The organism is Massilia sp. 9096 (assembly GCF_000745265.1).
Lineage (GTDB): Bacteria > Pseudomonadota > Gammaproteobacteria > Burkholderiales > Burkholderiaceae_D > Telluria.
Genome location: NZ_JQNN01000002.1, coordinates 1 through 57,671 on the forward strand (window position 1 = coordinate 1; position 57,671 = coordinate 57,671).

A 57,671-nucleotide genomic window follows, 5' to 3' on the forward strand; every position below is an offset into this window, starting at 1 on the left:
GAGATTAGCAACTTATAACGCCGGGCGGACGACACCTCGCGCGTTCCGACACTCCGTATTTATAAGCAGCTTATACTTGCGGCGCTTGGCAAGGACCCGCGTCCGGCGCGATGGCGCGCCGCCGAGCAACGTGACTATATTGGGTGGTTCCCGCCGCCTGGGGCACGACGCCCACGCAGATCAGCAGCACGCGGCCGTCCAGCATGTGAAGTCGAATTGGTGAGCGTTCAGACCGACATGGCAGGCGATGGTGTGACGGATCAGATCCGGACTGTCGACCGACACTCCCTATCCGGCGACAATGGTTCCACAACCATTTATAAGCAGCTTATATAAGATAGAGGGCACATGAGATCGCTGGACCTTTTTGTAAGCAGCTTATATTACGCTTCACGTTGCATACAGGAAGTGGCGCGCGTGGTTGCGATATCAACAGCCTGGACGTTTGCACGGTCTCGACCAAACATAAGCGGTTGTGATCGTCAGCTCGCATGACTGTCGCTTCCTGAACATCAGCGCGTGCCAGAGTAAGAAGGACAGCGCGAAGTAAGAGCCGAGTGCGCATCGCCTCGGGTTGCAGTAGACAATCGAGCGGCCCCGCACAATTAAGAAAACCGCACATGTGCACATAAACGATGCGACTGTTTGAGCAGCCTTTCGCGTGTGAGGTCTCACCGATGCGAAAGACCAAGTGCATTAATGTGGCTACACGCGACAGCGCATCCATCACCCAAGTTGGCTCACCCGCGGGTGCCGGCACCGTGGACCGATCGTTCGGGCCTTTCTCTGCAGTCCGGTCACTACCGTTGTGGGCGCAGCTGCCCGACAACCGTCACCACGACCCGGTTATAAGCAGCATATATTGCAAAATTCGAGCAGCGGTCACTGCCCAACTGTCGAGCGCATACGCGCACATCGATCGTACTATCCGGGCAATTAGTCACGACTTCCCGGCTTCCGTCGCATGATGCAGCAAACTTGTCACCTTGCCACGCTAGCCGCCGCGCGCCGTAACCACCTAGCATATGAAGCTTGCATTACGTCCCTGATCGTACTCACCTTTTGACGACATGCCGAATCTCCGCAGGATACATCGGCGAAAGCTCAGGACGTCTCTCGTCCATACACGCGCCAAGGCGTCTGTGCTCGTTCCAATTGGCAACACCTTCATGCCTATCGAGAACCATGTACGCGATTGAACAGATTGCGGATGCGCTCAGGGGATAGGGCGCTGCGAATCAGGCTGGGTACCCCATCGTTCTGAGAACAACAGCCATGGCAGTAGCGTCCAATCTAGTAGGCGTCGCAACCACGTGTTCTATCGAGAGCGACATCGACTATTTGCTGTACAGGGGCTTATTTGGGAATGGCAGTGGGTACGTGCCCTGTGAGTCTCCGCAGTGTAGACGGTGCGTTCGCGCACGACACAGTCCCCGTAAAGGCTCACCCTAACGTCGTCTCCTACCTGGCGGGCTCACCTTTCGTCCGACACACGTTTAATGAGGACCGCCACCTAGGCCTATTAGGCAACGAATACCATGTAAACCACATCGCACTGACCTGCATGACGCGATCAGTCGCACAGACTGGTGCCTGCGGCATGCCACGCTGGTGGAACAACAGCCTCCGATGCCAAGGAAAGCACATCTCAGCAGCGGCAGTAGGACAGTCCCTGGCGAAGCTCACCTTATGGCCGATGCCATGTGGGCTGACTAAAGAGCGTCAGGTTTTCTCCGCATGCATCCAAGCAGAGCAGCAATAACCTGCGGGAAGACTGGAATGACCGTCATTGCATATGAACGACGCACCGCCAGCATTGCGATGCTCATGCGATCTACACATCCCGTACATCCCGCTTCACGTAGACGCTCACCTTTCGATTTCAGCACGAGGCGTAGGCGCCCGTTTTTGCGACCGGACATTGGTAAATGGCCGCTAACACGTCGTACGCCCCACTATGGGCAGCGCACGTGCCCTGGTATGTCAAATTGATAGGTCAGGCCAGATGGTGAGTCCCTGTAGGCTCTCACCTTTGTTCGGTAGAGCGGTGCCGCTCCGTATTGGTGAAGTGGTACGTCGGGTGCGGTATCGCGTGTCAGCGGTTCCCGATCGCGACGATGAAGAGGGGCAGTATGTCTACGTCTATCGCTTGGGTCGAAATGGACGTCTGGAGCCTACAGCCTAGGAGCCAGTCTCCTCACGCAAAACGATCAGATTTAGCTTTAACTGCTCGGCGCCGGGATGAACGCATCGCCGCTAGAACAACAAAGGGCGCTACCGGCACCCTTAAACTACTCATTGCCCCGGCGCGACACGTTTTCCATGTCACTCACGACGAGGCGACGCTCGATCAACCAGACGTCTTCGACAACTTGTCCCTCTTAGGGAGCTCGAGGGTACCAGCCAACTCCCGCAACGCCGCCATGGCGCGCTGCAGGGCAACATCGACGTCGACCCCATCTTCGACCTGAATAACGATATCGCGCGACTTCACTTGGACGCGAAAGGCGGATTCACCGTTCTTGTCGCTGATGGTGCGTGGTGTCGGTGCCTTGGTGCGAACCCGCTTCGCCTCAAACGGCTTGAGCAGCACGGCGCGCAGCTCAGCTTGGTCCATCTGGGGTTTGTCAATCAACACCTCGGCGGAGCGCACGATCGTGTTCTCGCCATCTGGATGTTTGGCTAATGCCTCTTTGATGACCCGCGCCTTGCGATAGGTGACAAGTTCCGGGTACTTCGCCATGAGTTCGAGCAGCGATACGGGCAAATCGAACAGGCTCAAACATTGAGACACGCGGGCTTGTGTGCAACCGAACACAGTTGCCACCTCAGCTTGCGTCGACGCGTAGCCTTCCTTCAATGCCGTCCGGTAGGCCAAGCCGCGTTCATAATCCGACAGCTTGACGTTGCTTTCGTTGTGGACCAGCGTCGCCAAACACGCGTCGCGGTCAGATAAGTGCATGACGCGGGCGTCAAGTTCGGACCAGCCAACTAGCCGTGCGGCGCGAACGCGGCGATGACCAGCGATCAGCTCGAATTTGCCGCTATCAAGCGCCCGAACCGTGATCGGTTCGTCTTGCCCACGGCCTTTTAAGGTTTCGCCGAGCAGTTGTAGTTCGGTCTCGTCATACTTTTTTCGCGGCTGATAGGGCGAGTCGACGATTAAGTGCAGCGGAATGCGGCGCGACGGCGACGTCACTTCTTCTACCGTCGGCGCAACCACGATCTTATCGGTCGGCTGACGTTCCTGTTGCTGGCTGTCACTCAACAGGTCGGTCAAGGATTTCGATGGACCGCTCGGTAAATCGTTCATATGCATCGGCGCGGTGGTGCGGCCAGGGCTACGCAGGCGTTCGGCCAAGGACGCATTGAAATCGGCCTCAGTTTGCTGGTGTTTCGTCACAAAATCTCCGTATCTATCCATGCCCAGCGCTGCTTACGCCACGCGCAGGCCTTCTTTCTGCGGGCTAAAGCTCAACATGCCCATTCGCTCAACCAACTCACGAGTTGCCGCCCGTAACTCATCAGCAGGCGCACTTGTAGGGCGGGACAAGGCCAGTGGCAAGCCATCGTCTTCGTCAAGCACCTTCTTGAATTCTTCGCTTGAGCTGATCTGGTTGTCCATCCACGCTTCGGGGTACTTGCTGGTCAGTGCAATCACCTGGGCCGCGACCCGGACCCGCTTCGCGTCGAAGAAGTTGCCGAGTACGGACAACTGGGGGAACTTGCTATACGTGTTTTTCATCTCGCCGATGACGTCCGCGAGATACGACACCGACTTCGTGCTATAGCGCTCCATTGACACCGGCGCCACCGCGAAATCACTCGCGAGCAAGGCGCCGCGAGTCGTCTGGTTCTTCGCTGGCGGTGCGTCGAACATCACGATGTCATACTGGGAGAGATCGAGGTTCGGGTTGCGGCCGGACAGTCCCTCGTCAAGCCAGCGCGCAATCGCCAGTTCTGGCTTCTTGCCCATAATGGCATCCACCGTAAACAGCGCTTCGAGTCGGTCAAGCGTCACTTCTGACGGAATCAGGTGCGGGCCGTTTTCGCCGTAGGGCCTCTTGATCACGTCGGCGAGCGGTCGTACCGCACCATTTTGCTGCCACTGCGGTAACAAATGACCAAGGTGATGCTCGACACAGGTCGATTGTGCGAGCCCCGCGGCTGTGGCTTCTTCTGGTGTGAGTTCAGGGTCGTAACCGAACGAAATCGTGAGGTTGGCTTGGAAGTCGAGATCCACCACCAGTACGCGCAATCCCATCAGCGCAAGGATGCACGCGATGTTCGAGCTGATCGTCGTTTTGCCAACGCCCCCCTTAGGCGCATAAACCGTCAAAATACGTTTGAGCTTGGGAGCGAGGTTGTATTTGCGTGCGCGGTAAGCCGCCAAATCGAAGACGTTTTCTACCGTAAAAATCCGTGTCTTTGGTCCACTTCCGCCTTGGCGCTCGATCTGCAGACTGGCCTCGTCCGCATCACGGCGTACCGAATCTACGCTAATCCCGAGCAGCTTTGCCACGCCTTGTACCTTGAATGTTTTACGTCCCAAGTCCGTCTCCCCGAAATTTGATGTCGTAATTTTCTCCTAACCAATCCTTCCGTGCAAGGAAAAGATCTACATTTCAGGATAAATCCTTGCAACAATCCCGGGTTACTAACTTTAAGCGCTTGCCTTGCAAGGAACGTTTACCCACTAACGCTTAGGTTAAGGTGAGACCGTACAGGGACTTGCCTAATGAGCTTGTCGTATTGGAACAGCTTGCAGAATGTGGTGCAGTTGATCCGGTGCTAGCTGAACTGGTACAGCAACGTTATGTCGTTTTCGCGTATTCGGGCAAAAGCCGAACGCGGTGTCTCAAAGGTGAACCCCTACAGGGACCTGTCTGTAGGGCGACCCGAGATCGCGTCGTGAGGCCGCCAACTGTAGAGCACGATCGGCGGCGTTCCTAAGGTGAGATTGGCCAGGGACTAGCTCACGCATGCGTGCGCGTAAAATCTCTTCTAGCCCCACTAGTCACCCGTCAGACGACAGCCAAGGTGAGCTTCCATAGGGACAGCGGATCGGAACTACCCCTTCCCAACTGCGCAGGTAAGGTGAGACCCTACAGGGAGTTAATCACGTGCTCGACGTTTGTTTGTGTATCCAGCGCAGCTAGCAGACCGACATGTCGGCAGAAAGTCATACGTCCAGTGAGGCAATATAAGGTCTGTGATGTTCTGTTGGGCGTCGTGTTGGCAAACCAATGTACATTGTGTACGTATTGAGAGGTTTTATTTGAAAAACAAAGTTAACCCCTGTTTACCTGTTTACGGTCGCTGAAACTCAGCAGCCATGCGGTTCTCCGCGGTTTGAGGTGAGACCGTACGGTCACTTCGGTGAGCTCATACAGGGACATTGGTGAGGTCTTCCGGGGAGGTCAAGGCTGTCGGGTGAGATGATGCAGGGAGACAAGGTGAGTGCATTCAGGTACCCATAACCTCAATGGTGAGTGTGAGCAGGGACGTGGAATGGCTTTGGTGAGCCGATACAGGGACTAGCGCATCGGCAGGTGAGCTTCGACGGGGACATAGCAGGCTGGTATCAGCGCACATTCAAGTGCCTAGTAACGGGTAACAGTCGGTCATAACAGGATGCGGACGTTCAGTCACGCCGATATACCCAAAACATAGCGAACAGGCCTCATCCATGCAGCCGAGCGTATTTGGAAACCGATACCGCATACTGCAGTTGTCCTCGATGATGCTGGCGATTGAGTCAGGGACCCAGCCTTCGCGCGTTACACCGTCATATTAGTCAGCTAGTAGCGGGTTAGGGGTTTTTGATCTAATGCCTAAAAACCCACATGTATTGAGTGGTTTTGGTTGAAAAACAAAGTTAACCCTGGTTTACCTGTTTACGGTCGCTGGAAGCCAGTATCCATGCGGGTTGCACCAGATTGAGGTGAGACTGTCCAGTCACTTCGGTGAGATTTCACAGGGACATGGGTGAGACTGTACAGGGACTGGGCGAGCGCCAGGTGAGAGAGGGCAGGAACCGAAGGTGAGCGGGTTCAGGTAGGTAGCGCACCAAAGGTGAGTGCGTCCGGGGACGAGCGGAAGAAATGGTGAGCATACACAGGGACCTTGATGCTGAAAGTGAGATCCTACGGGGACCTCTGGTTGCTGACCGAGGACAACATTTTAAGGCGAACGGACTATCAGCGGCGCTTAGTTTGATTGTCACCCGTATCGCTTGTTAAGGTGAGTGGTTTCAGGGGCTCAAACGCCAAACCGACCCGGAAGGTGAGATTGTACGGGGACCCCGTTGTAGCATCGGCTGCTGTTTGAACTGACGTTTTTGTGGTCTACGTGGACTTGGGCGTGTGTCTGCTACCGGCAACCCTGCGGCGAATGGTCCTGATCACGGTAGAAGGTGAGGGTCCACAGGGACCATATCGTCGCTCCGGGTCTCAAAGGTGAGCTTGTGCAGGGACATCCAAAATTAAGATGATCGGAAACGCTGGTCATCACCATCACCTGGTGGCGTTTCGCCCTCGATGTTGTGCTTGCGGGCTCATCGTTTATGCGCCAGCCTTGCGCGCGTTCTCCGGATGGATTAAAGGTGAGCTTTTACGGTGACTCGGTATGCTGTCAGCGCTTGAAGGTGAGGAATTACAGGGAGACGATGATTGGTGAAAGCCACATTTCACCCTTACTAAGGTGAATACGCTTGACTCACTCCTGATAACTCATGTAATAATGCACGTTGGCAACTGGTAAACGCGGCGTGGCGAGGACGGGGGAAGGGCAAGTGGCAGACAAGAGCAAAGACACCGCTGCCGCTAGTGGCGATCTCGTCGACATGGCGAACAAGCCCCCAGCGCCACGTTCAGAGTTGGAGATCCGTAAGTCCAACGAAGCGATTGGTTTACGGGTCGTGTCGGGCCGACTAACCCTATTAAATCGCAAGGTCTTCAACGTCCTTATGTACCACGCCCAGCGCATTCGTAAGCTGGGACAAGACGCGCCGATCGACACGCCAGCGGCGCAAAAATACTTTTGGGTGCCGCTCTCGGTCTTGGCCAGAAATGCCAGCTATGACAGCCGCGACATGCAGTTTCTGCGCGAGCAGATCGCAGAAATGCAAGACATCAAACTGCTGCTGGAGACTGATCGTCAGTGGACAAGTGAGCGTCTGATTGCGTCGGTCACGTTCGTCAATCCGAAGGGCCTACACAGCCGTAGCGGCCAAGTGTGGGTCGGGTTCGCCTTCCCGCCCGAAGTGCACGAAAGTGTGATGCAGCCGGAAACCTATACCCGGCTCAGCATTCACTACCAAGGCTTACTCAAATCAGGCACGGCGCTCGCACTGTACGAGTTGTGCCGACGTTATGCGACCAATCCATCGAAATTGACGTCGACGTACAGTGTCGAGCACTGGTACGGACTACTCACGGGTAACCCGATGCCGGAAAAACCAGAAGATCTCCCTGAGTACAAGTACTTCAAGCGGGACGTCCTCAAAAATGCCATCGCCGAAGTCAATCGCGTGACTGACATCGAGGTGGAACTCATCGAGCACAAGCTGGGCCGGCGCGTCCAGCAATTGCAGTTCCGCGTCGAGTTCAAGCCCGAGACCCAGAACGAACCACGCACCCCCTTTACGATCGACCTGAGCTTGCTCGAAAAGTTGATGGCCTTGGGCATGACTCAGCAAGAGGGCAGTAACGTCATCGGTGAGTATTCGGACGAGAAAATCAGCCAGGCCCTGGCAGTGGTCGAGGCGCGGATCAGCGCCGCCAGTGGCGGACCGATCCATTCGAAGGTCGCGTATCTGCGCTGGGCATTAAAGAGCGATGCAAAACTGCCAGAAAAAAAGGCCGAACCAAAGGTCAAAAATGGTGTAGTGCCAGATGGCCCGACCTTGCTCGAGCGCTTTTTGGCTGCACGTGCCAAGCTCGCTCTGGACGTGTTCAAGGAAATGGATGCTGACCAGCGCACGGCGACCTACGAACAGTTCAAAGGGCAGGCCACCGGCAAAGTACCGACGCTCGATAAAGCACTCGAGCACGGTGTGACGCGTACCGCCCTCAGCCTATGGTACGCGGACGCCCTTTGGGGTGAACCGACGGTGGAAAAATTGTCCCACTTTGCGGACAAGAGTCAGGTCTTGATTTAAGCGTCAACCGACTCGCACGACCGGTCAGCCTGCTGCAAACCCCGAAACACCAACAACCCGAGGCATGGCTGCTCGCGCAGAATGCGCGTCACGGACGCTAAGCGACAGTCGCCGGTTCTGGTGCAAATTCTGGATGGGGGAGAGTAGGCTGAGCCGGATGCCCTGTCAGTTCATGCAGCCAGGACAGCTGCCCAGACTTCGGACGGAGTTTGCCCCTGAGTTGCCAGGGCTCGCAGGTCAAACTGGCCTTTGCGAATGCGATGCATGAGCTCAACGCCACGAATTGTCGTGGCAGCGGAAGCGAAGCTCTTCAGTCCGAGCATGACACCCAGCCTGGTCTTTATGTTGCGATGGTCCTGCTCGATCAGATTGTTCAGGTATTTTGACGAGCGAAGCTCCCTCACGTCGATTACGGACTTAAGACAGGTGCGATCAGCCTAAAACAAGGCCAACCCTAAGACGCGCACGTTCAGCGCCGCACGCCTCGAGTGAGCATCGCCTCGGTCATGGAGGCAAGTCGATCGGTCATCGTCTGGATGTGGGACACGGCCAGGTGAGGCTCATTCGCGAGCAGCTGCTTATACAGCAGTGAAACGATCGGGATCGCGTCCACGGCGCTCACCGGTACCGAGACCGCCGTGCGATTGCGTTGGATGAGCCTGACGAAGTAGTGCGAGTCTTGGAACTCGATCCAAAGCGACTTGTCGTGCTCGCGACCATGACCGTCGAATTTCAACGACCTTAGCTTGTTTTCGAGCAGCGCCAGCAGCTGGTAGCACTCCTGCACCGTGAGCTGGACCGTGATCTTGTTCGGCCAGTCGAACGCGCGGCGGCCGCCGGCGCCGCCCAGGGCGATCGTGCCCTCGATCTGGACCGTGTGCTGGTTGCCCTTTCTCGTGCACGCTTCGCTGATGCACAGCGCAGCGGACGAGCCGAAGATGTGGAAGCTGTAGTACGGCGGCGCCGCCCGCTCCGCAGCTGGCGAAGAGGTGAGGGCGGGTACGACGCCCAGCTCGACCAGGTAGCGACGCGCACCGGCCGCGCGGGTGCTGCGCTGCGCGATCGCCTCGACGGCATCGAAGAACCGGCGCTGCTCCACGCGTGCGATCGCCACAAGCTCGTCGAGTGCTGCGCTGGCGCCCAAACCGCGCAACGTTGCGCGCACGCGCGGGTCGACCGCGCGCACCGTCGCCTCGAGCGCGTCACGCTGCGCAACGTCGCCCGCGGCGAACGCGCGCAGCGCCAGCCCAAAGCCTTTGCCCGCGTCGGACCTGGCCAGTTCGTGCAGCTGCTCGCGAGTCAACGCCGGCAGCTTGGCTTGGTCAAGAATAACAGCGATTTCGGAAACTTTCATTTATCGATCGACCGCATGCTAAGCCTGTCCCGTCCTGTTCACATCACTGCCTTTTTCGGACAGCCAGCAGCCAGTTCATAGATTTCTGTCGAGCGGTCAAGGGCGAGGCCGAGGTACTCTCTGACTTCCTCACGATCCACGCCCTCCTGTAATTTTCCCACTGCAAACGTGTTACGCAAGGTGCGAGCGCCCTGGCGCCCGACCTCGATGCCAGCGCGTTCGAACGTGGCCTTGACCTGGTCATAGACCGTTCCTGGTTCTAGCGGCTCACCCCTCACGTTCGAGGGAAACACCAGTGACCCGGGAATGTCGAGCTGCTTGCGCTCGATCAGCCAGGCTCGTAGCGCCACTGCACCGTAGTTGCGCAGGATCGTACTGTGCTCATAGCTCGTGTCGTGTTTGCCTTCGGGCGTGATCCTGAGTGCGATATCGCCCTCGCCCAATGGATCGTCCACTTCCGTGATCTGCAGGCCTACGGCTTCGGCCACGCGAAGCCCGCTGAACAGGATCGTGGCCTGCATCGCGTGTGTACGGCGCTGCTTCCAGCCGAGCGGTTTGCGGTCGCTGCGCGTCCTGGTCGCCGGCCGCATCGGGGGCAGGGCGCTGACGAACAGGTCGACCTGATTGGCATCGAGCACGGCCATGCGCTTGTCTTTGCCGAGGTAGTGGTTGTCGGTGGCCAGTTTGAGTGCGATCGTGGCTGGATTAGGGGCGACGGCCAGATGTTCGAAGCAGCGTTCGATCAGCCGCAGGTAGCGTTGCGTGATGCCGCTGTCCTGCTCGCCCTTGCCGCGCAGCTGGCTGACGAAGCCCACCAGATCCTGTTCGCCCAGATGCGAGAACGCGCGGCGCTCAGCGTGCATCCAATATGCGAATTTATTGAACATGGCCTTGTAGACGTGGGCCGACCTTTTGGAAACCGGCGACGGGGTGCCCTGGCCGAGGCGTCGGCTGGTCTTGACGAAGTCGGGACTGTCGATGAAGGCCTGGAAAGCGGCGACAGGATTGGCGTCCCACTGGTTGGACACGGTCATAAGTAGCTTGATCGGTTGGGGTGGCGAAGGCGTCGGCGTGGGTCGAATACGACAGCAGGGCGAAATTTCTCACCAATCATTATGTCATAAATTCGATTAACAAACAAGGGTGCCGACCAACCCGATGGGGTAAGCCCCTGCCTCGGACTGGCGGTGACGGGCCGGGGGCATTCTCTGCTCTCTTTTTGTTCTTTTCACTCCCTTCACTCTTTTAGTACCGTGGCGAGGGCGGTCAGGCGACGGGCGGTCTTTGAGTCGCCCAGAACGTGTCTGGAGGGTTGGTGTAAGGGTTTAGCTGTTTGTTAATCGGGAATATGACATTTCAGCATATGCCTGATACCCACGAGGACTGCCAGCTTGTCCATACATACCTAAATTCGCTGTTCCATGATTACCTCAAGTCACTCTGTGACATGCATGGCACAGACCGGGTCTATCAATCTCAGTGCCCTTAGGTGCTTGCTGTGCGATTTAGAAAGGACCGAGTAAGCGTCTGATGCAACCATTTTCAGTAGATGCCAGGATGCGACGCCAATCAATGTCGCGGCATATCGTCCTCGCCAATACAAGAAAGTCCAGCCAACCGAGGGTCACCGCATGGCCCGTGTGATGGTACAAGTACATTACACGCTCAACGTGCACTACCGGCGACATCGGTTCCCCAGCTTCTAAGGGCTTGCGTTGCAAGGCGGACCTTCGTATGGTGAAGGAGGCGCAGTACTTTCTGGCACTCGCGCGTACCTGGTCCGTGCCGATGATCTTCGTATTCTTTTCGTATGGTCGGCGCGCATACATCCCTCGCTTTGCTGTGGCAACGGGTCGGTGCCCTGTTGATGGCGCTGCGCGCTGGGTGCGTACTCGTCCAAGAACGAACAATAGCAAGCGACTAAAGCGGCGCGAGTCAACTAGGCTGCCGAGAATCGGAGTGCTCAGCGATGCGTGGCCGGCTTCAGATGGGTCGCTTATTTGCGAGGTTGGCGCTTCTCGATGTCAGTAATCAGCCAGGCCTTCAAGTCGCGATCAAGGAGCGGCAGAGCACGCAAAGCTGGCGTCCGACCGACGAATTGCTCGTCTATGAAAAACGGTAGCCGCAAGGGGCGAAGATCGGTCCAGCGAAGACAAAGCACCAGCGAACGCAACCATGACCAGATGCCAATATGGTCTTGTGACGTTAGTTACCGGCCCGGTAGTCGCCCTTGCCTCGCAATGCCGCGTGGGCCGAGCATCGATCATGCCCAGCCACCGTATGTGGCGGCAGGACGAAGCTTAGCTCAGTGGAAAGCACGAACTGCATCCTTACGGCCGCGTTCGGCGCCTGTAACCTTTGTGTTTTCGACTTGGGATGCTTGCATATACTCTCTTCACTTGTTGCAACTCCCCTATGCGCGCCGCTGGCATCACGTCATCGACGTGCTCGTTCATGTAACCCCGGTACCAAACGAACTCAGCGGCGCTAGTCGGACATGCTAGGTGGACGGCCGGCTACTTGTTGTGTTGAAATTTCTCAAGTTCGGCAATGAGTGCCGCCCTCAAATCGGGCGACAGGTAGGGCACTGCGCGGAGGAACTCTCGGCCAGTAGATGCGTCGTTCACCCATGATAGGCTGTACCCACAGGCCGCAAAGTTCGCCAACCCGAATGCTAGAGCTCCCCCTAACCCAGCAGCTAACATACGCAGGCGCGGCACGATCTCTTTGACGACAGGCTCCCGCTGGCCACGTAAAACCTTCTGCGTGTGCTTGTTCATTCCAGCGTCCAATATCTCGACGAAAGCTCCTTGCTGAATTGCAGCCTGACGAGAAACCGCCAAAGCGACCTGGGACGCTGACTCGGCTGCCTTCGCTGCCTTTTGTACATCGGCCTGCAGTTGGTCAACCGAGGCCTGTATCGCAGCAATGGCTTCGTCGAGCGTTTTCTTGATATCCTCGGTCATTTGGCTGCCGGCATCAGTAATTGCCTGCACAGCTACATCGCCAGCTCGTCGTACCGTATTTGCGTAAAAAAGTGCGGCGACAACAAGCGCATCGTCCTCCGGCAGCCTCTGCCCGGTTACAGCAAACACAGCTTCAGCGATACGTTTTTTTTCCGATTCGATATTCATTTATAGTCCAATCGCAGCAAGCTGGTTAAAAATTGCGCGTTCAAACATCTTGAGCCGTTGCTTGCGCATGAGCCGAAAACCTGAGAAAGCCTGTGCTTCATCGAAGGTAAGCTTGTTTGCCATCGTTTCACGCAGGTCAGCACCACCAGTACCTGGATCCAGTTCGTAGATCTGCACAACCCCTGCTATTTGGCTAGCGTATTTCTTGGCAACAGCGGTTTCGGACAGACGCACGCCGTTGATTTCTACAGGCCCAAAGAACGCGTTTTCATAGATGATAACTTTGCACTTGAGCGTGGCTTTGTTGCGCAAATCAGCCCCGACCAGCGTACGGCCGTGAGGTCTGGTAGCCTGAACAGATGAAACCAGCTCCGCAGAAGTACCGCACGACCAACTGGAAGACGTACAACGAAGCGCTCAAGGCACGCGGCTCGCTGCTCATCTGGCTTGATCCGACGATGAACTGGCATGGTCAGCCGAGCGGCAAGCGTGGGCGCAGCCAGACGTTCAGCGACGAGGCAATCCAGTTCTGTCTGAGCATCAAGTGCCTATTCAATTTGCCGCTGCGCCAGGCCATGGGCATGACGCAAAGCATGCTGCGCCTGGCCGGGCTGGACTGGCCGGCACCGGACTTCAGTACGATCAGCCGGCGGCAGAAAACGCTGCAAGTGGCGATCGGGGCAGTACCGACCACGACGGGCTTGCATCTGCTGGTGGACAGCACAGGCATCAAGATGCTGGGCGAAGGCGAATGGAAGAGGAAAAAGCATGGCGCAGACTACCGGCGCCAATGGCGCAAGGTGCACCTCGGAATCGACGCGTCCACGCTCGAAATCCGTGCCATGGAGGTGACCGATAACAGCATCGGCGATGCACCTGTCCTGCCGGGGCTGCTCGACCAGATTGCTGCCGATGAGCGCATTGCCAGCGTCAGCGGCGACGGCGCGTACGACACGAAGGACTGCCATGAGGCCATTGCTTTGCGCGAAGCGCATGCCATCATCCCGACCCGAAAGAACGCCAAACCCTGGAAGACCAATCGCCGCGGCGCGGACGCCCGCAACGAGATTCTGCACACGACACGCAGACTGGGCCGGGCGATCTGGAAAAAATGGAGCGGCTACCACCGGCGCAGCCTTGTCGAAACCAAAATGCGCTGCTTCAAGCTGCTGGGCGAACGCGTCATGGCGCGTGATTTTGACCGTCAGGTCGCTGAGCTACAGGTACGAGCTGCCGTGCTGAACCGCTTTACTCGGCTGGGTACCCCGATGACGGTCCCAGTGTTATAAAACGAACTACAAATAGCGTCAGCTCGGCCTTTGCTTGATTTGCTCAACAAAGCCGTTTGCTATTGGTCGATATTAGCCGTCCAAATAGCAGAGCGGGTTGCCAGAGTGGAACCCACGGCCCGTTATGACCGGCCGGAACAGAGCCAAGCACGATGATTGGGTATGTGCATAAGAATGTACCTTTCTCGACGTGTTCTTTAAACGTCTCACTGAGGGCTAGACGTCTTAGTGTAAGACTAGCGAGTAACGTGACGACATATTTCTACACCGTCCCGTCGAGCGACCTACGTACGAGGTTTAGAATCATGCCTGCCGCTTGTGCAAGCCTGAAATGATTGACAGCAGGCGCTCAACCTCTAGTGGCTTGCCGAGGTGGGCCGAAAAGCCTGCTTCACGCGCTGCGGCAATGTCTTGCTCGCGTCCTAGTCCCGTCACCGCGACTGCTGGCAGGCCAGCATAACGCGGCATTTTGCGGATCTCGCGCAGCAGCCCATAGCCATCCATGTCGGGCATTGAGATATCGGACACAAGTAGCTCGATATCCTCGCGCAAGAGAATGTCGAGGGCTTGCCGGGCGCTGGTAGCGACCTGCACCTTGGCGCCGTACATTTCCAGCAGCGATTGCATAATCATTACTGCATCCTCGACGTCGTCGACCAGCAGCACACGTAGTCCGGCAATGTCGAGCTGCTCGTCGTCTGGTACGCCGCCAACCGCATCGCCATCTTGCTCGACGAGCGGCAGCCAGACCGTGAAACAGGCGCCCTTGCCGATGCCTTCCGAATGAACTTGGATGCGTCCGCCATGCAGGCTGACGAGTTCCCGAACAAGCGCGAGGCCAATGCCCAGTCCACCTTTGGCGCGAGTGGTGACCGAATTCGGCTGGCCGAACATCTCGAACACCTTGTCCAGGCTGGCCGACGCAATGCCTTGGCCGCTGTCCACCACGTCGAGCCGCATCATGCCGTGATCGGCAGCAAGGTTCACTGCGATCTGGCCACCTTGTGGTGTGAACTTAATCGCGTTGCTGAGCAGATTCATGACAATTTGCTCGAAACGCACGGCGTCGGCCATCACGGCCAAGGTGTCGTCGATGCTGGTTGCAAATTGCAGCCCCTGGGCGGACGGGTCGGCCCGCGCCACGTCGATAATGGCTTCGACCACCTTACTGGCCTGGATTGGCGCCACCGAAAGGGCCATCTTGCCGGTACGGATGCGCGACAGGTCGAGCAGGTCTTCGATGATCTTAGCTTGGCTAACGACGGAAGTGCGAATCGTTTCGGCGCAACGCACAGCGAGGCTGGAGGCGCGCACTTCGGGAATGCGTGCCAGCACGTCGGCATTAATGCTGATCATGTTGAGCGGTTGGCGGAGTTCATGCGACATGATCGCAAGGAATTGGTCCTTGACGGCTGAGGCATGCTCGGCGCCGGTACGCTCGTGGCTCATCGCTTCGTCGCGTTCGCTCATCTGGCGAAGGCGCTGAGTTTCGTCGCGCGCGATCTTGGCATAGCCGTATGCCGCGCCCGGCCCGAGAGGATTGGTGACGCCACTGGCATAGAAGCGGCTGCCGTCCTTGCGCAGATGCCAGCGTCCATCCTCAGAACGGCCCTCGTCGCGGGCGCGATACATTTCGTCCTCGCGCGCACCACGCTCGCGGTCCTCAGGCGTGTACAGGACTTCAAGCGAATTGCCGAGCATCTCGGTTTCGGTGTAGCCGAACAGGCGCTCGGCGCCCTTGTTCCAGCTGGTGGCCCGGCCTTCGGCGTCGATTGAGATGATGGCGTAGTCGTGCGTGCTTTCTGCCACCATTTGCATGCGCGCTTCGTTGACGCGCGCCTGCTCCTCCGCATGGCGACGTTCACTAATGTCGAAGAAGGTCATGATCGCGCCCTCGATCCTGTCTTCGGTGGTGCGGTAGGGCAGCAGGCGTACGATGTACCAGCGGCCGTTATTGCTACGGACCTCGCGCTCGACCGGGCGCAATGTCTCAAACGTGGCAGTGACGTCGTCGGCGAGCTGGTCATAGTCCAGGCGATGGTTCAGGTCCAGCAACGAGCGGCCAAGGTCCGAGGCGATCACACTGAAGATATCGGTAGTGCGCGGCGTAAAGCGCTTGATGCGCAGTCCGCGGTCGACGAACACTGTGGCGATGTCCGTCAAGGCGATCAGGTTGTTAAGGTCGTCATTGGCCTTGCTGGTTTCCTCGACCTTTACCTTGAGCTCGTAGTTTACAGTAATGAGCTCCTCGTTTACCGACTGCAATTCTTCCTTGCTGGTCTCGAGTTCCTCGGTGGCCGAGCGCAGCTCTTCGTTGATCGCCTGGAGTTCTTCATTGGATGCGCGCAGTTCTTCGGTTGAGATCTCGGAATGCTCGATGGTCTCCTGCAACTGCTCTTTGGTACGTTGCAACTCGGCCTCGAGCTGGGCTAAGACTTGGTCGTCGCGCAGGACGCCGGCCGAGACGGGCATCACCTCGGGCGGCACATCGTTGAATACGACCAGCGTGAAGCTTTCCGAGCTGTCTTCGTCGCGAAACGAAGATACCTTCATGCCGATGATAGTGCTGCGCCCCAGCACATCGACCAGGATGTGGCGGCAGTCGATGGCCGTATTTCCCTGCTGGATCTGGTACAGCGCGCTGCGCAGTTCAAGACGCAATTCAGGCGTGATCAGTCCTAGTACGTTGCGCGATGGCTCGCCGTCGCCCAGACGCAGAAACTGGCCTGCGCGTTGCGATGTGTAGACGATGTTCGATTCGCGATCCAGCATCAGCGAGGGCGATGATGCCAGCGCAATTGCACGCTGGTGCACCTCTCCATACGAAAACTGACGCCGCGGTGGCGGACGCTGGATCGATTCGGGCAGTCGGCTGACGCGGCTCGGCAGCTCGATGCCGGGGCTCATGGTGCGCGAGACAGTGCGAGTGCGGGCGCGGTAGATACGATTTTTCTTGTCTACTGGGACGAAGAAATCCGTAACCGACTCGGCCGACTCGGAGCTGCCCAAGAACAGGTAACCGCCAGGTTTGAGGGCGAAGTGGAACATCTCGAGTACCTGCGCCTGGACTTCGCGATTCAGGTAAATCAACAGGTTGCGGCAGGAGACCATGTCGAGCCGCGAGAACGGTGGATCGTGCAAAACGTTGTGTGAAGCGAACAGGATATGGTCGCGGACGCCTTTGCGGATTTTGTAGCTATCATCGTCCTTATTAAAATGACGCCGCAGGCGCGAGGGCGCGATGTCAGTCAGGATTGAAGCCGGATAAGTGCCACTCCGTGCTTGGGCAAGGGCGTCGTTGTCGATGTCGGACGCGAAGACCTGGTAGCGTGGAGGGTGCGCCATCTCACCGGCATGGTCGGCCAGCAGCATCGCCAACGAGTATGCTTCTTCGCCGGTAGAGCAGGCGGCCGTCCAGACCCTGACCTCATCGGTCGCGCTCTTGTCCTTGAACAGTTCTGGAATGATTTCGCGCTCGACGGCGTCAAAAGCTTCGCGGTCGCGGAAAAAATTGGTCACGCCGATCAACATGTCGGACAGCAGATTATTGCATTCGCGCGGATCGTCTTCCAGTAGCTTGCAGTACTCCGGAAGGGTGTGCATGGTCCGTACCTGCATGCGCCGCTCGATACGGCGCAGCACGGTGGCGCGCTTATATTGCTTGAAGTCGTGGCCGGTACGGTTTAGCAGGAGTAGTACGACACGCTGCAGCGCTTCCTCAGCAAGCTGAGCCTTGTCTTCACCTGGCAGGTGCGCAATAGAACCCTCGCCATCGCCAGTCGGCGGCAGCTCAATGATGCGCGCGTTTTGCCACAGATCGATCAGCTTCTGCGGCATCTCGGTCACGGGCAGCACGAAGTCCACGGTGCCAGTGCGGATCGCCGCTTCTGGCATGCTGTTATGCTCGGCGTCGGCGGGCAGCTGCGCCATCGTAATGCCACCCTGTTCTTTGATACGCGTGATACCGACAGCGCCGTCTGAGCCGGTGCCCGACAGCACGATCGCCACCGAGCGTTCGCGATGCACTTCAGCCAGCATGCGGAAAAAAAGGTCAATGGCAATGTGGGTGCCGCGGGGGCGCTCCTGCGGCCTCAGACCAAGGAAGCCGTCGATCATCGTCAGATGATGGTTGGGCGGAATAACGTAGATGTGGTCGGCCTCGATCTGCGTGGCTTTGACGACCTGAACAACTGGCATGCGCGTGGTCCGCTGGAGCACTTGGTCGGCGGTGCTGGTGTGCTTGGGTGACAGGTGCAAGATGACAACGAATGCCATGCCGGTTTTTTGCGGCAAGTTCTCGAAGAAGCGCTGCAGGGCGGGTAACCCGCCGGCAGACGCACCAATACCGACGACGGGGAACTGGATTGTGCTCGGCACGACATCAGGTTCGGTCGGCGGCGTGCTGGGTAAAGCGGCGGTATCGTTCATCGGAGGCTTTAGGCGAATTAAGCACTCCAGTGTAGTGTAATCATTAAACTGTTCGACAGAAACGATAAAAAATTCTTATCAGCATGAACGATGCGCCGAGTATGGAAGAGCACCCTTTTCAGTCATTGGCAAAGAACTCCGTATCGAGTACAAGGGCGCGCAGCGATGCACATTTTTCCTCGGCTACATTTGCTTTCTGACGTAAGCTCAATGCCTCGGCTACCTTGCCGGCCGCCTCGGCGAGATCGGCGAATTGCTTCAAGATAAGGATACGTTCTTCTATTGCTCTCACCGTCGACCACAAGCTCGCATCTACCGCTTCATTAACCTCGACAAGCAACGACTTGAACGAGTAGGCATGGCCTGTATGGCAGCGAAAGCGCACGAGCATACCGTCTTCGATCTGCACAAGCACACCGTGGCACTCTGGGCAGGTGTAATTCGACACCTTACCGAGCTTCATCACGTCGGCATACATTCCATTTCCCTCCAGTGCAACCTCGTTTTCGACTTCCTGGCTGATCCGTGGCGCGTGCAAAATTGGTAATGAAGCGTGACAGATAGTCTCCCGTGTTAACGCGGCGCTTAGCTGCTCGATTGTGCCGACGAAATCCACGTCAACGTGTTCGATTGCGCTATCGGGCATCGATCTGTACTGCGCTTCTTCGGGAGCCTGGACGAACGCCAGCCCCTTTCGATCTTTAATCTGCCAAAGCCCGGCTGTCCCATCATCGAGAGCACCGCTCAGGATAACGCCTATGACGCGCGGCCCACATGTCAATGCGGCGGAGCGGAACAGTACATCGATCGCCGGTCTGACGCGACACTCCTTTGGGCCACGCGTGACACGGAGCCGATCGCCTTCGATCATCAGGTGACGGTCGGGCGTTGCAACATACACCGTGTTGGGCATGATGGCCTGATGATCCTCGGCAGAGGTGACATGCATTGATGTCACTCTTTGCAGGATACGGGCGAGCTGACTCGGAGAATGGGGTGAAATATGCAACACGACGAAGAAGCTCGCTGCCGTATCCGATGGCAAACTGGCGAACATCGTCTGCAGGGCTTCGACGCCGCCTGCAGAAGCACCGAGGACAACGATGTTTCTTCTATTGCCACATTGAGGCACATTCATTGGGTGATCTGTCAGTCATCAAAACCCATTGTAACGTTTACCCCGATAAGGCAAGCTCATTCAGCACGAATTCAAGTAGTGAAACCGTAGTTTGACAAGTCCGCTTTTGGCCGATCTCGGCCGTTCAGGCCAGCACAGCAGGGCGGCAGGCTGAAAATCTATAGGTCGGCACTACAAGCAGGAAGAAACCGAAAGCAGTTGCTGACGCTAGGTGACTGCTGTGGCAAGCGAATCATAGACAAGTTAAACGGATCGGCATGGCGACCAACCATGCCGACTGCACTTAGAAACACCATTCACGGCCGAGCGCAACAGGCGGCAAGAGCTACGCCAACATTTGACAATCAGCCAGCTGTGCTCTTGACGAAAGGGCGGCAGTCGATTGGAATATCGATGAGGAACGTGGTGCCGGTCTGTTCGGAGCTGTCGACCGCGATGCTTCCCCCGTGGCTTTCAGTGGCGCGCTTCACGAAGGCAAGGCCCAGCCCCCAGCCCGACGCCGCCGGGCTTGCGCCGCGCGAGCCGTATTCGAAAATTTCGTTTTGCTTTTCCTTGGGAATCGGCTGCCCATCGTTGTGAACCGAAAGCATCATGCGCCCGCGCACATGGCTTGTCGCCAACCCGATCTTGCGGCCGGCCCCATGCGTCAACGCGTTGTTGATCAGATTTTTCACCGCGCGTTGGAGCGTGTTTCGACACCACCATCCACGCGTCGACTCCGCCGTCACTGAGAATTCCAACGCATGGTTTCCGGCGTAGCCTTTGGCTACCTCCGCGAGAAGCTCGGCGATGTCGAATTCGGAAAGCTGCAAAGGAAGCTGATCGCTTGCTTTGGAGGTCAAGGCGTCCAGAAGGTCGGACATCATGTCTTCAAGCCTGCGCGCGTTGGCTTTGATCTTTCCCGCAAACTGTCTGTTGGTCGAGAGATCGTTGGACAATTCAATCAGCTGGGCGCCGGTTGAGATGACGGCCAAGGGCGTGCGCATGTCGTGCGAAAGCGCTCCCGCGAGCTTGCGGCGCAGATCGTCCTGAATGGAAGCGAATTCGCGGATCGCCTCGCGCACCGCCGCGTTGATCGAGCGGTCGATGACTGCCCATTCCTTGGGACTCAAATCCAACCGCGTCGTCGCTTCGGCAGCAATCGCCTAGCGCAAAATTTGGTATTCGTGGACGACTTGGTCCGGACCATAGGACGTCATCCTGGCCCGCTCGCCGCCGTGCACTGCCGCCGAATTGTTTGAGCTCGTGGCGTTTCTTCGAGGATGTTCAGCGCTGAGCGCTTCGCCGATGTTGTCGAAGAACGCAGGAAGCGTGTTGGTCAGCACAGGTCGAAGCAACGTGGCGGCGCCTTCGACGCGCGCGCGCACTTCGCGCTCCCATCGCTCCATCACGGACTCTCGCAGAGCGAGGAATTGCCGAGCTCGTGGAGTGATCCCATGCTCGTCTGGATTTTGATCGGTCGCCAGCATCATGTCGTTTGATCCCTCATTTCACCCAGTCGGTCTGCGGATCGGCATCGACTGCAAGCTTGAAACGAATCATTGTCAAAATTTCATTCAGTCGGCAGCCGCGTATCCCATGTGGCGGTTGGCGCAACGAACCTGCCATGATAAACCAGTCGAAGCTTAAATTTATTAATTTTCAGCAATGCCGTGTGGTCGACCCGAGAGGCTTGCGCTTGTCTTTGAAGTCGGTTAGGACATTTTCCCGTCGATTTGTTGAAAAATCCCTGGTTCGGAGCGCACGGTCATCGGGAGCAAAACGAGATTTCCTCAAATTTTTGTCATTTTCAACAAGGCTAACGCGCAACACCGTAAAGATATTTTCCGTGCAGCAATGAAGGAAATCGCGCTTGGGAGTATGCTGTGAACATATCTCATCCGCGCCTGGCAAGCGCCATCTCAGGAGACTCACGATGGGACAAATGGACAAAGGTTGCCGGGTGCTGGTTGTCGACGACAACGCCGACGCGGCGGATTTGGTCGCCGAATTTATGGCTTTTAAAGGCTATGAAGTCGCCGTCGCCCATGGTGGCGAGGAGGCCGTCAAATTGGCGAAGAGCTTCGGACCGAATCTTATTCTTCTCGATTTGGGCATGCCCGGGATGGACGGATACCAAGTGGCGTCGGCGCTGCGCGGCGCTGAATGGTTCCCCCCGACGCGAATCGTCGCGCTCACGGCTTGGGGAGATCAAGGTTCGCGCGAACGAACGGCGGCTTGCGGCTTCGACGCGCACTTGGTCAAGCCCGCGCGCTTGGAGAATTTGATCGCCCAAGCGCAGTTGAGCTGGAACTAGCCTCGGAATGGGATGCCTGTTGAAATCTCGAGCGTTGTCGCGCGCCACCGAGTCCGTCCAACGACGGTCGACCAAACCCTGCCACGCAACCGGAAGGCCAAGGTTGCTCTTGGGGTTCGGCAGCTCAGTCTGGATTGATGCTTTGTCTAAGTCAGCCTGCCTCCGGCTGGGCTTCGCGAGTCGGATCGAACCATCCATGGGTCCGTCTAAAGCCAAGAGGGGGCGCAATCGGCCACTTCGTCAATTTCGTCGAATCAATTTCCTCAAAGTTTTGACGTATCGCCGTTCTTCGCGAACCGCTGAGAGCAATTGAACCTATAATCTCGGCTTGATTCGCCTGCTATGGTGCGTTGCCTGACGGGGGATGCCCGTTTTTAAACTGGACGGTCTCAATGCCACAATTGTCGTTTCCTTCGCGCAAGCCTACGCGTTGCATCCCCACTGGAGTGCCCGGATTGGACGACATACTCGGCGGTGGGCTGACGGCTGAACGAATCTATCTGGTCGAGGGCACTCCCGGGACTGGAAAGACGACGATCGGTTTGCAATTCCTTCTCGACGGCCTGACCCGTGGCGAAAAGGGGCTTTACATCACTTTGTCGGAAACCGCCGACGAGCTCTGGGCCGTGGCCGAGAGCCATGGCTGGTCGTTGGAGAACACTGCGATTTTCGAGCTTGCCAGCAGCGAAGCGCTCGATCCCGACGCGCAGCAGTCAGTGCTTCATCCTTCCGAAATAGAGCTGGGCGAGACGGCGCGCGGCGTCATGGCGCAGGTAGAAGAGCAGCGGCCGAGCCGGGTCGTTTTCGACAGCCTGTCGGAGATGCGATTGCTGGCTCAGAACCCGCTGCGCTACCGCCGTCAGATCCTTGGGCTCAAACAGTTCTTCTCGTCGCGCGAATGCACAGTCCTTATGTTGGACGACAAAACCAGCGCGTCGGACCAGCACTTGCACAGCATCGCGCACGGCGTGGTGAGCCTTGAACAGATGGCTCAGGAGTTTGGCAAGGAGCGCCGGCGTGTCAACATAATGAAGATGCGAGGGATCAAGTTTCGGGGCGGCTATCACGACTACGTTCTCGACACGGGAGGCGTTCGCATGTTTCCCCGGATTGTCGCTTCCGAGCATTCCGCCGCTTTTGAGCCAATCACTCGCTCGACCGGTTGCGAAGGGCTCGACGCGCTTCTTGGCGGCGGCCTGGTCGCGGGCACCAACACGCTCTTCATTGGACCCTCGGGCGTGGGAAAAACCACGACCGTGGTCCGTTGCATGTTGACGGCGTTGGAGCGCGGCGAACGCGCTTTTTACTACTTGTTCGACGAGGGACTGGGAACGTTCTTCGCGCGCTCGGCGTCGCTGGGCATGGACTTGCGTTCGCACCAAGACGCGGGCCGGCTGACCGTAAGGCATGTGGACCCGGCGGAACTCTCGCCGGGCGAATTCGCGCAAATGCTGCGCGATGCCGTCGAGCTCGACCGGGCCAACTTTATCGCCATCGACAGCCTGAATGCTTATTTGCAGGCAATGCCCGGCGAGCAGTTTTTGCTGCTGCAAATGCACGAGCTCCTCTCGTATTTGAATCAGAAGGGCGTGACGACGACCCTGATTCTTGGCGAGCATGGGATCGTTGGCGAGATGTCGCGCGACGTCGACCTTAGCTACTTGGCGGACTCCACCGTGCTGCTGCGCTATTTTGAGGCTGATGGCAAGCTTCGTCGCGCGATCACGGTCTCCAAAAGCCGGACGACCAACCACGCGCTCACGATCCATGAGCTCCTGCTGGGGGCTGGCGGCATTGAGATCGGCGAGGCTTTGCAGGGGTTCGAAGGCGTCCTTACGGGCCTTCCGACCTACAAAGGCTCGACAGCCATGATGGACAATCCCCGTGCCGACGATTGAGCTTCGCGAGCAGCGGGTCTTGATTCTGGCGCCGCGCGGGCGCGACGCCGAGGTGATCGCCGGCGTCGTTGCGCGCCATGGGCTTTACGCTCAAATAGTTCGAGACGTGGACGAGCTCATGGAAGCGATGGGGCTTGGGGCGGCCGCAGCGATGTTGGCCGAGGAAGCGCTGACGCCCGATGCGCGTCAGCGCATCGTCGAATGGATCGGCAAGCAAGAGCCTTGGTCGGACTTTCCATTCGTGCTGCTGCTGGCGAAGCGCGCGGGATCGGCCCCGGTCCAGCTCCAAGAAACGTTGGCTCGGTTGGGCAACGTGATTTTGCTCGAACGGCCTTTGAGCTCCGACACTTTGGCCGCCGCCGCCGCGTCCTCGTTGCGCGCGCGCCGCCGCCAATACGAAGCGCGGACAATCATGGCCCAAAGGGAAACGGTAAGCCGAGAGCTGGCTTTCCTGAACGAGCATTTGGAGGCGCGCGTTCACGAGCGATCGCTCGAGCTTGCTCGCGCCAACGATCGCTTGGCGGCCGAAATGATGGAGCGCGAGCGCGCTCAGCAAGCGATGATCCAAGCCCAGAAGCTCGAATTCCTCGGGCGGTTCACCGGCGGGGTTGCCCACGACTTCAATAATCTGCTCAACGTCATCCAAGGCAACATGGATCTCATCGGCTTGTTTTCCAAGGAAGACATTACCAAAGCCCGAGCCAAAACGGCGCAGGCGGCCTGCAAGCGCGGCGCAAAACTGACCGGCCAGCTGCTGACCTTCGCGCGCAACCAATCGCTTGATTTGCAGCCGTTGTCCGTCAAGACGATGTTTGAGGTGGTGTCGGAATTGGCGCCACCCATACTGGGCGCAGGCGTGGAGCTCGATTTTGTAATCGAGGCTGGCGTGGACAGTGTTTTAGCCGACGCAAGTCAGATGGAAATGGCTTTGCTCAACCTCGCGGTAAATGCTCGTGACGCGATGGATGGAAAAGGTCGACTTTCCTTTCATGCCTCGCTTGCCACGCCTCCGGCCGGCTTGGCTTCCGACCAAGCCTTTGTCCGCGTTGCAGTCAGCGACAACGGTTCCGGCATGTCGCCGGAGGTCGTGGCCAAAGTGTTCGAGCCGTTTTTCACGACCAAGGACGTTGGGAAGGGCACGGGCCTGGGCTTGAGCCAAGTTTATGGCATGGCCCAACAGTCCGGCGGCGCGGTGTCGGCGCGCAGCGTGCAAGGCGCGGGGGCGACCATTGAGATATGGATGCGCTCAGTTGCCGGCTCGGACGCAGATCAGGCGTCGCCTGACGCGGCCGCGGTTCCGTTGGGTGGATTCAAAATCTTGGTGGTGGAGGATGACGACGCCGTGCGTGCGGGCATCGTCGACGCGCTAATGGCTCTGGGCTGCGACGTGTCGCAAGCGAGCAGCGGTCGTGCCGGGCTTGACGCGCTGGTTATGGCCAGGCCGCAATTGCTTTTTACCGATTACTTGATGCCGGGTATGAACGGCGTGCAGCTTGTCGTCAAGGCGCGCGAGATGTTTCCTGACTTGGCCGTGTTGGTGGCGACTGGGTACGCCGACATGAGCGCGATTGAAGACGCCGTTGGAGCCAATCGTGTGCTGCGCAAGCCGTTCCAATTGGCCGAGCTTAGCGCGGCCGTGTCCCGGGCTGCGAACAGACGCGCAAGTCCTAGATAAACCTTTCCACAGCCATGCGCGCGTGGGCCGCGGCTCGCGCGATGTATGAAGAGTTTGCCGAATTCTCCTGCGCCCAGCAGAAGCGCGGCTCAGGAGCGCGCCCATGGATGGCGACTACCGAGGTTACTATCAATTTCGCCGCAAGCTTGCGGCGGATACGTGGCGCTTGCCGTTCTTCTGTTTGCTTTGCTTAGATGGAAGATCATCGTAGCCGAGCAAGCGAAGCGCGCGGCAGACCTGGCGATGATCGGGGTGGTCGCCAAATCGATGGCCGCTCATGTGGAGGAGCTGTCGAGCATTATCTGGGTAGCATGGTAATCTTGGGCGTACCAGACAAGCGATCACTCGCTAAACGTCGCAGATTCACCGCACTGACGAAATTATGCTCGGCGGCGAAGCGTCAGGCTCATCCATATCCGAACACATGCTGAGATCATCCTACGCTCAATTCAAAAAGCGCTTCATTCTCAGCTCATCGCTGCTCATCGCTTTGTTGGCGGCTCTCATTTCTTGGAAAATCGCAGCCGGCGTGCAAGCTGATCGCGACGCTGCCTTGGACCGGACGCGAAGCTTTTCGCGCGCCATGAGTGCGCACGTCGAGAGCGAAATGCGCGTCATCGACTTGTCTTTGTTGAGGTCGGCTGAGGCGCTAGAAGCGCTTGGGGCGCAAGCGTTGAAAAACAAGCAGCGCGCGCAGCAGATCCTGACGACGTCGGCGAGCGATTCAGATACGAGTTTTTGGATTCACTTCATCGACGCTCACGGCGTGGGAGTGGCTGCATCCAACGGGCTGCCCATCGCCGGCGTATCTTTTGCGGATCGTGAATATTTCAGAACACATCTGAAAGACGACGGTGCTGGTTTGTATGTGGGAGAGCCACAATGGGGCCGTGTTTCGGGACGCCGTCTTTTCTTCCTGAGCCGGGGTGTGTTCTCTCCAGAGCGCGAATTTTTGGGGGTCGTTGTCGCCTCGGTCGACGCCGCGGCCATCGCCAGTGTTTTCGGCAGCGCCTTGTTTCAGCCGACGCTTTCGATCACGCTGCTTCATGCGAGCGGCAAAATCGTGGCGCGAGTCCCGCTTTTTGAGCAATCCTTCGCGACGAGCCTTTTCAATGCGGACTTTTATCGTCATTGGAAAGCGGCCTCGAACGGAAATTATGAGGCGCGCAGTCCGATCGATGGGCAACAGCGCGTGTTCTCGTATCAGAAAGTAGGGGACACTGGTCTTGTCGTCATTGTCGGGATCGCGGTGGATTCATGGCGGAGGGCCATCCCCCGAGATGGTGCCATCGCAGCCGGAGCATTGGGCATCGTTGTCTTGGCTCTCGTGCTGAGCGGTCGCTTCGCTTTGCGAAACATCCTGCGTCTCGAACTAAGCCATGCAGAGCAACAACGGCTCAACGCCGAGCTGCGGACGGCGCGCGATGAGCGGGCTCGCGGGGAAAAACGTGCACGGATGATCGCCGACACGCTCCCGGCCCTGGTTTCTTATGTCGACGCGAGCGAGCGCTATGTCTTTCACAACTCTCTATATCGAACGCTTCTGGGCCCGGCGGCCGATCAAATGGACGGGTGCTCAATGCGCGATGTCTTAGGTCCGGAGATCCACGCGTCGATTGTTCCCGAAGTGCGCGCGGCCTTGGGTGGCGCGCGAGTCAGTTTCGAGCGCGCGGTCAACGTTGGGCCGTCACAGCGCTGTTTCAAATTTGAATACACCCCAGATGTGGACGAATCGGGCAAGACGTTGGGTTTTACACGATGGGGATCGACATCACCGAAATGAAAGACGTTCAGCATCGCCTGAGCGCGTTCGCCCGAGTCGACTCCTTGACGGGACTACCCAATCGAGCGCAACTTTACGAGCGGTTGGGCGAGGCTCTGGCGCGTTCAAGGCGGGGAGCGTCCGCAACCGCATGTTTGTTCTTGGACATCGATCATTTCAAGTCGATCAATGACTCACTAGGCCATGCTAGCGGAGACGAAGCACTGCGGGAGTTCGGCCGGCGGCTTCAATCGTCCGTACGTGAAACGGATTTGGTCGGTCGGCTCGCTGGAGACGAATTTGTGATCGTCCTTGAGGGAGGCGAGCAACCGGCGTGTGCGCAGGCTGTCGCGCAAAAAATCATCGAGGCCATGCGCGCTCCATTTTTTATTGCGGGCGCGCCGCTTCACGCGTCGACAAGCATTGGAATCGCTGTGTCGTCGGGCGAAGATGACGACGCCGACGGGATTTTGAGACGAGCCGATGAAGCCTTGTATGCTGCCAAACGTGCGGGTCGGGGAGGCTTTGCCACAGGCTGCCCACATTGAAGGTCTGCCAACGTTGGCGCATTTCCTTCGAGCTTCATAAAGAAAAATGTTTGATCTCTTGGGCTGACATCACTCGATACATATAAATGTCCACATATAGACACAAACAACGTCTTTGACCAATTGCTGAGAGTAAAATTAAGGCTCGCTGGCGCAATTTTGCGCGAGCATTGCGTCACACCGTGGAGGCCCGCCATGCGCGTAGTCAAGACTGAGGTTTCCACTCAAAACGAGTGCGGCAAGTGTGGGGAGGGCGTAGCTGGCATCGAGTTCGCATTCGCCTTCCAGCCGATCGTCTCGTTTGAAAAGCAAACCGTGTTTGCCCATGAGGCGTTGGCCAGGGGGCCAGAAGGTCAACCGGCTAACTCCGTGCTCAGCCAAGTCACTTGGGAAAACCGCCACCGGTTTGACCAAGAATGCAGAACTCGGGCGATTGAGCAAGCCGCCGCCCTTCAAATGGGCGAGTCGTTGTCCATCAATTTCATTCCTAACGCGGTCGCCAATCCCAGAGCGTGCATCCAACGGACACTACGCGCCGCCGCAAACTGCGGGTTTGAATTGTCGCGACTGATTTTTGAGGTGACGGAAAGCGAAAAATTAGTCGACGCTGAAACGCTGGTGCGGATCTTTCGAGAATATCGCAAGCTTGGCATCAAAACCGCCATTGACGACTTCGGAGCCGGATACGCAGGGTTGAATTTGCTCGCCCGCTTTCAGCCGGACATCGTGAAAATCGACATCGATCTCATTCGCGATATCGATGCCAACAAAACCAAACAAATCATCGTTGAGAACATTGTCAACCTGTGCGAAAAGTTGGGCATCGTTGCGCTTGCGGAAGGGGTAGAGACTTTCGATGAACGCGACTGTCTTTCGAGCTTGGGCATTGATCTCATGCAGGGGTTTCTTTTTGCGCGTCCCGCTTTTAGAGCGATCGCCGCTGTCGATCCGATGGCTTGGTCTCGGCCCTAGCTTCCTAGGGAGGCGCCGCGACAGCCGATCCATCGCGAGAGCACCGGCTTGACATCGACCATAAGGGCTTTGGCTTGCCGAACCGACGATGTTTGGCCGCGGCTCCACCCGAGCGCGTATAGCCATTATAGAATGCGAGGAGACGCGTCCTGCACGTCCAAAGGCGAGTCGAACCGTCTCTACGCTCTCGCGCAAGTCAGACACGGCGGCGGCGATTGTTTCCGACGCGTTGTACTTTTGCAAAAATTGCTCTTACGCGAAGCAATTCGCTTCCGACTAGCCTTGGCCGTTCAGCCCAGTATCTTCGTCCTCCACGCACCGTACGCCATTCATTGGGAATCCTGCTTTACCTAGGTCGGTCGATTGCGATCTGCGAATGGTGACAGAAGGTTGCGGAGCCGGCCCACGGCGTAGCCCTGCGCATAGTCGACGCCGAGCTGGCGTATGACGTCCAACGTCAAATCATCCTCGACGTACTCGGCCACGGTGCGAATCCCCATTTCGTGGCCGACTTCATTGATAGCCTTCACCATTGCACGATGTATCCGGTTATTCGCGATATCGCGGACAAATACTCCGTCGATCTTTAGGAAGTCGACCGGTAGCGAACGCAGATACGCGAACGAGGATAATCCGCTTCCAAAATCGTCGAGAGAAAACAGGCAGCCTAGTTGTCGGCAGCGCGCCATAAAATCTTGTGCCTTGGGTAGGTTTGCGATGATGGCAGTCTCGGTAATTTCAAAACAGATCTGCCGCGGTTCGACCCCATGCTCGCTAAACTGGTGGACAATGTGGTCGAACATGCCGTCGTCGTTGAGTGACATCCCCGAGAGGTTGATCGAATACATGGCGGGTATACGGTCGAAGCCGGACGCGTTACCGTCCCGCGCGCCCGAGTTCTCTTTCTCGATATGCCGGCAGACATGGGTAATGACCCAGCGGTCGAGCGACGCCATCAGGTCGTAACGTTCGGCAGCCGGAATGAAGGCTCCTGGCAGAATCAGTGTTTCATCCTGGCTGGCGATGCGGATGAGCACCTCCTCATGGTGTCCGGATCCGCTCCCCAACGGTATGATCGGCTGGCCGAACAACCGAAACCGATCATGGGTGAATGCATCGTTCAGCCGGGTTACCCATTGCACCTCGCTGCGCCGCTGTGCCAGCAGCGCGTCAGTTTCGTGGTACACGCGAATGCGGTTGCGCCCGGCTTCCTTGGCCAGGTAGCAGGCCTGGTCAGCCGCCATCAGCAATTCGCTGGTACTGCTGCTGTCAGGCGAGATTTCGACCAGCCCTACCGACACACCCAAACTGAACGTGTGTCCACCCCAGGAAAAACGGAAATCTTGGATGGTCTGGCGAATGCCCTCGGCCAGTAGGAGGGCGCGCGGCAACGGACAATGCTTAAGCAGCACACCCAGTTCGTCGCCGCCGAGGCGCGCGAGGATATCGCTGTCGCGCATCCGGTCTTGCAACATATGTGACAGTGTCTGCAGCAGCACATCGCCGGCAGCATGGCCGCAGGTATCGTTGACGACCTTAAAGCGGTCGAGGTCCAGGTAGAGCAGCGCGTGGTGTTGCCTTTCGCTCTTGGCGCTGGACAATGCATGTGCGACCTCCTTTTCGAACTCGCGTCGATTGATCAGCCCCGTCAATGCATCGTGGGCAGCTTGCCAGCGGACCTGGCGCGCCAGTTCTCGTTCGTGGCTGACGTCGCGAAATACGGCCACAGCGCCGAGCAGCTCGCCATTACTAGACCAGATGGGCGCGGCCGAATCTTCGATCGAGACTGTGCGGCAATCGCGCGTAACCAATCGGGTCCGCGACGAAACACCCACGGTCGTTCGCGTACGCAGGCAGCGTGTCACCGGATTCTCGACCACCCCGCCGTTGACCTCGTCGATCAGGTGCATTAGCTCGTTGATGGGTTTGCCTTCAGCGTCTAGCTTGCTCCAGCCCGTCAAATGCTCGGCCACGCGATTGAGCGAGCGTACATGGCCTTTCCGATCAGTGGTGATGACGGCATCTGCAATCGACGCCAGTGTGACTTCGGCCAATTCCTTTTGCTCGTGGATGGCCAGCTCCTGCATCTTGCGTTCAGTGTCATCCCAGATCAGTCCCAGCGTACCGACGGGGACGGCGGATTCGCACACGGGCCGGGCCTTTGCACGCAGCCATCGCTCCTCGCCATCGGCTCGCCGGATGCGATAGCTCGTCTCGTAGCCGAGGCAGCGATCGACATGCGTCTGCATCGTGTCGACGACAGCGGTGCGGTCGTCGGGATGGATAAACGACAGGTAGTCAGAAAATGGCATGCGGCAAAGTTTTTGGGGCAACCCCAGCAGTGCCATGCCGTCCGGCGACCAATTGATCACACTCGACAACACACGGCCGTCGATGAGCGTGGAATCCCACACCGACATCCTTGCAGCCTCCAGCGCAAAGTAAAGCCTTTGACTGATCTCATCCATGAAAACCCCCGTCGGCATCGCATGTCGGGGCAGGCGGTGCAAGTTTCGATGCATATCCGGGCAAGACCGGTAAGCGCGTCATGCTCGGCAAGAAGACTGGAAACACTGCATCGAGTATGGCGCACACAGCGTTCTAAGGCCGTTCTGCACGAAGATGCTTGTTGCGCGCGCCGAGGAACGGCCCTGTTAGGGCAGCTGCCTGACCACTCATACTGTTAGGCAGTCGCTGAAAAAGCGCAGTATCTCTTCGCTCGTCTTGGGGCCACGCATGTCGACATGGGCGCTGCACGCTCCACCGCCTAATCAGGCATATCCAGTGCCGTGCACGGTCCAGTGCTCGGCCAGTACGCCGCCCGTTCTTTCATCGCGGAGCCGCAGGTGAAAGTGCGCCCGTCGGTGCGGCCGAGCTCCTCGTCCGCAAAAATGCCGGCGTCCGTGTCTGGCTCGGCGGCGGTCGAGCTGTCGACCGATTGGTGCAGAGAACTGCTGCCGTTGGGCTAATGGACGGTCGTATCGGCACCGCTATGGGTGACAATAATCGGTACCTTACACTGATGTCTTGGCAAAGTACCTCTTCCCGCCATCGCCGCGCGGCCGCGCAGGTGCCGCCCCATTCCGTGCCCGTCGATGTCCGGTAGGCCGATGTTGAGCGGGCAGACATCAGATCGCCACGCCGGAAGCGCACCGACCGCTGTGCACGCGCTGTGCAGCATCAGCACTTCGTGGCCATGCTCTCGAGCTACATCGCCAGCATGATCGCCGCAGATTCGTTGTCGTCGACGATGGCGATCCGCTTATACCTTGGCCAGTCGTCTAGGCGCGAAGGTAATCGGCGCGTAGTCGAACCAAGAAGCTACGGGCGATGCGCAACAGAAAATGCGCGTTTTGTAACGATAACTCGGCATCGCAGTCGGTCAGAAAGTAGAATATGCATTTTGCCCGCTATGCATATGTTATGTCGTACAACCCTTTGAATTTCCTTGATGGCGGCGGCAAGACTGCAGCCCTAATTCGCGCATTTCCGTGGATTGATACTGGACTGGGGCCAATCGAGCAGTGGCCGATTGGACTGAAGACGATCGTTGCATTCATCCTGCGTTCGCCAGTGCCCATCGTGACGCTATGGGGACCGGACGGCTACATGATCTACAACGACCGGTATTCAGAATTTGCCGGTGGGCGCCATCCGCAGCTGCTCGGCTCGAAAGTGCGCGAAGGATGGCCGGAAGTTGCGTCGTTCAACGACAACGTCATGAACGTCGTGATGGCGGGCGGAATATTGAGCTATACGGACCAGGAGCTCACCCTACACCGCAGCGGCAAGCCGGAACAGGTCTGGATGAACCTGGACTATTCGCCGGCGCGCTTCGAGGATGGCGAGATCGCCGGCGTGATCGCAGTCGTGATCGAGACGACGGCCAAGGTGCGGGCCGAGCGCCATGTCCAGGGCGAGCAGGCACGGCTCGGTGCGATGTTCGAACAGGCGCCCGGCTTCATGGCGCTGCTAACCGGCGCTGAGCACCGCTTCGACCTGGTCAACGCCGCTTTCAAGGAGCTGATCGGCGAGCGTGAGTGGAATGGCCGCAGCGCGCGCGAGGTTCTGCCCGAGTTAGCCACTCAGGGCTATTTCGAGACGCTCGACCGCGTGTACGCAAGCGGCCAGGCGGTGACGGGGCAGGCAACGCCATTTCAGCTCGAAACCGGGAAAGTAACGCCATCGACGCCGCGCTATCTCGACTTTGTCTATCAGCCTCTAAAGGATGAGCAGGGCCGTGTATTCGGTATCTTCGTCCAGGGTTCGGACGTGACCGAACGCATCCTCGCCGAATCGGCACTGCGCGAGAGTGAAGCCAAGTTCCGCACCTTTGCCCAGGCGATGCCGCACCATGTGTGGACTGCGCCGGCAAGCGGCGAGCTGGACTGGTTCAACGACCGCGTGTACGAGTACTCAGGCGCACGCGCAGGCGAGCTCGATGGCGATGGCTGGGGTGCCATTATTCACCCGGACGATGTCGAGATCGTTACGCAGCGCTGGAGCGAATCGATTGCAACTGGCACCAACTATGAGGTCGAGTTCCGTATCCGTCGCCATGATGGGACTTTCCGCTGGCATTTGGTACGCGCCTTGCCAATGCGCAACGCCGCGGGCCAGGTCGTGCGCTGGATCGGCAGTAACACCGATATCGAGGATCAGAAGTCGACAGCGCAAGCGTTAGTAACGCTAAACGCTACGCTGGAAGAGCAAATTTCGGCGCGCACTGCCGAGCGCGACCGTATCTGGCGTCTGTCGAAGGACATCATGCTGGTCGCCGACTTCAATTCCGCGCTGACGACAGTGAATCCGGCCTTCACGTCGACGCTCGGCTGGCGCGAGCAGGACGTTGCCGGCAAATCCTTCCTCGACTTGGTGCATCCCGATGACGTACAGACCACCATTGATCAGGTCAGCGCATTGAGCACCGGAGGACACACCTATCGTTTCGAGAACCGCTATCGGCGCAAAGACGGCAGCTATTGCACGCTTTCCTGGACCGCGGTGCCGGACGCGAATTTCATTCACGCGATCGGGCGCGATATCACGGCCGACCTGCAGCATGCAGAAGCGATGCGACGCACCGAAGCGGCGCTGCAGCAGTCGCAAAAGATGGAAACCATCGGCAAACTCACCGGGGGCGTGGCTCACGACTTCAACAACCTGTTGCAGGTCATTTCGGGCAACCTGCAGCTGCTTGCACCGGACGTGCGCGAGATGCCTGCCAGCCGCAAGCGGGTCGAGAACGCCCTGGCCAGCGTCCAGCGCGGCGCCAAGTTGGCGAGCTCGCTGCTTGCCTTCGCGCGCAAGCAGCCGCTCGAACCCAAGGTAGTCAAGGTCGGTCGCCTGATTACAGGTATGGAAGACATGCTGCGCCGTAGCCTGGGCGAAGAAATCGAGATCGAGACCGTGATCTCGGGCGGGTTGTGGAGCACGGCTGTCGACGTGGTGCAACTCGAGAATGCCGTCCTCAACCTGGCTATCAACGCGCGCGATGCGATGGCGGGCAGCGGTCGGCTAACGGTAGAAGTGAACAACGCCATGCTGGACGCAGCTTATTGCGCTACCCATCCGGACGTGGCACCAGGTCAGTACGTGGCGATCGCGATCAGCGACACCGGCAGTGGCATGTCACCGGAGGTGATCCACCAAGCGTTCGAACCGTTTTTCTCGACCAAGGCCGAAGGGAAGGGGACAGGTCTCGGCCTGTCGATGGTGTACGGCCTGGTCAAACAGTCCGGCGGCCATATCAAGATCTACAGCGAAGTCGGAGAGGGCACGACCATCAAGCTTTACCTGCCACGCACGCTTGAGGCGGAAGACAATTATGTCTCGCTCGACACGCAACCGGTAGTCGGAGGCAGCGAAACGGTGCTTGTCGTCGAGGACGATGAAGCGGTGCGCGTAACCGTGGTCGATATGCTAACCGAGCTAGGTTATCGCGTGCTCAAGGCGCCGGACGCCAGCGCTGCGCTGACCGTGGTCGACAGTGGCGTACCAATCGACCTGCTGTTTACCGACGTCGTCATGCCTGGTCCGCTGCGCAGCCCAGAGCTGGCGCGTAAGGCGAAGGAACGGCTGCCGGAACTGGCTGTGCTATTTACTTCCGGTTATACCGAGAACGCGATCGTACACGGGGGACGCCTCGATCGGGGCGTCGAATTGATCGGCAAGCCTTACACGAAGGAAAGCTTGGCGCGCAAGATCCGCCATGTGTTGGGTAATGAAAAGCAGAAGCGGATCGGCAAGCCGCCTAAACCTTCGTCTCACGACGTAGTTGCGCAAGCGGCTGTGCTCGTGCCAGCTTCTGTGGCCACGGCCCTGCGCGTGCTTTTGGTCGAAGACGAAGAAGCCATCCGTGAAAATACGCGCGACATGATCGAATTCCTGGGCTACCAAGTTGTCGCGGTGGCAAGCGCTGAAGAAGCGATGCGGCATTTGTCACGCGAGGTCCATATCCTGATGACCGACAAGCAACTGCCGGGCATTCAGGGGGAGGATTTGGCGCAGTTCGCGAAGGCTCGGTTTCCACAGATTCGGGTAGTGGTTGCGAGTGGCTTTGGCAGCGCCATCAACGTCGCAGGCGCAAGCGCGTTGGCCAAACCCTATACGCTAGACACGTTGCGCGCGACGCTGGCATCTTTGGGTTCCGAAACGGCTTAACACAGCGTGGAAGTCAGGCCAACGACGTTGGCATCGCAACCGAGCCGCTGCCGAACATCTTCGGTCTGTTCACGCAAGCTGAAGGCACGCTCGACCGCGCCAATGGAGGTCTCGGCATTAGTCTTGCCTTGGTTGAAACTATCGTCGGTCTATATGGCAGTGAGATCTCGACGTACCGCGCAGGAATGATTGTGGACGCTAAATTAACACTAACACTTCCGCTATGAGACAGCGTGACTAGCGATCAAAACGACGAAAACAGCCTACACGGACGCTGAGCATTACTGATGTATGCTAGCTTAGAATTATGTCGGTAAAGCAACGCTAGGTGAATCTTTTAACGGACGACAATCGACGGGGATGTCGATACAGAAAGTAGTTCCCCGCTCAACACTACTATCCACGGCAATACTTCCTCCATGACTTTCAGCAACTGCACGAACGTATGGCAGACCAATACCCCAGCCTTCCTCGTTTCGCTTCGTAGCATCTGCTCTACGGTACATTTGAAAGATGTCTTCTTGCTCATCTGGAGGGATGGGTTGACCTACGTTGTGCACCGTGAGTAAGAGCCGCTGGTGTGCCTCGTTGATCTTGATCGTTATCGAAGTACCCGAAGTTCGATACTTGATGGCATTGCCAATTATGTTCTCGATAGCACGCTTGAGCGCGGCTCGGTCCCACCACCCTGTGACAGGTGTTGTACCGCTCTGAATATGCAGTCCCTCCTTAACTATTTTTTCGCCTTGGACTTCCTTCACAACATCTAAAACTTCAAAATTTGATAATTGTAGCGAAAGTGAAGAACCACTATGAAAGCTCATCGTGTCGAGCAGTTCATGAATCATGCCATCGATGCGCATAAGGTTCTTCTGTGCCTTGCGCACCATGTTTTTTACCTCGACCGGATCATCTGTGACAGCAATGAAGTCAAGCACCATCATAGCGGCCGTCAGCGGGTTTCTCAGGTCATGTGCCAACGCAGCAGCAAAGCGCTCACGTAATGCACTCCCCACCAATGAGAATGCCTGCACTGCATCCTTGATCGCTCCATCCAGCGATTCATTGATTATGAGCACCTCTAACGGTTCTAATTGAACACCTTCCCGATATAGAACGTCGAAAATCACCCATCGGAAGATTTGATACTCGCTTATCAAGGCCTGTTGGTCATACTCAGTAATACGTGCTCGTTCGCCACCATGCTCTGCAGCAATCGATGTCCCTGCAGCAGCGGTCAACCGAGGATAAGTCGGAGTGATAGCCTCAGCAATGTTGTCATAATAAGCTGGCAAAGTATTGATGAGGATGGGGTGCATGAGAGCTTGTGCCTGCGGAAGTGCAGCGCGAACCCGTTTCTCCCACTCCGCGAAAACTGCTTCGCGAAGCTCTAGCATACGCGTAGAGGTAGCTGACAGTCCGTGTATGCTAATTTTTGATCGCTTGCATATGTCATGATGCAGCCCGTTAATCGATTGCTACCTCAGGTCTTTGTGCGGTTATTCACACTGCCTACGATGATTCTTGTCAGATACAGTGCTAATCGGTCTGTTATCTAGCAAACGAGCGCTTTCGGTTGTTGCACCCTGTGGCGAACAGCGCTCCCAACTGTTGACAACGGTCATGAGAGCGACGCCAAGCAGCGAAAGTTTAGACTTCTATTGAAACCTAACCGAACTTTATTTCTTTATTGTTGAGTTTCAGGGATGCACACTTACAGACGATAAGGAAAGTCTCCTACGGCAAAAACACGGCGCGTGTTCGATAATTGGGTTTATATAAATCATATTGCGTTTCGCCACGCTTGTTTGGCTTCATGACGAAAAATCTTCACAACAATCGAGTGCCTTCGAGCAGTATCTCGCCTTCGTGGCCTGAAGACCACGGTTGGGCTGTTGACCAAATGCCTCTGCCTGCCTTCCTTTGTGACCGGCACGGCGCCGTATTGAAGTGGAACGCTTTAATGGTTGATTTGTGGCGCTCCACGCCTAATCCTGACGAGCCGGGACGTTGGCACGGTTGGGAACAGTTACTGGACGCGGACGGTAATCTTTTGAGCGAGAATCCCGTTGCACGCGCTGTAAAACGCGCCGCGCCTGTGTCAATGGACGTTATAGCCCAGGCTCGTGGAGAGGGCGCGATTCGAGCCACTGTTTTTAGCCGCCCTGTACGGGACGGGAGCGGAGAAGTGGTGGGCGCACTCTGTGCAGTGTCAGTTTCCGGCCCAGCCGACTCAAGCCATGCCAAGGAACGAGCCGCTTTTTTATCGATTCTCTCGCATGAACTGCGCAATCCGCTCTCGCCAATCATAAGCGCCGCCGCCGTGTTGCGCAAAACGACTTCCGATCCGGCGGTTGCCAAAATGGTTGACATCGTTGACCGGCAGGCCAAGCAGCTCGCTCGCTTCGTTACCGATTTGTTGGACGCCTCACGCCTTCACCGTGCGGAGGAGGTACCTTGTGAATTGTGCGAAACTCAATTGAGCGCGGTGCTCGACGCTGCGCTGGATCCGTTAGGGCCGATATTGAAATCTCGAGGCCAGACACTCTCGGAGAATGTTGTTGACCGCTTCGCTAAACTTCGCTGTGACCCCTCGCGGGTGGCGCAAGCGCTTAGCAACATCCTGCGCAACGCAAGTTTTCATTCTCCAGACGGCGCCGAGATCACGCTAAAGGTCTATTCAGACGGTGACAAACTCATGCTTGTCGTCGACGACCACGGCGCGGGCATCAACGCTGAATTGGCCAAGCGCGCCGCGGAACCATTCGTCCAAGGTGCTCCGCCGGTAGGAAGAGCGCCTTCGGGAGCAGGACTGGGATTAGCAATCGCTCGCAGCGTTTGCTTGGCACATGGGGGCGTAATGACCCTGAATGATGGCACAAATGGCTGCGGCGCCCATGTCGAACTCGTGCTTCCGATAATGGCGAGCTCGACCTGACAATTAGATAGCGCCCGTATGGAAACGCCTGCGCTCAGGATCAATTTCTTAAATAATTGCAATGTAAGGTGCCACTGTGTCGGGCAACGTGCAACTCAGCCTGTCAATAATTGCGACGATTTTGGGTTCGGTAGCTGTTACTTGCTTACATGAACATCGAAATAGTAGCGAATCATTTTTAGACTTCCCTCCCTGCGTTATTCTGCTTTATTGCCTGGTCAATCACGCGGCTTAGCTCAGGCAATCCTGCAGGCTTAGTAAGATGAGAATCGAAACCTGCCTCCTTAGCGCGGCTACGGTCGAGTTCGCCGCCCCAGCCAGTCAGGGCCACCAGCACAATGTCGTCAAGTCCAGGCGTCATCCTAACTTTCCTTGCCACCTCGTAACCGTTGAGCCCAGGCATTCCGATGTCAAGGATGGCGATGTCCGGCTTGGAAGCGACGATTTGATTCACGGCCTCCAGACCATCATTCACAGTCTTGGTCTCGTGTCCCGACATTTTCAGCAGGTCGCTCAGTAACTCCGCCGCATCGACGTTATCGTCTGCCACCAGCACGCGTAAGCCGATATGCGTGGGCAGGCGGGGCGAGCCGTACGAGGCATTGCCCGACACTTCGCTGCTGGCCCCCGACGAAGCAGGTAAACTGACAATGAATGTCGCCCCCTTGTCGATCCCGGGGCTGCTAACAGCGATAGTCCCGCCGTGCATTTCGACCAAGCTGCGCACTAACGACAAACCAATACCCAATCCGCCCTGGGCACGTCCCATGTTCCTAGAAACCTGACTGAACATGTCAAACACATGGGTTTGTTCGTCCAAGGCAATACCCATACCTGTGTCGACGACAGTAACGACCGCCGTGTCTCCTTCTCGTTCAGCCGATAGTGTGATGCGGCCACCGCTTGGCGTATATTTGACTGCGTTGCTCAATAGATTGCTAAATACCTGTGCCAACCGCGTACTATCGGCGTCGATGACAATCGTTTCGTTAGGTAGATGCACTTGTAGTTCATGACGCGCCGCTTCAATTGAAGGCGACGCCGTTTCAACGGCATTGGCAAGCAGACAGTTAAGGTCGACTCGTTCGTTTTTCAGGACGATCTTGCCGCTGTTAATCCGGGAAAGATCCATCAAGTCATCGATCAGGTGAACGATCTGCCTCATTTGCCGGTCCATCATGTCGAGCACTTTAGCCCCGTTCATCATGGGTTTCCCGCTCATGCGCATCAAGTCGAGGCCGGTACGCATCGGTGCCAAGGGATTGCGCAGCTCGTGCGCTAGAGTAGCCAAGAATTCTGTCTTGTGCCGGTTGGTTTCGGACAGGTCAGCGGCTAGTTCACGAAGGTGGTCCTGCGCCGCGGTCTTGGCCGTAATGTCCGTAAACAGGATAGCGATACGGCGCTCTCCTGATTCGCCCATCGGGGTCGCATACACATCCCACCAATATCCCATGGCCGCCGAATGTTCAGTGAATCTGGCAGGCTCCCTTGTCAAGGCAACTCTGCCATAGACGTCGATCCAGCGCGATTCGATGTCAGGAACCATTTCGCGAATTGTCTTGCCGGCGGCGTTAGCCAACCCGGACTGCTGTTCGAAAGCGGGATTGACCTCCTCGAACCGGTAATCGATCGGCACACCTTGCGCATCGACTAGGACCTGCACGATGGCGAAGGCTTCGTCCATCGATGTGATGAGGGTACGGTAACGCTCTTGGGCGATACGCAGTTCCGCCTCGGCAACTTTTTGGGGCGTGATATCGAGCAGTACACCTGCAACAGCTATCGGACGATCCGCGTCGTCGGTTTCGACGCGACCGCGTGCACTGACCCAGCGAGTTCCGTCCTCCCGCGCGAGCCGGAAATTCGTTCGGTAAGGCTCGCCTGTGTCGACGGCATGCTGCAGCTGCCTCGCAACGTCTACCGCATCGTCTGGATGAATGGCATCAGTGTATAAAGTCATAGGCGCGTCGACGATCGTTTCGTAGGGAACGCCAAAGAGCTGCGCGAGATTGCGGTCGCCGATGAGGCGGTCCGTTTTTAGATTCCAGATCCATGTCGCCACTTCACCCGCGGCCAAGGTTGCTGCCAAACGGAGGCGGGCGTCTTCGATGGTGTTTTCAAGATCCTTACGCAAGGTGATATCAGCGGCAGTACCGATGAGGACAACCTTGCCTTCTACATTCTCGGGCTGTACCACGCCAGCCAGCTCCACCCAACGGTCGGTCGGCTCGCCAAAACGGCGATAGCGACCGATGAAATGAAAACGCTTGCCTTGGTGAACGCTGTCGTCCATCGCTTGCGTAAATTTTTCGATGTCATCCGGGTGGAGACTGTCCGCCATGAGCGCAGCGCCGTTCAAGGCCGGGCTATTCGGTGGGATACCGAAGATGTCGTACATCCTCGCATTTTCCCAAGAGCCGATATCGTTTGTGATGTCCCATGTCCAGATGCCCAGCTGCGCAGCTTCTGTCGCAACCTGCAACTGCAGCTGCGCCTGTCGCATACGCGCTTCGGAGGCTTGGGCCGACATCCGCTTACCGTATTCGAGCACCGTATTAGCACGCGCGGCTTCAACATCGAGAAGCGGTGTGACATCGTGCATCGAAATGACCGCACCCAAGATCGCACCGCCGCTATCTTTCAAAGGCCGGCCGCTGACCTCAAAATGATGACGCATACCGTCTGGACGTTTGACAACGATCTTGGCATCGTCAACACGTTCTCCCATCAGCGCCCGGTAAAGGGGAATTTCGTCGATCGGCAGGCGCGAAATGCCATCCGGACGGTAAAGATTGTATTGCTCGGCCCATTGCTCGAAGTGCAGGGGCGCTTCGTCGAGTCCATGGATGCTACGCGCGGTCTCATTGAAGAACGTCAACTTGCCCTCACGATCGCAAGCAATGATCCCACTGTCCACACTCTCAAGGACGGCGGCCAGGAAAGAGCGCTGCTCGTTCGTTGAACTGCTCCCCTCGCTCGGCAATTGCTCGTCAAGGGCATAGGCCTGCCGCATGATTTTGCCGAAACCAAGCAAAGCCTGACTATTTTCATCGACGATTTTGTGAACCGTCCCATCGCAAAAAATGGAAGAGCCATCTTTGCGCTTATGCCACCTGACGTCGGTAGAGTCGCCCAGTGCAAGTGCGGTATTCAACTCGTCCTTTGGTGCACCGGTCTCCCGATCTTCATCCGTGAAAATCATCGCCAGCGGCTGCCCAAGGGCTTCATCTGCCGACCAGCCGAGCAATTTCTCTGCGCCTGGGGACCACTCGACGATGGAGCCGTCACGATCGAGCATGATCATAGCCTGTTCGATTGCATTGTTGAAAAGCAGTCGAAGGCGTTTGTCAGAAGAAATTTGTTGCATGTCAAACAGATACAAGTAAAGACCGACAGCGCACACCGGCCGGATAACGGAATATTTTATATTCTTACAACATTTAGAGGATGATCACCGCGTGCATGCTGACGACGCTAGCGACATGCATTGATGCTGGCCGACGGCGACCTATCATTACGCCAACAGCGTGATAGCTCATGACGGATCACCAGTAGCGCTAAGGCAAGAGGGAAAATCGTCGATTTAGACAATTATACAGTTAAATGCCGTTCCTTAACGCAAGGATTTGACGATTTTGTTGCTAAACAAACATAATGACAACAACATCAAGTAATGTCCAATAAGCACTAAAAGCGACGTTTCATTACTCAACAATCATTTCTGTAGAGCTCGCGTAAGACATGCGCCTAAGTCTTTTTTTTCGAACATGACTGCGCATCACTATATTGGCCAGAAATAACAAGCTAGTCTACAGCTCAGGTAGTGCTTTTTCTAGCTGCGAAAGCCAATCCCGTCCGCGAGGGGTTATATGCCAAGCTGGGCTTGACTGCTCGACCACGACAACAAAATGGTGTTTCGTAAGCCATTGAACGACATCAGCTGAATCTAGGGGTTGCCGCCCTTCCTGCAGAGCTAGTAAAAATTGTTCGCATTCCCACTGAAATAAGAATTGTCTTCCTTTTTCGGTCAGCCAGATTTCTTCTTGCCTAAGGCTGATCAAGGCTCTGTCGAGCAAGATTTTGTTGCAACCTTGCAAGTTCACATCGGGCGCACTACCTTCGGTAGCTCTGACAAGAATTTTGACTAGTTCACTCTTATGAATCATAGAACAAAGTGTTGAAAGTGGCCGAGCCAGACTCGTGTATGACGTTGCTGAGTTGACATCGACCAACTCATGAGACGAGAGTTTGGCGCAGAGTAGATTTTACAACACATGGGTACTGATCCGGCGTTAATCTCGGCAGTGCAGACCATGGCTGAAAATTTACTTCAAGGCAGTGGAAGCTATTCAGTATCTTGCAGTGTCCGATACAAGCCACTCATCTCGGTATTTCAAAATTGCTAAACCTTCATTACACTGCTTTTTTTGATGCTCTGACTAATTAGTTCAGCACTTTGATCGATAGAAAAGGAAGTGTGAATGTCAGCTATTGACTGCTTATACCAGGATCGCGCTAATCGTCCAACACTCACATAAATAAGAAACTTTGTTGCTGCAATATCATCATAATGGTGAAGTGCATGATTAATTTCAAATGCGTCGCCCATAGCTTACGATATTCCTGTACCCTCATCTTCGATGACTAGACCTCTTGGCGGCAAGTACGAGCTTCGACACTTAGTTGATTGATGCAGTACAGATGAAAAGAGGTCAACATGGTGGATTTACCGAATGGTTCGTCACAAAAAGAATTGGAAAATGCTTTTTTGCAAGTAATTTTGAGCGATACGCAGGAGTTTGGCGTTCTCTTTTACAACGAAGATCTGTCTATTACTGGCTGGAACAACGGCGCACAATTTATAACAGGATGGGCTGCAGATGAGGTTATCGGACAGCCGACCGGGATGCTTTTCCTTCCAGAGGATAGGCAGAATAAACTGGATGTGCACGAGGCTCAACTAGCCCGTGTCGTCGGGGCTGCACAAGACGAACGCTGGCATATACGCAAGGACAGTGCGCGCTACTGGTCAAGTGGCGTAAGCCTGCCACTCAGCGGAACCGATGGACAGCCGAATGGTTTTGTAAAGGTTTTCCGCGATGCTACGCACTTGCGGACGCGCACACAATATCTCGAAAATCTTGTGCAAGAGGCCGATGTTCAGATGAGCGAAAAGAATGTGTTCATCGGTACAATCGCGCACGAGATGCGCAATCCGCTGTCGCCCCTGAAAAGTGCGGTCGAGCTTATAAAGCGCTCGGCGGGCGACAATGCAGGACATCTGCACTTGATTGGAATCATCGACAGACAGATCAATTTCCTCGATCGCCTCGTTGAGGACTTGATCGGCCTAACCCGTGTCCAGACTGGAAAGCTAAGTATTGCCTACGAAAATGTCGTGCTCCAGGAGGTTCTTTTTGAGGTACTCAACAGTAGTCGCGAATCTGCAACGGCCAAAGGAATTGTTATCTGGGAAGTCATGCCACCTGTGCCAATTTACGTCGATGTCGACTTCAGAAGGTTCCAGCAGGTAATATTGAATCTACTTAACAATGCAATAAAGTACACAGCTGCCGGCGGTAACGTGTGGCTAACGGCTACCGTCGATCAAACTCATTTCCTATGCTATGTGAAGGACGACGGTCAGGGCATCGGCGACAGCCTATTGCCTAAAATCTTTGAGGTCTTTACACAAGCCGATACACGCAAAGCCAGCCGTGGTGAGGGACTTGGTATCGGTCTAGCGGTAGTTAAAGAAATCGTATCGTTACACCAAGGAAATGTAGAAGTTAAAAGCGATGGGGAAGGCAAGGGCAGCGAATTTATTGTACGCCTCCCGCTTCACCGGCCTTTCGCCTTCGGGTCAGAACCGTTGGTCAACGGTCCTTCATAAAACTGGACAGGTAAGACAGATTTAAAAACTTTTTGCCTGCTACAGTCTCGTCAAAATTTTTCATTCCTCTTACAATGCGGTGCCAGCGGCCAGGCAACTTCGAAGGCGGATTGGCATGCGCGTTCCCTCGGTTCCACAACGCAATGGCCGCCCGCAACCGCAGCTCCGAGGCCGCAGTTTGTACACATTTTGATAAGGCAAATGCGCAACACCGTGAGAACATTTTCCATAAGGAAATGAAAATTTCTGTACTTAGGCGTATCCTGTAACCATAACTCATCTGCGCCTAACAAGCATTATTCTAGAACACTTATGGTAGAACACTCATGTGCCGCTCGTCGCGTGCTGGTCGTCGACGACAACATCGACGCAGCGGATTTGGTCGCCGAGTTTATGGCATTTCAAGGATATGAGATCGCCGTTGCCTACGGCGGGGAAGAGGCGATCAAGATAGCCGAGACTTTCGGACCCAATCTTATTTTTCTCGACTTGGGCATGCCTGGCATGGACGGATACCAAGTGGTGTCGGCGTTACGCCACGCTGAGTGGTTTCCACCGACGCGGATCGTTGCACTCACGGCTTGGGGCGATCAAGATTCGCGTGAGCGGACAAAGACTGGCGGCTTTGACGCGCATTTGGTAAAGCCCGCACGCTTGGAAAATTTGATCGCTCAAGCGCAGTTGCTTTGATGAAGTAGTGTCCATGGTCGGGCTGCCGTTGAAATTTCGCTCGTACTGCTGCGCTGGGTCATCCAAATGTGCTGCGAGAATTGCCTTGAATGAATCACAACAGGACTCATCAATTCTTGACTAAACAAAACCGCGTTTTCTAACCGCTCACGTCTGGCCGATGTCAGCCGTTTTACTAAGGACGGTAAATTCCCTAATTGCAAAGCCACTAACGTTCAGGTCCGTTAGCAGCTGTCCCAACGCAGACACTCATAGATAGCAGACTTATGTTAGCCCCTGATGAGAGATGTTCAATTTCGACGATGCGCCTTCTAACGCCCGTTATCCAAAACGTTGCCCTATCCAGTGATTACAATGAACGCGTTACTTGCGCCCTCCTTTTTTTCCGAACATGGGTTTGAGTTCGTCCCATAAAACGCTTTCGATTATTTCGACATCCTCCAAGGCAGTTTGCGAAAATTCATAATAATCCACGACAAATGTGGCTCGCAGATTGGCAGCCCACGCAGATAAATACAGTGAGTAGCTAGATCGCCCACGTCCAGTACCTAGGTGATATCTGAACTTTGAAAACATAGACTGTGTCGTTCCCACGTAGACGGTAACGGAGTTAGGGTGGGCATAGTTGTCGCGGCTCATATTGGCTTTGTTGCGCAAATCAGCCCCGACCAGCGTACGGCCGTGAGGTCTGGTAGCCTGAACAGATGAAACCAGCTCCGCAGAAGTACCGCACGACCAACTGGAAGACGTACAACGAAGCGCTCAAGGCACGCGGCTCGCTGCTCATCTGGCTTGATCCGACGATGAACTGGCATGGTCAGCCGAGCGGCAAGCGTGGGCGCAGCCAGACGTTCAGCGACGAGGCAATCCAGTTCTGTCTGAGCATCAAGTGCCTATTCAATTTGCCGCTGCGCCAGGCCATGGGCATGACGCAAAGCATGCTGCGCCTGGCCGGGCTGGACTGGCCGGCACCGGACTTCAGTACGATCAGCCGGCGGCAGAAAACGCTGCAAGTGGCGATCGGGGCAGTACCGACCACGACGGGCTTGCATCTGCTGGTGGACAGCACAGGCATCAAGATGCTGGGCGAAGGCGAATGGAAGAGGAAAAAGCATGGCGCAGACTACCGGCGCCAATGGCGCAAGGTGCACCTCGGAATCGACGCGTCCACGCTCGAAATCCGTGCCATGGAGGTGACCGATAACAGCATCGGCGATGCACCTGTCCTGCCGGGGCTGCTCGACCAGATTGCTGCCGATGAGCGCATTGCCAGCGTCAGCGGCGACGGCGCGTACGACACGAAGGACTGCCATGAGGCCATTGCTTTGCGCGAAGCGCATGCCATCATCCCGACCCGAAAGAACGCCAAACCCTGGAAGACCAATCGCCGCGGCGCGGACGCCCGCAACGAGATTCTGCACACGACACGCAGACTGGGCCGGGCGATCTGGAAAAAATGGAGCGGCTACCACCGGCGCAGCCTTGTCGAAACCAAAATGCGCTGCTTCAAGCTGCTGGGCGAACGCGTCATGGCGCGTGATTTTGACCGTCAGGTCGCTGAGCTACAGGTACGAGCTGCCGTGCTGAACCGCTTTACTCGGCTGGGTACCCCGATGACGGTCCCAGTGTTATAAAACGAACTACAAATAGCGTCAGCTCGGCCTTTGCTTGATTTGCTCAACAAAGCCGGTTGCCGCCCATCTTTTTGACATGCTGTTGACGCGGGCGCGCGATTAGAACGACGCCATTCTTAGGGATGGCGTTCGCATTATCCGGAACGCAAAATTGTGAAGTTTGCGGGCATTGCAAAGCAAAAAAATTCGCATTCGATTTTCAAACGCTTTGTGAGCTCAAATGCGGAATGCGATTTCACAAAATTTATTGGGGGATCGCCGAGCTCGGCCATGAGGTAGGAATGGAATCCAATATAATGAATGAAATCCAGTAAACGGATTATTTCGTTGGCATGGTAATCTTGGCCATGTCAGCCAAGCGCTCATGGGCTGAAAACGTCGCTGATTTATCGCGTTCACGAACTATGCTCGACGGCGGGGCGTTGGGCTCATCCATACCAGACACATGCTGAGATCTTCCTACGCTAGATTTAGAAAGCGCTTCATTCTCAGCTCATCGCTGCTTATTGCTTTGTTGGCGGCGCTTATTTTTTGGAAAATCGCCGCCGGAGTCAAAGCCGATCGCGATGCCGCTTTGGATCGGACGCGAAGTTTTTCGAGAGCGATGAGCGCGCACGTCGAAAGCGAAATGCGCGTCATCGACTTGTCCTTGCTTCGGTCGGCGGAAGCGCTTGGAGCGATTGGCGAGCAAGCATTGAAGAACACGCAGCGCGCGCGGCAGGTTTTAGCGATGTCGGCGAGCGATTCGGACGCGAGTTTTTGGATCCACTTCGTCGACGCCCGCGGCGTGGGCGTGGCGGCCTCCAACGGATCGCCAGTGGCTGGCGTCTCCTACGCGGATCGGGAATATTTCAGAGCTCAGCTGGCCAGCAACGGCGCTGGGTTGTATGTGGGACAGCCGCAATTTGGACGGGTCTCTCGACGCCGTCTTTTCTTCCTGAGCCGAAGCGTCTTCTCGCCAGACCGAGAATTTTTAGGAGTGGTCGTCGCCTCAGTCGACGCCGCGGCGATCGCCAGCGTGTTTGGCAGCGCGTTGTTTCAGCCGACCCTTTCGATCACGCTGCTGCACGCGAGCGGCAAAATTGTGGCGCGCGTCCCGCTCTTCGAACGTTCCTTCGCGACGAGCCTTTTCAATGCGGATTTTTATCAACATTGGAAGGCGGCTTCGAACGGAAATTATGAGGCGCGCAGTCCGATCGATGGGCAAGAGCGCATTTTCTCGTATCAGAAGGTGGGCGACACTGGCCTTGTCGTCATCGTCGGGATCGCGGTGGATTCATGGAGGCGGGCCATCCCCCGAGACGGCGCCATCGCAGCCGGAGCATTGGGGATCGTCGTCTTGGCCCTTGTGCTCAGTGGGCGCTTCGCTTTGCGAAACATTCTTCGTCTTGAACAAAGCCATGCCGAGCAACAGCGGCTCAACGCCGAGCTGCGAACGGCGCGCGATGACAGGGCTCGCGGGGAAAAAAGGGCGCGGATGATCGCGGACACGCTTCCAGCATTGGTCTCATACGTTGATGCGAACGAGCGCTACGTCTTCCACAACTCGCTTTATCGAACGCTTCTAGGCTCCGCGGCGGACCAAATGGACGGGCGCTCGATGCGCGATGTTTTGGGCGCTGGCGTCCACGCGTCGATCGCGCCCGAAGTGCGCGCGGCCTTGGGTGGCGCGCGAGTCAGTTTCGAGCGGACAGTCACCGTTGGATCGTCGCAGCGCTGCTTCAAGTTCGAATACACCCCGGACATTGACGAATCGGGCAAGACGTTGGGGTTTTACACGATGGGAATCGACATCACTGAGATGAAAGACGTCCAACATCGCCTGAGCGCTTTCGCGCGAGTCGACTCTTTGACGGGCTTGCCCAACCGAGCTCAGCTTTATGAGCGGCTGGGCGAGGCGTTGGCGCGGTCGAGACGGAGAGCTTCGAGGATCGCTTGTTTGTTTTTGGATATCGATCATTTCAAGTCTATCAACGACTCATTGGGCCACGCCGGGGGAGACGAGGCGCTGCGGGAGTTTGGTCGGCGCCTGCAATCGGCCGTGCGCGAAACAGACCTGGTCGCGCGCTTGGCAGGGGACGAATTTGTGATCGTCCTCGAGGGCGGGGAGCAACCAGGCTGCGCTCGCGCCGTCGCGGACAAAATCATCGAGGCGATGCGGGCGCCGTTCCTCATCGCCGGCGCCCCGCGCGCCGTGTCGACCAGCGTTGGCGTGTCGGTGTCGTCCAGCGAAGACGATCCGGACGCAATTTTGCGAAGGGCCGACGAAGCGCTATATATGGCCAAGCGCGCCGGTCGAGGGGGCTACGCGACTGACTGCCGAGAGTGAGGGCGCGCCAACGCGTCAAGGACTGTTCCTGTTTCGATACTCATCCGCCGAATCTGTTGGACAGCCAGGTTTGTGAGTCGAGCGGCGTGCTTTGTTGAACGAGGGCTTAATCAAGGGCGCAATGACGAACTGTGTCCAGTTCGTCTGCGCTAAGCGTCGGTCTCCTGAGATTCCGGCAATTTTGCGAGCATTCCGTAAATTAATTGGCGATTCCGACAAAAACGACATTTTTTGAGTATTGCGTAAGAGTAAAATGAAAACGGGCTCGCGTAATTTTGCGCGAGTCCTTAGATATGCCGTGGAGGCCCGCCATGCGCGCAGTCAAGACCCTGGTTTCCACTCAAAACGAGTGCGGCAAGTGTGGGGACGACGTCCCTGGAATCGAATTCGCGTTCGCATTCCAGCCCATCGTTTCATTCAAAAGGCAGGTGGTCTTTGCCCATGAAGCGTTGGTCCGAGGTCTTCAAGGCGAGCCTGCCAACTCCGTGCTTGGCCAAGTGACTTGGGACAACCGCCATCGATTCGATCAAGAGTGCCGCGCTCGAGCGATTGAGCAAGCGACGGCCATTAGCATGCCCGAGTCGCTGTCGATCAATTTCATTCCGAACGCGGTCGCCAATCCCAGGACGTGCATTCAACGAACCCTGCGCTCGGCGGCGGACTGCGGCTTTGAATTGTCTCGGTTGATTTTCGAGGTGACCGAAAGCGAAAAAGTGGCGGAACCCGAATCCTTGGTAAGGATATTCCGGGAATATCGCAAGCTGGGGATCAAAACCGCCATCGATGATTTCGGCGCCGGATACGCGGGGTTGAATTTGCTCGCGCGCTTTCAGCCGGACATCGTGAAAATCGACATCGATCTCATCCGCGACATCGACGCCGACAACACCAAACAGATCATAGTGGAGAACATCGTCAGGCTATGCGAGAAGTTGGGCATCGTCGCGCTTGCGGAAGGCGTCGAAACTTTCGACGAGCGCGATGTGCTGGCCGACATGGGCATCGATCTCATGCAGGGCTACCTTTTCGCGCGCCCAGCTTTCAAAGCGATGGCGCAGGTCGACCCCATGGCTTGGTCCCAGCGGTAGCTGTTTAGCAGTCTGGCTAAAGTCAATCAGATCCCTGCGAGGTGGCCTAGAAGATAAGCAGCGCGGGCGTGCCTGGCGCTCATTTCAGGCGGCTGGGAACACCCAGCGATGGTTATCTTCGGATTGTCTGAGTCAGCGGCGGAGCGTCTCGCGCGTCCAAAGGCAAATCGATGGTCACAGTCGTGCCACGCTGAGGATCGCTGTCGACCGTGACGCTGCCCCCATGGCTTTCTGCCACCTTTTTTACGAAGGGAAGTCCCAAACCCCACCCGGACGGGCCGCCCGAGCTTTCGCGTCGCAAGTGGTCGAACATGCGATTCAAGTGAGCAGCCGGAACGCTCTCGCCAAAATTGTGGACTGAGATCCAAATCCGGCTGTCCCAACGCGCGACGTTGACGCTGATCAGTCCTCCATCCCCATACTTCATGGCGTTGGAAAGCAGATTGTCGATCGCGCGGCGCAACAGATTGGCGCACCAGTAGCCCACAATCGAATCGCCCTTGGTCTCGCAACGCGCTTGCGAAGTATCGGACAGTTCGGCGCACGCGTCCCGCGCCACGGCGAGCATGTCAAACGAGGACAATTCCAGAGGCAGCCGCTCGTTGCCCCCAAATGCCAAAGCGTCCATGAGTTCGTCAAACATCGCGTTGAGCCTGTCGCCATTTTCTCGAATTTTGCTCGCAAGCCTTCTGACGTTTTCCGGCATGTTAGGGCTCGACAGGAGTTGGGCTCGAAGCGTCATGCCCGACAGTGGATTGCGCATGTCGTGGGCCAAAGCGGCGGCGACTCGGTCCCGCATTGCGGTTTGAGCGTGTGCAAACTCTCCCACAGCGTCAAGAACCGCTAAGTTGAAGGATCGTCGCACAGTCGCATACTCCGCCAATGACAGCGCGATGTTTTTGCGAGCGCACACTTCAATGATCGACTCTTCGAGAATCTGGTATTCGTGAACAATTTCCGCCGGACCGTAAGATCCCAACTGGGCTCGCTCTTCGCCATGGGAACTTGCGACAGTGCTTCCGCTCGTCGCGCTTTGGCGCGGATAACCAGACGTCATCGCCTCTGCCAGATTGTCGTAGAACGAGGGCAGCGTGTTGAACAAAATGGGGTGGTGGAGCTTGTTCGCGCCAACGACCTGGGCGCGGACTTGGCGTTCCCAAAGTTCAAACACTTCTTCACGAGCTGCAAGCAGGCTTTGGGACAGAGACCCCAAATCATCTTCGTCAATTTTTTGATCGGTCGCGAGAGACATTTTGATCCTTAGTCGAGGCTCTGACAGCGAGCCTAACTGCGCAGCGGGAGCAATCATCATATGCTTCGACGCAAAAATTCCGCGCGGAATCCCGCGATCACGTCACGTCCGCTCCTGGCCCAGGCTGTGTAAAAACCTAGCGTCGTGTAAACGGACATAGCTCGGTAAACGTTTAGCCAGTATCTCATCAAGACAGGTGCTAAATGAAGCGCTTCATCGAAGGCGAAGACCGTGGACAGGGCACGCTGTTGCCCGAGCTCCTGGATGATTACGTGACCGAAGATAACTCGGTGCGGGTGGTCGATGTATTCGTGGACGAACTTGACCTTGCTCGCTTGGGCTTTACGCGGGTGCAACCAGCGAAGACAGGCCGACCGGCTTACCACCCCGCTGTGCTGCTCAAGCTCTACATCTACGGTTACCTTAACCGCATCCAGTCGAGCCGGCGGCTGGAGCGAGAGGCCCAACGTAACGTTGAGCTGATGTGGCTGACGCAACGCCTGGCACCAGATTTCAAGACAATAGCGAACTTCCGAAAGGACAACGGCAAGGCAATCCGCAATGTATGCCGACAGTTCGTCGTCGTGTGTCAGCAGCTCGATCTGTTCTCGGATGCAGTCGTGGCAATCGACGGCAGCAAATTCAAGGCGGTCAACAGCAGCGACCGTAATTTCACCGATGCCAAGCTCAAGCGCAGGATGCAAGAAATCGAGGCAAACATCAGCCGCTACCTGGCAGAACTCGACACGGCAGATCGGCAGGAACCGGCTGCTGGGCAACCGAGGAGCGTTCGCCTCAACGACAAGATTGCAGCGCTAAAATCGCAGATGGCCACGCTCAAGGAAATCGAAGCGAAGCTGGAAAAGACTGGCGAAACGCAGATTTCGTTGACCGATCCAGACGCTCGCTCAATGATGACGCGTGGGACTGGGATCGTAGGTTATAACGTACAGACTGCCGTCGACACTAAGCATCATTTGATTGTTGAACACGAGGTGACGAATAACGGCAGCGACCGCGACCAATTGTCCAACATGGCGAAAAAAGCGCGCACTGCCATCGGCACCACGACATTGACGGCCATCGCCGACCGCGGCTATTTCAAGGGCGAGGAAATCCTGGCCTGTCATGAAGCTGGCATCTCCACTTTAGTGCCACCTACGAAAACGTCTGGAGCCAAGGCTGCCGGTCGATTTGACAAGGCAGATTTCATATACGATTCCTCTACAAACGAATACTGCTGCCCAGCGGGCCAGTCCTTGCTTTGGCGCTTCGCAAGCGTCGAAAAAGGCATGAAGCTGAATCGATACTGGAGCTCGAATTGCAAGGGCTGCCACCTCAAGAACAAGTGCACGCCGAGCGCGCAGCGGCGGGTAACCCGCTGGGAGCATCAAGACGTGCTCGACGAGATGCAAATGCGTCTTGAGCAGAATCCTGATGCCATGCGAATCCGGCGATCATCGGTAGAGCATCCATACGGGACAATCAAATCCTGGATGGGCGCAACGCATTTCTTGACGAAAGGACTGGAGCGTGTGGCGACCGAGATGAGCCTGCACGTGCTCGCCTATAATTTTCGGAGATTGATGGCGGTGCTCGGCATCACTGGTATGGTGGCTGCGCTTCGGGCCTATGCCCGTTTTCTGCAGCGTTTTGGTCTGCTCTGGATGCTTCGCTTACTCGGCTGGTCGATAATGCCGCACAACGATCACAGCGCGGCACAGCGTTTCCTGGCACCCCCCAATTAATCGAAACCTTGCTGTGATTGTACTCGCCGCCCGATTTCGCGTTTTTACACGGCCTGGGCCGATTGCGGACGGTCGAGCCAGCATAGCATGTTGCCGAGACGAAAAGATAACGCACCGGGCTGCCGGGCCTTTGCTGATCGAAAAGCTGTCGCGCAAGCACAAACGCAAGGTTGGAGCCAGCTGGCGAATAAACGAGACGTACATCAAGGTCAAGGGTGTCTGGAAGTATTTCTACCGTGCTGTCGACAAGGAAGGCAAGACCGTCAATTTCCTCTTGACGGCGCATCGTGACATTGCTACCCGGCGGTTCTTCGACAAAGCCATGCGTGAGCAAGGCGCGCCGACAAAGATCGCAATGGATAAAAACGGCGCCGACAAGACCGCGATCGATGAGATCAACAGCAGTACGGCGGTCCTGATCGTAGTTCGCCAGGTTAAGTACCTCAACAACATTATCGGACAAGACCATCATGCGATTAAGCGTGTGACCAAGCCGATTCTGGGCGTCAAGTCGTTTAGCGCCGCCAGCAATGTGCTCGCAGGCATTGAGCTCAGGCATATGATCCGTAAGGGTCAGTTTGCGATCGATGTCGTCGCCTCGTCGATTGCCGATCAATTCTGTGCGCTGGCGGGAATAGTCCGTCCAGTATAAGCTGGACCACGCTCGGTCCGAAACACTTCGCTTAACGCTTAGCAATGCGACAGAACCTTAATTCTTCAGGTGTCATAGTCTGCCCAACATGACTAGCCACTTCGTCAATTCGACAAAACGGTTTCCTGTATCACTCGTCGTAGTCAGCCATGAGGGCAGGAGGAAAGGCTATGTTATGGGCCAAGTCAACGAAAACATCCTGTAATCCCTGCCAACCTGGCGTGCCCCCGGCGCTCCTAATAATTTGCTCTGCATCGCGATGGCAAGTCTTTCCATCAATGCTGCCTTTGTGGACATACAGAATTTCTGTGCGCTCACCATTAGTGCGGAAGTTGTTAAAAACAATCGCTGCTTTACCGGCCTCGGCGATGCGTCCGCCGCATACATCGCAGAACAAAATCGGCGCACTGATGTCATCAATCACTTGAATTTCGATCATCATCATTCCTGTATTAAGGGCTATATATCTAATTTTCTTTGGCGACGTCGGCGGGCTCTACAGTCCGCATGGCGCTCGTTAGAGGGACTCGATAGTCGCGCAAGAGGACGCTTATCGAATCACCTTTCGTGCAGTTTATGAAGCAAACTTGCGGGCGCACCAATCCGTCGCAGCAGACGAGTGATCGCAACGTAAAATGTTCTAGTAAAGAATTGACCACTTGCTCTGCAACAAGGCGTTAGCATCTACTGTTCTAGGCTTGCTAAGGCCCAGCACTGCGTCCAAGAAAATATCGTGTACCGTTGCTCGTTACTGATACCTTCCGACAGAATCGCGCTTAGAAAACTGGCGACGTTCACACGCACGTTAGGAGGTAGAAAAGCAGCGATCGCAACCGACGACTCGAGATCAGGATGGACACTCGACATCATAATTTGAACGATAAGCTCAGCATGCTCAGTCCATCCGGCATCGTCAACATAGGTCATGAGCGCGGTGACGCTGTCTGGAAGGTTAATCGGGATTTGCATGATGGGCGCACTCGTCTGACATGGAAGTCACCGAGAATACAGGAGTCGCATAGTGGAAGGCTGAAAACCGGAGCAAATGGCCCCAGCGTTAGTTAGCCATGCAACGACAATGTGGTGCGACTGATACATCATTGGCACTGAGCACCCTGTCGTGCCAGCTAGTCGATGCTGAGAACGCCAGGGCGCTAGTTCGTGCAAATGGCTGTAGTCGGTACACCGACTCGCTGGCTTCCATGGTGTGTCCGCCGCTGGAAGATCGGCGAAGGAAACGAGCGTGACCTTTCGGCGCATCGTTGGCGAAAAGATGGGCGGTTAAGCCCGTGACGTGTACGTTCGCTAACGACCCACGCTGTGTAAAAACACGAAAAAATCGTCGAACAAAAAAATCGGTTTCTCAGAACGGCCGCTACGCGATTTTCTCGAGGTCGGGAGGGGTCACTCTACCCCTGAAAATTTCAAGCTTTTGCGTTTTTACACAGCCTGGGTCGGAAGCAGACAGTTCCAAAACAGTCTAGCGAAGCTGCTTCAGCCAAACTCCTCACAGCTGCAGAGGCTTATGTTCGGGCACCATTTTCTCTAAGGATGGCACCCTTTTTAGCCACTCTTCAGCATTATTAAATAGACCATGCAAATTCAGGCAGTCATGTGTATGAGGAGCATTCGGTACCTTATAGCGCCGGACCATATCGAGCACGCTCGCCTGGGTTCTAGGGTCCACTACATCAAACCCAAGCAAACTCCAATATTGTGGTTGTTCGAAGGCTCCCAAGGAAGGAGGGACCGATACATTTCCCTTAACGGCTACATCGACGTACGCTCTCGGCAAATCAAAAGCAACGATCAATGCATCCGCATGCAAACCATCAATGCGGTCCGATGGATCTGCTGTGAACAGATTGATACCGGAGAGCTGTTCTTGGTATTGGTCGTAGATCTGCTCATACCGCGTGTCCTCATCGTACGAAGTCATACAGACGGCACACAGTGCAGACGGTTTTCTGACGTCATGACCAACAACGACTTGTCGGGATTGGGGCTCCATTTATTCTTCGATAACTGCAAGTTGCGACGTCCGCTTCTGGCCGATTGCATACCTACGGCTGCATCCGCTTCCGGATCTATAGCGCCCTTGGAAACCGAACACATAAAAGCGCGCGATCAAAAATGGCACGAGGCTTTTTGCTTAGCATTTTTGATCACATGTATGGATCAGACGGCCAGTGTGTACGCTCTATCCATGTCACGTTGACGTCATCGACACACTGGATTGATTTGACCTCATCAGGCGAAAAGATGAGGCTGCCACGTTGAGTAACAATTAACAAAGTGGTATAGCTGAGTTGAAAGATGTGGCCGAGGTATCGCTCGTTAATACTTAAGGATATGGCCCATAGCGAGCCTTTAGATTTCCCAGCCTTACGGGCTGCTTCGATTGAGGGGTAGCGTTCAGTGTTCATAACTTCTCCTAGGTAGGCACACTATAGCTACCGTTCATTTCTGTTGATTTACAAGCCATACCGTTGCGCTTTGGTGCAGATACATGTAGCTGAGTCAAGGTCCGAACACAACGTTGGAGGCCCCGAGGTCAGCAATGAGGCTGGGCTTTTAAATGTAAGCCTCACCCTCATAATCTAATCGAGGATTTGGACCAACATAACTGACTGACATGACGTCGTGTGTTGCAAAGAAAATTCTTCCATGTTCAGTTTGAACCATATAGCAGCATGGGCGTCCACGATAGATTACCCCAACTAGCTGTACGCCTCCCATCGTTTGCACCTTCCATATGGACCCGCGCGGCATCCCTAAGATTCGTGCTGCTTCAACCGAGGTGCAATAAATGTTTGTCATCATACTACGGTGGCAGACAATCTCAATAATGTTGAGATTATAGTTAAACGACCTACGATCAACGATGAGGCCGAGCGTTTTCGTTTCTTCCCCAAAAAAGGGGTTACGCGTCACGCTGTTCGGCACTTCGTCATCAGTTAGCGCTGCTATAATCGCTATATCCTGAAGTGCCCCAGCGCCTTGAACTTTCGTCCCTCTATTCCTTTTGGGGAGCCTCGCGGTAGCGTTCGATGAATGACACGATGTTATCGAGTTCAACGATCGCACTGATCAAAAACATGTCAAGCGGATTATCATTGTCCCATTGATCGAGCTTGCGTTGCCTCACGTTCTCATCTAGCTCAGGGAAGACAGACGCATAAAACAGCGAGCGCTTTTGATTGCGAAGTTCGACCGCAAGAGTACGAACTTCAGCAGCCAATGCCAGTTTCTCGATTCGTTGCTTCATGTTGTCTCCTCAGTAGGTTGTGAATAATATAACACTACCTGGCGAGATTTGAAATGCGGTGTTGTCATTATTCTACTAAATCACGTTTAGCCGCTTGCTCTACCTTGTAGAACGATGTATTTCCGCGTAAGTGACACTTTCGCCGCCTGTTGCAGTACTGGGCTACCGGCTTTTCCTTTCTTTAAATGCTGATGCGCCTTGCACCAATGATGAGCATAGCAAAGCAATCTGCTGTTTAAGCAACGCTTTCGTCTAGCTGCGAAAGCCAGTCTCGCCCCCGAGGGGTCATATGCCAAGCTGGGCTTGACTGTTCGACCTTGACAATAAAATGTTGCTTTGTAAGCCAGTGAATGACATCCTCCGAGTCTTGAGGTTGGCGTCCCTCCTGCAGAGCTTGCAGAAATTGTTCGCAGTCCCATTGAAACAAAAACTGTCTACCTTTTTCGGTTAGGAACAGTTCTCCGTGACTAAGGCGGACCAGAGCTCTTTCAAGCAATATTTTGTTGAAACCTTGCAACTTATTGTCGTTGTCCCCACTATTGATGGCTCTAACCAGAATTTTGACTAATTCACATTTATGAATCATTAGAAGAAGTATTGAAGATGGAACCAACGAAGATTGATACGATACTGAAAAGTTGCCGATTACCAACTAAGGCAAACACACTTTAATGCAGAGTAGATTTTACAATGCAGGTTACTACTTCGGCGACTATCTCGGCAGTTAGACGAGCTCCGATGTCTGTCTCTAGCCGATTGCAGACGGTCGGGGCGGCATAGCATGTTGCCGAGTCGACAAACTTTTGGACCGTCACGTCAGGCGGCTTCCGACCTAAAGCGGATGTTACGCATACAAACAAT

Annotated in this window: 35 protein-coding genes and 2 pseudogenes; 17 read left to right on the plus strand and 20 right to left on the minus strand. The window is 56.1% G+C overall.

Annotated elements, in window-relative coordinates:
* Positions 1-2,350: 2,350 nt before the first annotated feature.
* Together FA90_RS24180 and FA90_RS24185 are read right to left on the minus strand one after the other, a co-directional pair.
* A complete protein-coding gene (locus FA90_RS24180) occupies positions 2,351-3,403 on the minus strand; it encodes a ParB/RepB/Spo0J family partition protein (RefSeq protein ID WP_197065391.1) in 1,053 nt (350 codons plus the stop codon).
* A gap of 33 nt (positions 3,404-3,436) precedes the next feature.
* Entirely contained in the window at positions 3,437-4,552 is a 1,116-nt protein-coding gene (locus FA90_RS24185) for a ParA family protein (protein ID WP_239701095.1), read from the minus strand.
* A gap of 2,241 nt (positions 4,553-6,793) precedes the next feature.
* Between FA90_RS24185 and FA90_RS24190 the strand changes: the two genes are divergently transcribed.
* Complete coding sequence (locus tag FA90_RS24190; protein WP_156116908.1) at positions 6,794-8,161, plus strand: replication initiation protein; 1,368 nt, start codon at positions 6,794-6,796, stop codon at positions 8,159-8,161.
* A gap of 170 nt (positions 8,162-8,331) precedes the next feature.
* Here FA90_RS24190 and FA90_RS24195 read toward each other — a convergent pair.
* The 5 genes and pseudogenes from FA90_RS24195 to FA90_RS24215 all read right to left on the minus strand — a co-directional run.
* Positions 8,332-8,556: pseudogene (locus tag FA90_RS24195) on the minus strand (DDE-type integrase/transposase/recombinase); the annotation flags it as partial.
* A gap of 74 nt (positions 8,557-8,630) precedes the next feature.
* Complete coding sequence (locus tag FA90_RS24200; protein WP_036177277.1) at positions 8,631-9,515, minus strand: hypothetical protein; 885 nt, start codon at positions 9,513-9,515, stop codon at positions 8,631-8,633.
* A 38-nt stretch (positions 9,516-9,553) separates the two neighbouring features.
* A complete protein-coding gene (locus tag FA90_RS24205) occupies positions 9,554-10,549 on the minus strand; it encodes a site-specific integrase (RefSeq protein WP_036177283.1) in 996 nt (331 codons plus the stop codon).
* Between the two features lie 1,482 nt (positions 10,550-12,031).
* Positions 12,032-12,649 carry a hypothetical protein gene (locus FA90_RS24210; protein ID WP_036177290.1) on the minus strand — a complete coding sequence of 206 codons (618 nt, stop codon included), beginning with the start codon at positions 12,647-12,649 and terminating at the stop codon, positions 12,032-12,034.
* Positions 12,650-12,961: a hypothetical protein gene (locus tag FA90_RS24215; RefSeq protein ID WP_051972260.1), complete on the minus strand. Its 312-nt coding sequence runs from the start codon at positions 12,959-12,961 to the stop codon at positions 12,650-12,652. It lies immediately after the preceding gene.
* A 47-nt stretch (positions 12,962-13,008) separates the two neighbouring features.
* On the opposite strand from FA90_RS24215, the gene FA90_RS24220 reads away from it, so the two are divergent.
* Positions 13,009-13,938: an IS5 family transposase gene (locus FA90_RS24220; protein WP_036177297.1), complete on the plus strand. Its 930-nt coding sequence runs from the start codon at positions 13,009-13,011 to the stop codon at positions 13,936-13,938.
* Positions 13,939-14,241: 303 nt separating this feature from the next.
* Here FA90_RS24220 and FA90_RS24225 read toward each other — a convergent pair whose 3' ends face one another.
* From FA90_RS24225 to FA90_RS26720, 4 genes are all read right to left on the minus strand, one after another.
* Positions 14,242-18,366, minus strand: coding sequence for a CheR family methyltransferase (locus FA90_RS24225; protein WP_036177302.1), 4,125 nt, complete (start codon positions 18,364-18,366; stop codon positions 14,242-14,244).
* 118 nt (positions 18,367-18,484) lie between these two features.
* Positions 18,485-19,504 (minus strand): chemotaxis protein CheB, encoded by a 1,020-nt coding sequence (locus tag FA90_RS24230; RefSeq protein ID WP_036177308.1) that lies wholly within the window; start codon positions 19,502-19,504, stop codon positions 18,485-18,487.
* A 344-nt stretch (positions 19,505-19,848) separates the two neighbouring features.
* Positions 19,849-20,616 carry a sensor histidine kinase KdpD gene (locus tag FA90_RS24235; RefSeq protein ID WP_156116909.1) on the minus strand — a complete coding sequence of 256 codons (768 nt, stop codon included), beginning with the start codon at positions 20,614-20,616 and terminating at the stop codon, positions 19,849-19,851.
* Positions 20,617-20,649: 33 nt separating this feature from the next.
* Positions 20,650-20,976: a hypothetical protein gene (locus FA90_RS26720; protein WP_156116910.1), complete on the minus strand. Its 327-nt coding sequence runs from the start codon at positions 20,974-20,976 to the stop codon at positions 20,650-20,652.
* A gap of 443 nt (positions 20,977-21,419) precedes the next feature.
* Here FA90_RS26720 and FA90_RS24245 point away from each other — a divergent pair, with 443 nt between their 5' ends.
* From FA90_RS24245 to FA90_RS24270, 6 genes are all read left to right on the plus strand, one after another.
* Positions 21,420-21,800 (plus strand): response regulator, encoded by a 381-nt coding sequence (locus FA90_RS24245; RefSeq protein WP_156116911.1) that lies wholly within the window; start codon positions 21,420-21,422, stop codon positions 21,798-21,800.
* 392 nt (positions 21,801-22,192) lie between these two features.
* A complete protein-coding gene (locus FA90_RS24250; RefSeq protein ID WP_036177328.1) occupies positions 22,193-23,698 on the plus strand; it encodes an ATPase domain-containing protein in 1,506 nt (501 codons plus the stop codon).
* Positions 23,685-25,373 carry a response regulator gene (locus FA90_RS24255; RefSeq protein ID WP_156116912.1) on the plus strand — a complete coding sequence of 563 codons (1,689 nt, stop codon included), beginning with the start codon at positions 23,685-23,687 and terminating at the stop codon, positions 25,371-25,373. The genes FA90_RS24250 and FA90_RS24255 overlap by 14 nt, the downstream gene beginning before the upstream one ends.
* Positions 25,374-25,755: 382 nt before the next feature.
* Positions 25,756-27,156, plus strand: a complete 1,401-nt coding sequence (locus FA90_RS24260) for a cache domain-containing protein (RefSeq protein WP_081934143.1) — start codon at positions 25,756-25,758, stop codon at positions 27,154-27,156.
* Positions 27,132-27,683 carry a GGDEF domain-containing protein gene (locus FA90_RS25965; protein WP_081934144.1) on the plus strand — a complete coding sequence of 184 codons (552 nt, stop codon included), beginning with the start codon at positions 27,132-27,134 and terminating at the stop codon, positions 27,681-27,683. The genes FA90_RS24260 and FA90_RS25965 overlap by 25 nt, the downstream gene beginning before the upstream one ends.
* A gap of 195 nt (positions 27,684-27,878) precedes the next feature.
* Positions 27,879-28,655, plus strand: coding sequence for an EAL domain-containing protein (locus FA90_RS24270; RefSeq protein ID WP_036177341.1), 777 nt, complete (start codon positions 27,879-27,881; stop codon positions 28,653-28,655).
* Between the two features lie 350 nt (positions 28,656-29,005).
* Here the strand turns inward: FA90_RS24270 and FA90_RS24275 are convergent, their stop codons facing one another.
* On the minus strand, positions 29,006-31,123 hold the full coding sequence (locus tag FA90_RS24275) for an EAL domain-containing protein (protein ID WP_036177572.1): 2,118 nt from the start codon (positions 31,121-31,123) through the stop codon (positions 29,006-29,008).
* A gap of 928 nt (positions 31,124-32,051) precedes the next feature.
* Between FA90_RS24275 and FA90_RS24280 the strand changes: the two genes are divergently transcribed.
* The gene (locus FA90_RS24280; RefSeq protein WP_239701097.1) at positions 32,052-35,318 is read left to right on the plus strand and encodes a PAS domain S-box protein; all 3,267 of its coding nucleotides are present in this window, start codon (positions 32,052-32,054) and stop codon (positions 35,316-35,318) included.
* 305 nt (positions 35,319-35,623) lie between these two features.
* Here the strand turns inward: FA90_RS24280 and FA90_RS25970 are convergent, their stop codons facing one another.
* Entirely contained in the window at positions 35,624-36,637 is a 1,014-nt protein-coding gene (locus FA90_RS25970; RefSeq protein WP_239701098.1) for a HAMP domain-containing sensor histidine kinase, read from the minus strand.
* Between the two features lie 644 nt (positions 36,638-37,281).
* On the opposite strand from FA90_RS25970, the gene FA90_RS25975 reads away from it, so the two are divergent.
* Positions 37,282-38,256 carry a sensor histidine kinase KdpD gene (locus FA90_RS25975; RefSeq protein WP_197065392.1) on the plus strand — a complete coding sequence of 325 codons (975 nt, stop codon included), beginning with the start codon at positions 37,282-37,284 and terminating at the stop codon, positions 38,254-38,256.
* Between the two features lie 178 nt (positions 38,257-38,434).
* On the opposite strand, the gene FA90_RS25315 is transcribed toward FA90_RS25975, so the two are convergent.
* The gene (locus FA90_RS25315; protein ID WP_156116915.1) at positions 38,435-41,623 is read right to left on the minus strand and encodes a PAS domain S-box protein; all 3,189 of its coding nucleotides are present in this window, start codon (positions 41,621-41,623) and stop codon (positions 38,435-38,437) included.
* A 1,350-nt stretch (positions 41,624-42,973) separates the two neighbouring features.
* On the opposite strand from FA90_RS25315, the gene FA90_RS24295 reads away from it, so the two are divergent.
* The 5 genes from FA90_RS24295 (at position 42,974) to FA90_RS24315 (ending at position 49,890) form a co-directional block, all read left to right on the plus strand.
* Positions 42,974-44,149: a PAS domain-containing sensor histidine kinase gene (locus FA90_RS24295; RefSeq protein ID WP_081934148.1), complete on the plus strand. Its 1,176-nt coding sequence runs from the start codon at positions 42,974-42,976 to the stop codon at positions 44,147-44,149.
* A gap of 342 nt (positions 44,150-44,491) precedes the next feature.
* Positions 44,492-44,839, plus strand: a complete 348-nt coding sequence (locus FA90_RS24300) for a response regulator (RefSeq protein WP_239701100.1) — start codon at positions 44,492-44,494, stop codon at positions 44,837-44,839.
* A 704-nt stretch (positions 44,840-45,543) separates the two neighbouring features.
* Positions 45,544-46,473, plus strand: a complete 930-nt coding sequence (locus tag FA90_RS24305; RefSeq protein ID WP_036177297.1) for an IS5 family transposase — start codon at positions 45,544-45,546, stop codon at positions 46,471-46,473.
* 445 nt (positions 46,474-46,918) lie between these two features.
* Complete coding sequence (locus FA90_RS24310; RefSeq protein WP_036177356.1) at positions 46,919-48,802, plus strand: diguanylate cyclase domain-containing protein; 1,884 nt, start codon at positions 46,919-46,921, stop codon at positions 48,800-48,802.
* A gap of 311 nt (positions 48,803-49,113) precedes the next feature.
* Complete coding sequence (locus tag FA90_RS24315) at positions 49,114-49,890, plus strand: EAL domain-containing protein (protein WP_036177581.1); 777 nt, start codon at positions 49,114-49,116, stop codon at positions 49,888-49,890.
* A gap of 112 nt (positions 49,891-50,002) precedes the next feature.
* Here FA90_RS24315 and FA90_RS24320 read toward each other — a convergent pair whose 3' ends face one another.
* Complete coding sequence (locus tag FA90_RS24320; RefSeq protein ID WP_197065393.1) at positions 50,003-51,142, minus strand: sensor histidine kinase KdpD; 1,140 nt, start codon at positions 51,140-51,142, stop codon at positions 50,003-50,005.
* Positions 51,143-51,345: 203 nt separating this feature from the next.
* Between FA90_RS24320 and FA90_RS24325 the strand changes: the two are divergent.
* Both FA90_RS24325 and FA90_RS24330 read left to right on the plus strand, forming a co-directional pair.
* Positions 51,346-52,773, plus strand: a pseudogene (locus FA90_RS24325) (IS1182 family transposase); the annotation flags it as partial.
* Positions 52,774-53,020: 247 nt separating this feature from the next.
* Positions 53,021-53,542, plus strand: a complete 522-nt coding sequence (locus tag FA90_RS24330) for an IS6 family transposase (RefSeq protein WP_051972265.1) — start codon at positions 53,021-53,023, stop codon at positions 53,540-53,542.
* A 130-nt stretch (positions 53,543-53,672) separates the two neighbouring features.
* On the opposite strand, the gene FA90_RS24335 is transcribed toward FA90_RS24330, so the two are convergent.
* The 5 genes from FA90_RS24335 to FA90_RS24350 form a co-directional block, all read right to left on the minus strand.
* The gene (locus FA90_RS24335; protein WP_036177360.1) at positions 53,673-53,987 is read right to left on the minus strand and encodes a hypothetical protein; all 315 of its coding nucleotides are present in this window, start codon (positions 53,985-53,987) and stop codon (positions 53,673-53,675) included.
* A gap of 239 nt (positions 53,988-54,226) precedes the next feature.
* Positions 54,227-54,511, minus strand: a complete 285-nt coding sequence (locus FA90_RS24340) for a hypothetical protein (RefSeq protein WP_036177364.1) — start codon at positions 54,509-54,511, stop codon at positions 54,227-54,229.
* A gap of 538 nt (positions 54,512-55,049) precedes the next feature.
* Positions 55,050-55,553: a hypothetical protein gene (locus tag FA90_RS26730; RefSeq protein ID WP_156116917.1), complete on the minus strand. Its 504-nt coding sequence runs from the start codon at positions 55,551-55,553 to the stop codon at positions 55,050-55,052.
* A 154-nt stretch (positions 55,554-55,707) separates the two neighbouring features.
* Complete coding sequence (locus FA90_RS26735; RefSeq protein ID WP_156116918.1) at positions 55,708-55,968, minus strand: hypothetical protein; 261 nt, start codon at positions 55,966-55,968, stop codon at positions 55,708-55,710.
* Between the two features lie 590 nt (positions 55,969-56,558).
* Positions 56,559-56,810, minus strand: coding sequence for a hypothetical protein (locus FA90_RS24350; RefSeq protein ID WP_036177371.1), 252 nt, complete (start codon positions 56,808-56,810; stop codon positions 56,559-56,561).
* Positions 56,811-57,671: the final 861 nt, after the last annotated feature.

Excerpts from the sequence above, each read along its gene's own strand:
- FA90_RS24200 (WP_036177277.1), bottom strand. The coding sequence starts at position 9,515 with ATGAAAGTTTCCGAAATCGCTGTTATTCTTGACCAAGCCAAGCTGCCG.
- FA90_RS24205 (WP_036177283.1), bottom strand. The coding sequence starts at position 10,549 with ATGACCGTGTCCAACCAGTGGGACGCCAATCCTGTCGCCGCTTTCCAG.
- FA90_RS24210 (WP_036177290.1), bottom strand. The coding sequence starts at position 12,649 with ATGAATATCGAATCGGAAAAAAAACGTATCGCTGAAGCTGTGTTTGCT.
- FA90_RS24220 (WP_036177297.1), top strand. The coding sequence starts at position 13,009 with ATGAAACCAGCTCCGCAGAAGTACCGCACGACCAACTGGAAGACGTAC.
- FA90_RS24225 (WP_036177302.1), bottom strand. The coding sequence starts at position 18,366 with ATGAACGATACCGCCGCTTTACCCAGCACGCCGCCGACCGAACCTGAT.
- FA90_RS24230 (WP_036177308.1), bottom strand. The coding sequence starts at position 19,504 with ATGAATGTGCCTCAATGTGGCAATAGAAGAAACATCGTTGTCCTCGGT.
- FA90_RS26720 (WP_156116910.1), bottom strand. The coding sequence starts at position 20,976 with ATGATGCTGGCGACCGATCAAAATCCAGACGAGCATGGGATCACTCCA.
- FA90_RS24245 (WP_156116911.1), top strand. The coding sequence starts at position 21,420 with ATGGGACAAATGGACAAAGGTTGCCGGGTGCTGGTTGTCGACGACAAC.
- FA90_RS24250 (WP_036177328.1), top strand. The coding sequence starts at position 22,193 with ATGCCACAATTGTCGTTTCCTTCGCGCAAGCCTACGCGTTGCATCCCC.
- FA90_RS24260 (WP_081934143.1), top strand. The coding sequence starts at position 25,756 with ATGCTCGGCGGCGAAGCGTCAGGCTCATCCATATCCGAACACATGCTG.
- FA90_RS25965 (WP_081934144.1), top strand. The coding sequence starts at position 27,132 with ATGGGGATCGACATCACCGAAATGAAAGACGTTCAGCATCGCCTGAGC.
- FA90_RS24270 (WP_036177341.1), top strand. The coding sequence starts at position 27,879 with ATGCGCGTAGTCAAGACTGAGGTTTCCACTCAAAACGAGTGCGGCAAG.
- FA90_RS24275 (WP_036177572.1), bottom strand. The coding sequence starts at position 31,123 with ATGGATGAGATCAGTCAAAGGCTTTACTTTGCGCTGGAGGCTGCAAGG.
- FA90_RS24280 (WP_239701097.1), top strand. The coding sequence starts at position 32,052 with ATGCATTTTGCCCGCTATGCATATGTTATGTCGTACAACCCTTTGAAT.
- FA90_RS25970 (WP_239701098.1), bottom strand. The coding sequence starts at position 36,637 with ATGCACCCCATCCTCATCAATACTTTGCCAGCTTATTATGACAACATT.
- FA90_RS25975 (WP_197065392.1), top strand. The coding sequence starts at position 37,282 with ATGGTTGATTTGTGGCGCTCCACGCCTAATCCTGACGAGCCGGGACGT.
- FA90_RS25315 (WP_156116915.1), bottom strand. The coding sequence starts at position 41,623 with ATGCAACAAATTTCTTCTGACAAACGCCTTCGACTGCTTTTCAACAAT.
- FA90_RS24295 (WP_081934148.1), top strand. The coding sequence starts at position 42,974 with ATGGTGGATTTACCGAATGGTTCGTCACAAAAAGAATTGGAAAATGCT.
- FA90_RS24305 (WP_036177297.1), top strand. The coding sequence starts at position 45,544 with ATGAAACCAGCTCCGCAGAAGTACCGCACGACCAACTGGAAGACGTAC.
- FA90_RS24310 (WP_036177356.1), top strand. The coding sequence starts at position 46,919 with ATGCTGAGATCTTCCTACGCTAGATTTAGAAAGCGCTTCATTCTCAGC.
- FA90_RS24315 (WP_036177581.1), top strand. The coding sequence starts at position 49,114 with ATGCGCGCAGTCAAGACCCTGGTTTCCACTCAAAACGAGTGCGGCAAG.
- FA90_RS24320 (WP_197065393.1), bottom strand. The coding sequence starts at position 51,142 with ATGTCTCTCGCGACCGATCAAAAAATTGACGAAGATGATTTGGGGTCT.
- FA90_RS24335 (WP_036177360.1), bottom strand. The coding sequence starts at position 53,987 with ATGATGATGATCGAAATTCAAGTGATTGATGACATCAGTGCGCCGATT.
- FA90_RS24340 (WP_036177364.1), bottom strand. The coding sequence starts at position 54,511 with ATGCAAATCCCGATTAACCTTCCAGACAGCGTCACCGCGCTCATGACC.
- FA90_RS26730 (WP_156116917.1), bottom strand. The coding sequence starts at position 55,553 with ATGGAGCCCCAATCCCGACAAGTCGTTGTTGGTCATGACGTCAGAAAA.
- FA90_RS26735 (WP_156116918.1), bottom strand. The coding sequence starts at position 55,968 with ATGAACACTGAACGCTACCCCTCAATCGAAGCAGCCCGTAAGGCTGGG.
- FA90_RS24350 (WP_036177371.1), bottom strand. The coding sequence starts at position 56,810 with ATGAAGCAACGAATCGAGAAACTGGCATTGGCTGCTGAAGTTCGTACT.